Source organism: Tabrizicola sp. (genome assembly GCF_041919135.1).
Taxonomy (GTDB): domain Bacteria; phylum Pseudomonadota; class Alphaproteobacteria; order Rhodobacterales; family Rhodobacteraceae; genus Tabrizicola.
The window spans coordinates 53,768-108,313 of record NZ_JAYRUJ010000005.1 but is presented as its reverse complement, the minus strand read 5'-3'; the positions used below and the strand labels follow the sequence as shown (position 1 = coordinate 108,313).

Here is a 54,546-nt window from a genome sequence, read left to right as displayed (position 1 = left end):
GTTCGAGGCGGTGTATTCATGGCCCGAGCAGACCAGCGTCTCGGGCGGAAGCGCGGCCAGTTTCTGCAGACTGGCGTGCATCTGGGCGGCGGTGCCCTCGAAAAGCCGGCCGCAGCCCCCGGCCATCAGGCTGTCGGCGGTGAAGAGAAGGCGGCTTTCCGGGAAATGAAAGGCGATATGGCCGATGGTATGGCCCGGAACCTCGATCACGCGGGCGAACTCGCTGCCGACAGAAAAGGAGGAATGGGCGTCGAGCGCCAGGTCGAGGCGCGGCAGGCGGTGCGCATCGGCCGAGGCGCCGAGAACCATGGCCCCGGTCCGGGCGCGCAGGGTGTCGACGCCCTGGATGTGGTCGTCGTGGTGGTGGGTGAGCAGGATGTCGGTCAGCCGCCACTGCTGGGCCGACAGCGCGGCAAGGACGGGGCCGGCCTCGGGCACGTCGATCACGGCGGTCTGGCCGGACTCGGGGTCGTGGACCAGATATGCATAGTTGTCGGCCAGGCAGGGGATGGTGACAAGCATGAGCGGCATGGTCTTTGACCTTCCTGCGGGTATGATGCGCAAGGATTGACCCAAAGGGCGGCGACCGCAATGCACCTTGATGTGCTGGACCTGAGGAACTTCTACTACCGCACGCGGTTGGGCCGGGTGGCGCAGCGGGCGATCCGCAACCAGGTGGTGAAGCACTGGCCGCCGGCCTCGGGGCAGACGGTGGCGGGCTTCGGCTTCGCGGTGCCGCTCCTGCGCCCCTATCTGCCCGAGGCGCGGCGGGTGATCGGGCTGATGCCGGGGCCGCAGGGGGTGATGCCCTGGCCGGCGGGGATGGAGAACGTCAGCGTCCTTTGCGAGGAGACCGCCTGGCCCCTGCCGACGGGTTTCGTCGACCGGCTGGTGCTGATGCACGGGCTGGAGACCTCGGAGCAGCCCTCGGCCGTGCTGGACGAGGCGCACCGGGTGCTGGCGCCGGGGGGAAGGGCGCTCTTCGTGGTGCCGAACCGGATCGGGCTGTGGTCGCGGCGGGATGTGACGCCCTTCGGCTTTGGCCGGCCCTATACGGTGGCGCAGCTGGAGGCGCAGCTGAAGCGGCATGGTTTCACCCCGGAGCGCAGCCAGTCCGTCCTGTTCGCGCCGCCCTCGCCGGCGCGGTTCTGGCTGCGGACCGCGGATTTCTGGGAGGGGTTCGGGCGGCGGATGCCCTGGCTGGCCGGCGGGGTGCTGATGGTCGAGGCTTCGAAGCAGCTTTACGCGCCGACGCGCGGCGGGCTGAAGGCGGCGGTGAAGAAGCCGCTCAGGGTGCTGGAGGGCGTGGGCAAGCCCGCTCTGAACCGCGAGTAGGCGCGCTCTGCCCGCCGCCAGGCGGGGCGACGGCATCCGGGGCGGGATGCGGCGGGAGTGTTTCGGGCAAGGGGAAGGCGCGGGCGCAAGGGGGCGATGCGCCCGCCCCTTGTCAGATGATGCGGACCTGGGTGCCGACGGGGCAAAGCGCGAACAGCTCGGCGATGTTCTCGTTGAACAGGCCGATGCAGCCGTCCGAGGACTTCCGGCCGATCTTCCGCGTGTCATGGGTGCCGTGGATGATGTAGGCGGGCCAGGACAGATACATCGCATGGGTGCCGAGCGGGTTCTCGGGGCCGGGGGGCACCGGCTTCCAGTCGGGGTAACGCTGCATCTGCGAGGCGGTGGGGGTCCAGCTGGGGCCGACCTTCTTGCGCACGATCGAGGTGTAGCCGCGCTTGGTCAGTTCGTCGGTCAGAGGGACCGAGGTCGGGTAGATCCGGTAGTCGGACCCGTCGCCGCTCCAGAAATGCAGCGCGCGCGAGGCGGTGTCGGCGACGATGGTCGCGGGGCCGAGGCTGTCGAAATGGTCGCGCCAGTCCTGCATGACGAAGCCCGAGACGTTGTTGCGCACCGTCGCGGCCTCGCCGGCCCGCGCGGCCGTGCCGAGAAGGGTCATTCCGCCGGCCATGCCGGCCGCCATGCCGAAGATCCTGCGCCGCGTGTAGACGGGGTCCATTCGACCTCTCCTTGTCCTGCTTCCGATGGCCGGGAAGGTTCCCCGCCCGGCCGGAAAGGTCAACCGCCGGCGGCCGCGCCTGACGCCGTTGTGAGCGGCGCGTGAGCCCGGCGGCGGCCCCGCCCGCGCGGCCGCTCCGTGGTGTTTGCGCAACCGGGGCCCCGCCACCGCGAGAGAGGCCCGAGAATCGCTGTTCAACCCGGTTGCGGGGTGGGAAAGCCTCTGCTAAGGACGCCCGCGACGGATGGTGCGCGCCCCAGACGACTGTTGAAGTGTGCGCCAAAGGACCGCCCGGTTCGCATGAGCCCAGGGCATCAAAAAAGCGGAAGGGTTGACGTGTCAGAACCGGCTTCGATCTCTCTGGGCATTGCCTCGCGCTACGCTTCGGCCTTGTTCGACCTGGCGAAGGACGACAAGGCGCTGAAGGCGCTGGAAACCGACACCGCCGCCTTGTCCGAGACGCTGGCCGCCAGCGCCGAACTGCGCGACGTGATCGCCTCTCCGGTCATCAGCCGCGAGGACCAGGGCCGCGCGATCGCCGCCATCGGCGCGAAGCTGGGGCTGAACCCGCTGACCGCCAACACGCTGGCCCTGATGGCCGACAAGCGCCGCCTCTTCGTGCTGCCGCAGTTCCTGACCGCGCTGGGCGACCTGATCGCCACCGAAAAGGGCGAAGTGACCGCCGAGGTCACCGCCGCCCGCGCCCTGTCGGCCGCGCAATCGAAACAGCTTGCCGAGACGCTGAAGGCCCGCGTCGGCAAGACCGTGAAACTGAAAACGACCGTCGATGAATCCCTCATCGGCGGTCTCGTCGTCAAGCTGGGCTCGACCATGATCGACACTTCGGTCAAGGCAAAGCTCGCGGCCCTGCAAAATGCAATGAAAGAGGTTGGGTGATGGGAATCCAGGCTGCTGAGATCTCTGCGATCCTGAAGGAGCAGATCAAGAACTTCGGCAAGGACGCGGAAGTGGCCGAAGTCGGTCGCGTGCTGTCGGTCGGCGACGGGATTGCCCGCGTCCACGGCCTCGACAACGTGCAGGCCGGCGAGATGGTCGAATTCCCCGGCGGCATCCGCGGGATGGCGCTGAACCTGGAAGTCGACAACGTCGGTATCGTTATCTTCGGCTCCGACCAGGACATCAAGGAAGGCGACACCGTCAAGCGCACCAAGTCCATCGTGGACGTGCCCGCGGGCAACGAGCTGCTGGGCCGGGTCGTGGACGGCCTTGGCAACCCGATCGACGGCAAGGGCCCGATCAACGCCTCCGAGCGTCGCATCGCCGACGTGAAGGCCCCCGGCATCATTCCCCGCAAGTCCGTGCATGAACCCATGGCGACCGGCCTGAAGGCCGTCGACGCGATGATCCCGGTTGGCCGCGGCCAGCGCGAGCTGATCATCGGCGACCGCCAGACCGGCAAGACCGCCGTGGCGCTGGACACGATCCTGAACCAGAAGTCCTACAACGAGGCGGCTGGCGACGACGAATCGAAGAAGCTGTACTGCATCTATGTCGCCATCGGGCAGAAACGCTCGACCGTGGCGCAGCTGGTGAAGAAGCTGGAAGAGACCGGCGCGATCGCCTATACCATCGTCGTGGCCGCGACCGCCTCGGATCCGGCGCCGATGCAGTTCCTGGCGCCCTATGCCGCGACCGCGATGGCGGAATTCTTCCGCGACAACGGCCGCCATGCCCTGATCATCTATGATGACCTCTCGAAGCAGGCCGTCGCCTACCGCCAGATGTCGCTGCTGCTGCGCCGTCCGCCGGGGCGCGAAGCCTATCCGGGCGACGTGTTCTACCTGCACTCGCGCCTGCTGGAGCGGTCCTCGAAGCTGAACGAGGATTTCGGCGCCGGCTCGCTGACCGCGCTGCCGATCATCGAGACCCAGGGCGGCGACGTGTCGGCCTTCATCCCGACCAACGTGATCTCGATCACCGACGGCCAGATCTTCCTGGAAACCGAACTGTTCTACCAGGGCATCCGCCCGGCGGTGAACACCGGCCTGTCGGTCAGCCGCGTGGGCTCCTCGGCCCAGACCAACGCGATGAAGTCGGTCGCGGGCAAGGTGAAGCTGGAACTGGCGCAATACCGCGAGATGGCGGCCTTCGCGCAGTTCGGCTCGGACCTCGACGCCTCGACCCAGCAGCTGCTGAACCGCGGCGCGCGTCTGACCGAGCTGATGAAGCAGCCGCAGTATTCGCCGCTGACCAACGCGGAAATCGTCTGCGTGATCTTCGCGGGCACCGCCGGTTACCTCGACAAGATCGCGGTCAAGGACGTGGGCCGGTTCGAGGCGGGCCTGCTGAAGCACCTGCGCACCAACGGCAAGGCTCTCCTGGAAGACATCACCAGGAACGACCGCAAGGTGGCGGGCGATCTGGAAAAAGCGATCCGTGCGGAACTTGACGCCTTCGCCAAAGACTTCGCCTGAACGCCCTGAAGGAGTAGGCAGATGCCCAGCCTAAAGGACCTGAAAAACCGGATCGGAAGCGTCAAGAACACGCGGAAGATCACCAAGGCGATGCAGATGGTCGCCGCGGCCAAGCTGCGCCGCGCGCAGGAGGCCGCCGAGGCCGCCCGGCCCTTCGCCGAGCGGATGACGGCGGTGATGTCGGCCCTCGCGGCCGGCGTCGGCACCGGCGAGGGTGCGCCGAAGCTTCTGGCCGGGAACGGCCGGGACCAGGTGCATCTTCTGGTCGTGATGACGTCCGAGCGCGGGCTTTGCGGCGGCTTCAACTCGTCGATCGTCAAGCTGGCCCGTGCGCGGGCCAACGAGCTGGCGGCGGCGGGCAAGACGGTGAAGATCCTCACCGTCGGCAAGAAGGGCCGCGAGCAGCTGAAGCGCGACTGGGGCCATGCCTTCACCGGCCATGTCGACCTGGGCGAGGTGAAGCGCGTCGGTTACGCCAACGCGCAGTCGATCGCGCGCGAGGTCATGGCGGCCTTCGAGGCCGGTGAGGCCGATGTCGTCACGATCTTCTACAACCGCTTCCAGTCGGTGATCAGCCAGATCCCGACCGAGCAGCAGGTGATCCCGGCCAAGTTCGAAGACAACGGCGCCACGGCGCTTTACGACTACGAACCCTCGGAAGAGGCGATCCTGGCCGACCTTCTGCCGCGCGGTGTCGCGACGCAGATCTTCACCGCCCTCCTGGAAAACGGCGCCAGCGAGCAGGGCGCGCGGATGTCCGCGATGGACAACGCGACCCGCAACGCCGGTGACATGATCAACCGCCTGACGATCCAGTACAACCGGAGCCGCCAGGCCGCGATCACCAAGGAACTCATCGAAATCATTTCGGGGGCAGAAGCACTTTGATGGTCTGGGCTGGCATATTTGCTATTGCCCTTTTCTTCATCGCTGCCCTCGCAATGCCAACCAAACGAGCCAAGGAGATAGAGTCAGCAAAAGGAGCGCTGCCCAGAGGGGTTACAAATCGCGACATGGCCTATGTGGTCCAGTTGGCGAAACTCTTTGGAAAGCGAGAATTTTCTCTCCGTTCTATCGAAGGGAAACATATCTCGCGTCAGATCATGGACCGATTCGACGTGAAGTCGGGTAGGTTGGATGATCGGACAGTGCTTGGAGTGCGGCTTCCAGAAATGGGCTTACTAAGTATCGTTAAACCGGGTCGTTACCGCTTAACCCAAGCAGCGATTGACCTAACAGAAGAGACGCAAGGCGAGAGCCTTAACTGAATCGGAGAGACACCATGGCAAAAGCCCCGAAAGCATCCGCTGGCGCCGGCAAGGTGACGCAGGTCATCGGCGCCGTCGTCGACGTCCAGTTCGATGGCGCGCTGCCCGCCATCCTGAACGCGCTGGAGACCACCAACAACGGCAAGCGGCTGGTTCTGGAAGTGGCGCAGCACCTGGGCGAGAACACGGTGCGCACCATCGCCATGGACGCGACCGAAGGCCTGGTGCGCGGGACCTCCGTGACCGACCTCGGCGCGCCGATCTCGGTTCCGGTGGGCGACGCGACGCTGGGCCGCATCCTGAACGTCATCGGCGAGCCGGTGGACGAAAAGGGCCCGGTCGTGGCCAAGGAAACCCGCGCCATCCACCAGCCCGCCCCCGCCTTCAGCGAGCAGGCGACGGAAAGCCAGGTTCTGGTGACCGGCATCAAGGTCATCGACCTGCTGGCCCCCTATGCCAAGGGCGGCAAGATCGGCCTCTTCGGCGGCGCCGGCGTGGGCAAGACGGTTCTGATCATGGAACTGATCAACAACATCGCCAAGGTGCACTCGGGCTATTCCGTGTTCGCCGGCGTGGGCGAGCGGACCCGTGAAGGCAACGACCTCTACCACGAGATGATCGAATCGGGCGTCATCAAGATCGACGACCTGACCGCCTCGAAAGTGGCGCTGGTCTATGGCCAGATGAACGAGCCTCCGGGGGCGCGCGCCCGCGTGGCGCTGACCGGCCTGACCCTGGCCGAGCAGTTCCGCGACCAGTCCGGGACCGATGTTCTGTTCTTCGTCGACAACATCTTCCGCTTCACCCAGGCCGGTTCGGAAGTGTCCGCACTCCTCGGCCGTATCCCTTCGGCCGTGGGCTACCAGCCGACGCTGGCCACCGACATGGGTGCCTTGCAGGAACGCATCACCTCGACCAAGGCGGGCTCGATCACCTCGGTGCAGGCGATCTACGTTCCGGCTGACGACCTGACCGACCCCGCGCCGGCCACCTCGTTTGCCCACCTCGACGCGACCACCGTTCTGTCGCGTGCGATCTCGGAACTGGGGATCTACCCGGCGGTGGACCCGCTCGACTCGACCTCGCGCCTCCTCGACCCGGCGGTCATCGGCGACGAGCACTACCAGGTCGCGCGTTCGGTGCAGGGGATCCTCCAGCGCTACAAGTCGCTGCAGGACATCATCGCCATCCTCGGCATGGACGAACTGAGCGAGGAGGACAAGCTGACCGTGGCCCGCGCCCGGAAGATCCAGCGTTTCCTCTCGCAGCCCTTCGACGTGGCGAAGGTCTTCACCGGCTCGGACGGCGTGCAGGTGCCGCTGGACAAGACCATCGCGTCCTTCAAGGCGGTGGTGAACGGCGAATACGACCACCTGCCGGAAGCCGCCTTCTACATGGTCGGCGACATCGAGGAAGTGAAAGCCAAGGCCGCCAAGCTCGCTGCGGCAGCGGCGTAAGGGGGCGAGATGGCCAGCACGGTGCAATTCGACCTGGTCAGTCCGGAGCGGCGCCTCGCGTCCTATCCGGCGACCGAGGTCCAGATCCCGGGCGCCATGGGCGACCTGACGGCGATGGAGGGGCACGCCCCCACCATCACCTCGCTGCGGCCGGGCCTGCTGAAGGTGGTCTCCTCCGAAGGGACGAAGGCCTATGTCGTGACCGGCGGCTTCGCCGAGATCAGCGCGACCGGCGTCTCGGTCCTGGCCGAGCAGGCGGTGGCGCTGGACGAGATGACCCCGGCGCAACTGGACGCCCTGGTGGCCGATGCCTGCGAGGCGGCGGCGGTCAACACCGACAAGGACGCGGCCGACAAGGCGGTGGCCGACCTCTACGCGATGCGGGCCCAGGCCGGGATCTGAGGCCAGGCGACGGACTTTGTTGAAAGGCCCCGAATTGTTCGGGGCCTTTTCCATGTGCATGTGCATGTGCTTAGGCGGAGGGATCTGCGGCGCCCGGCCCGTTCAACCGCGAGCGCGCCAGCCAGCCAGAGACCGTCCAGCATCCCATCGCAATCGCTGCGCCCACATAGCCGTCGACCGCGTAGTGCCAGGCAAGCAGGACCGATCCCAGCATAATCGAGGCGAGGAAGCCGATAGCGACATAGCCCGCGTGACGCGAAAGCCGGAAGGCGAACAGGGTCATGAGCATGGTCGAAGCCACATGCATGCTTGGGAAGGCGGAGATCCCGTTCATCCCCATCGGATGGCCGTGGATGTTCCAGAGCAACGACTGGGTATCGACGACGGAGAGCGCGCCGGTCGCAGCGTGCTGGCCAAGGCGGGCCATCAAGCCGGCGTAGGCGTCCCCAAGACCGAGCAGGGCATAATAGACCGGACCGGCGGAAGAAAACAGGATCGCGACGAGATTGCCCCCGATCGCCCAGGTCAGGACGAAGGCGATGAGGAACTGCATCCGCAGGGCGCTGTCCGGGCGTAGGAAGCAGGCGGCGACCAGCGAGAAATACATCATGAAAAGCCAGATGTTATACAGGCCGGTGAACAGCGAGATCCCGTAATCGCTGCCGAACAGCGCGTGAAGATACTCATGCGGAAGCACACCGAAATGCAGCAGGCGATCCAGCTTCATGAAGGTGACGTCCCAGCTGAAGGGATTCAGCTGCGGGAGCAGGTTCTTGATCTGGGCGAAGGCGACCAGCGTTCCGGCCATGAGCAGGACTCCGATCACGCCGCAGACCATGCGCTCGCGATCGGTCAGAAAGGCGCGCACATCGTTTTTCAGGTGGCCGATGCGGTCGTCGACGCGCAGGACGTAGGTCAGGTAGAGCAGCCGCCCGAACAGCACGAGAAAGATCATCTGCGGAATCTTGGTGGCAAAGCTCTTGACCAGGATGCCGGCCTTGTCGTCCCCGATATTCACCGGGTGGTAGCTGGACAGCCACCAGGCCACGGCGCCGTGGATGAATACCAAAATGGCCAACACGGCATGCCGACGCAAAAGCTGCCCGACGCCGGAAGTCTCGCTCATCACAAGGGTTCGCATGATCCGCCACATTTACTGAACAATTGCGTCTTTGGAACGCAATTGCGGCCTAAACTTGGCTGAACCTGACAAAATCCGCGATGATCAGCTCCGCTGATAGAGGCCCTCGTAGATCGGGACCAGGGTATCGGTCTCGAACAAGCTCGACACCGACATGCCGCCCCAGATGTTCAGGATGGCCTGGGCGAACATCGGGGCGGTCGGGACGATGCGGATGTTCTTCGCGCCGCGGACCTTCTCGCCCTGCTCGATCGAATCGGTGATGACCAGCGATTTCATCACCGAGTTCGACACCCTCTCCACCGCCGGGCCGGAGAGGACGCCATGGGTGATGTAGCTGTGGACCTCGACAGCGCCTGCCTCCATCAGCGTCTCGGCCGCCTTGCAGAGCGTGCCGGCGGTGTCGCAGATGTCGTCGACGATGATGCATTTCTTGCCGGTGACGTTGCCGATCACCGTCATCTCGGCCACTTCGCCCGCCTTCTCGCGCCGCTTGTCGACGATGGCGAGGGGGGCGTTGATCCGCTTGGCCAGTTCGCGCGCGCGGGCCACGCCGCCGACGTCGGGCGAGATGATCATCAGGTCGTCCATCTGGCCCTTGAAGTGATGCTCGATGTCCAGCGCGAAGACCGGCGAGGCATAGAGGTTGTCCACCGGAATGTCGAAGAAGCCCTGGATCTGCGCGGCGTGAAGGTCGAGGGTCAGGACACGGTCGACCCCGGCGGTCTCGATCAGGTTGGCGACCAGCTTGGCGCTGATCGGCGTGCGGGCCTTGGCGCGGCGGTCCTGGCGGGCATAGCCGAAATAGGGGATCACGGCGGTGATGCGGCTGGCCGAGGACCGGCGCAGCGCGTCGACCATGATCAGCAGTTCCATCAGGTTGTCGTTCGCCGGGTTCGAGGTCGGCTGGATGACATACATGTCCTCGCCGCGGACGTTCTCGAACACCTCGACGAAGATTTCCTGGTCGTTGAAGCGTTCGACCCGGGCGTCGACCAGATTCACGCTCATCCCCCGGTGCATCGACATGCGGCGGGCGATGGACTTCGCCAGCCCCTGGTTGGCGTTTCCGGCGATGAGTTTCGGTTCGGTGACGGCGGGCATGGCGGCTCCGGGCAGCGGATTCGGGACTGCCTGTCGCTTATCACCGGGCCGGGGGCTGCGCAAACCGGGGTTACGAAAAATCAGAAGGCAGCGAGGAAGGAATCCACATCGGCCTCGGTCGTGGACCAGCTGGCGACGAGGCGGGCGCGCTCACGCCCTTCCGGCGCGGGGAAGCGGTAGTAGGCGGCCCCGGCGGCCTGAAGCCTGTCGTGGGTGCCTGCGCCCCATTCCGGGAAAAGCATGTTGGCGGGGGAGTCGGGGACATGGGCCTGGCGGTCGCGCAGGCCGTTGGCAAGGCGCTGGCCCATCGCGTTGGCCCGGGAGGCCAGCCGCAGCCAGAGGCCGTCGGTCAGGTAGGCCTCCATCTGCGCGGAAAGGAAACGGTGCTTGGAAAAGAGGTGGCCACCGCGCTTGCGGCGCAGCTCCAGCTCCCAGGCTTTCGCGGGGTCGAACAGGACCACGCCCTCGACCCCCAGGCAGCCGTTCTTGGTGCCGCCCAGGGAAAGGACGTCGATACCCGCCTTCCAGGTCATCTCGGCGGGGCTTGCGCCGGTGGCGACCAGCGCATTGGCGAAGCGCGCGCCGTCCAGGTGGCAGGGGATGCCCCTGGCCTTCGCCAGCGCGGTGAGGGCGGCGAGTTCGGCGGGGGTGTAGACGGTTCCGGCCTCGGTGACGTTGGTCAGCGACAGCATCCCGCGCTGGACGCCGTGGACGCCGCCTTCGCCGGTGGTGGACAGGGCCTTGCCCAGGGTTTCGGCTGTCATCCTGCCCTGCGCTCCGGGGACGAGGACCAGCTTGGCGCCGGAGTAGAACTCGGGCGCGTTGCATTCGTCCTCGGCGATATGGGCATGGGTATGGCAGAAGACCGCGCCCCAGGGCGGGCAGTGGCTGGCGATGGCCAGGGCATTGGCGGCGGTGCCGGTGGCGACGAGATGGACCACGGCCTCGGGCGCCTCGAAGATCTCGCGCACCAGGGCGGTGACGCGCTCCATCGCGGCGTCGGCGCCATAGCTGCGCTCATAGCCTTCGTTCGCCTTCAGGATCGCGGCCATGACTTCGGGGGCCGCGCCGGAGGTGTTGTCGGAGGCAAAGCGCATCAGGGGGTTTCCTCGATCAGGTAGTCCTCCCAGTCATCCTCGGGGACCGCGCCCTCGGGGATGGTCATGCCGCGAATCGACTGGCCGGCCCGGTGGGTGCTTTCCGGGTCGCCGGTCAGAAGCGGATGCCAGTCGGGCAGTTTCTTCTTCTGGAACAAAAGCTTGTAGGCGCAGGTCGCGGGCATCCAGTAGGCGATCTTCGGCAGGGTCTTCGGCGTCAGGACCACGCATTCCGGGACATGCTGCTTGCGGTTCGGATAGTCGCGGCACTGGCAGGTGTCGCCGTCCAGAAGGCGGCAGGCGATGCGGGTATAGGCAACCTCGCCGGTATCCTCATACTCCAGCTTGTTCAGGCAGCATTTGCCGCAGCCGTCGCACAAAGCCTCCCATTCCTGCTGGGTAAGCTTGTTCAGGGGGACGGTTTCCCAGAAGCGGGGGCGCAGATCGGTCATGGCCGCAAAGTGGGGCGGCGGCGCGGAAAAGGGAAGGGTCAAAGCGCGGAAAGGATCGTTCGCGCCCTGGCGCAGTCGGCGTCCATCTGGGCGATGAGCGCGGGCAGGCCGTCGAACTTCAACTCGGGGCGCAGGTAGTCGACCAGCGCGATGGAAAGATGCTGGCCGTAGAGGTCGCCCTTGAAGTCGAGAAGGTGGGTTTCCAGGTTCGGGCGGTTCTCGCCGAACATGGGCCGGACGCCAAGGCTGGCCGCGCCCCGGTAGCTGCCCCGATGCGGGCCGGTGAGGATGTCGGCAAGGACGGCATAGACGCCGAGCCGCGGCAGGTGCAGCCCCTCGACCGACATGTTTGCGGTGGGAAAGCCCAGGTCGCGGCCGCGCTTCTCGCCATGCAGGACCTCGCCGTCGATGCGGTGCCAGTGGCCAAGCATGGTGGCCGCATCGCGGGGGCGGCCCTCGGTCAGGGCGCGGCGGATGTTGGTCGAGGAGATCTCGGTGCCGTTGTCGGCGACCAGCGGCGCGATGGTGCAGCGGATGCCGCGCGCGGCGCAGAGGCGGGCAAGGTCCGGCGCGGTGCCGGCGCGGTCCTTGCCAAAGCGGAAATCCGCGCCGACGACGACATGCGCGATCCCGAGTCCCTCATGCAGGACCTGATCCACGAAACCCTCGGGCGTGAGGCTGGCGAGGGTGGCGTCGAAGGGCAGCTGGAACAGATGCTCGACCCCGAGGCGGGCCAGGCGGTTGGCGCGGGCCTCGGCGTTCATCAGGCGGAAGGCCGGGGCGCCGGGGGCGAAGAACTGGCGGGGATGGGGCTCGAAGGTGACGATGCCAAGCGGGGTTGCGCCGCGCGCAAGGTCGATCACCGCCTGATGGCCGCGGTGCACGCCGTCGAAATTTCCCATCGCGACCGAGGCGCCGCGGGCGGAGGGGTCGAGGCCCTGCCAGTGAAAGTGCTCTCGCATCCTGCCCTTTGCGGGCCGGGGCCCGTCAGTCGAACTTGCGGCTGGGCGCCAGAACCAGCGCCTCGCCCTTCAGGACAACGGTTTTACCCACCGAGGCGAGGGTTTCAAGGGTGACTCGGCGTTTGGCATGGTCGATCGCGGTCACGGTGACCTCGGCCCGGACCATGTCGCCGGGGCGGACGGGGGCCATGAACTTGAGGCTTTGGCCAAGGTAGACGGTGCCGTGGCCGGGAAGCTGCTCGCCGATGACGGCCGAGATCAGGCCGGCGGTAAGCATCCCATGGGCGATGCGGCCCGCGAAGATCGTGTCCTGGGCATAGGCTTCATCCAGGTGGACGGGGTTCCGGTCGGTGGAAATCTCGGCGAAAAGCTCGATATCCCGGTCGGTTACGACCTTCATCACATGGCGGGACATGCCGATTTCGATGTCCTCGATACAGATCGTCCCGCGGGGCATGTTGTCCAGCATGGTGGGCGTGTCCCTTTCATCCATGCGGAAAGGCTAGCACATGCTGCGACGCGGCACAATCGGCCGCGCAACAATTGTTCAAGGCTGATGGCGGGCGTGAATGAAAGTTACCCTGCCGTCAGCGAAGCCGCCCGATGGCATAGCTGGGCGAAAGCTCGCGGCCGGCGAGCCAGTCCAGCAGAAGCCCGGCCTCGGGGGCCTCGACATCCGGGCCGAACCTTTCGGCCTCGAGCCCGCCGGTGATGAACAGCGTGTCCAGCCCCTCGGCGATGCCGCCCTGCACGTCGGTGGCGATTCCGTCGCCGATGCAGAGGATCTGCGGATCCGGCCTGCCTCCGGCCTCGGTCAGGCGGCGGCGGGCGAGGTCGTAGATCGGCGGATGCGGCTTGCCGAAATACAGCGTGCTGCCGCCCATCTTCTCATACATTTCGGCCAGCGCACCGGCGCAGTAAAGGCGCTTGTCGCCCATGTCCACGACGATGTCCGGGTTGGCGCAAAGCATTGGCAGGCCTAGAGTTTTCGCCAAAAGCAGCGCGGCGCGGTAATCCTCGGGCGTTTCGGTCAGGTCGTCGCGCAGGCCGGTGCAGACGATACCCTCGGCCTCTTTCAGGGGGACGCGGGTGATCGGCGGCTGGGTCGCGGCGAAGGCGGCGAGGTCGGGGGCGAAGTCGGTGAAGAAGGTCTCGTCCTTCGGCGCGCCGATGTGGTGGACGCGGCGGCCGACGGCGCCCGAGAGCAGCCCCATCTGCGCGGCATCGCCCGAGGTCGCCACCTCGTCCCAGCAGTCGCGCGGGACGCCCATGGCGTCGATCTGGGCGATCACGCTGGCTTTCGGCCGCGGCGAGTTGGTCAGCAGCACGACCTTGCCGCCCGCCGCGCGGAAGCCCCGCAGCGCGGCGACGGCGGCGGGAAAGGCGGCATGGCCGTTGTGCAGGCAGCCCCAGAGATCGCAGAACGCGGCGTCGTAGCGCCCCGCAAGGTCGGCGAGCGAGCGGATGATTTCGGTCATTCGAGGGGCCTTTCCGGGTGGGCGGGATTGCCGAAGCGCAAGCGTCTGGCATCCGTCTGGCAGGCGTCTGGCAAGCGTCGGGCATAAACGCCCGACGCTTCGCTTCGGTTGCTTCAGAGCTTGAGCGCCGGGATGATCTGCTTCTTGCGGCTCATGATGCCGGGCAGGACCACGGTGTCGCCGGTGACGGTCGCGCCGAAGGAGGCCTCGGCCAGCTGCTTGACCAGGTCGTTGGGGACCAGAAGCGTCGCCTCCTCGCGGAGGATGTCCACCACGAACAGCAGGACCTGATCCGCGCCGTCCTCCTTGGCCACGTCCGCCATCGCGCGCATCAGGCTGTCCTTGCGGTCGAGGACGACCTTGGGCGCGGTGGTCTCCAGCACCGAGACGCGCAGTTCCTTGCCGGCGACATTGTATTCCTTGGAATCCATCCGCAGCAGTTCGGCGTCGGAGAAGGCCGAGACGTCGGACTTGGCCTCGAACATCTTCGCGGCCAGTTCCGGGATCGAGACGCCAAGGTCGGCGGCCAGCTTCTCGGCCACGGCGCGGTCGTGCGGGGTGGTGGTGGGCGAGCGGAATTCCAGCGTGTCGGAGAGGATGCAGGAGAGCATCGCGCCCTTGATGCTGTCCGGGGCCTGGCCCAGCGCGTCGCCGATCAGGTCATGCATGATGGTCGCGGTGCAGGCGAGCGGACGGATGGTGATCTCGATCGGGTTCTTCGTCCTGATGCCGCCGGCGAGGAGGTGGTGGTCGATGATGGCCTGGATCTTCGCCTCGTTGATCGAGGCGGGCAGTTCGGCCGGGTTGTTGGTGTCGACGATGACGACCTTGTCCTCGGCGGTCACGTCCTGGATGATCGCGGGCTTTTCCAGGCCCCAATGCTTCAGCACGAAGGCGGCCTCGGTGTTGGGCTCGCCCAGAAGGACGGGTTTGGCGGGGGTGCCGGTCTCGGTCAGATACCAGGCCCAGATGATCGGGGAGCCGGTGGAATCGGTGTCGGGGGATTTGTGGCCGAAGACGAGGGTGGTCATGGGGTTGCCCTTGGGAGGTTGGCGGTTCGCGCGCGGTATAGGGGAGGGCGGCCGGATTGTCACGTCCGGGCGTGGCGGTGGGTCGGGACGCGCCAAAACCTTTCGAAAGGTTTTGCAAATTCCTTCGAAGGAATTTGGCCCCCCGTGCAGGTGTCGGCTCAGAGTGGCAGGGCCTCCAGCGTGAAGCCTGCCTGTTGCAGCAGGTTCAGCACGCCCTGTTCGCCCGAGAGGTGCAGCGCCCCGAAGGCGGCGAAGACCGGGCCGTCGGCGGCGGCGGCGGTCAGGACCGGGATCCAGGACTGGTTGCGCCGGTTCATCAGCAGTTCCTCCAGCCGGGCGAACTCGGCATCCACCATTTCCGGCGTATAGCCGGGCAGGCCATAGGAGACATCGCGCATGTATTCCCAGATCACCCGGCTTTCCCCGGCGAAATAGCTGTCGGCTAGGGTGGCGGAGTAATCCTCGGAGCGATCCTCGAGGGCGAGGGTGGACTGGATCATCGCGACCATTTCCTCATGCGTCATGGCGTCGAAGATGCCGAAGACGGTGTCGAAGGGCTCCAGCCCGCGGACGGGGACCGAGGCGGCCCGGGCGGCGTCGATCACCATGCTGTCCAGGCCCTCGGGCTCTTGCATCCCGGCCATGGCGCAGGGCGGGATCGAGAGCATGACCGTTACATACCAGGGCTGCATCTTCGCGGCCATGAAGGCCGGGATGCCGCGCAGTTCCATGGCGGCGCGCAGGTCGGCCCAGACCTCGGGCGGGAGTTGCTGGTTCAGGGTGGGGCCGGTGGTGATCACCATCCTGGAGGGATCGCGGGCGACCAGTTCCTTCAGCGCCTTCTCCTCCTCGGGGCCGGCCTCGACCAGGACGGTCGTCGCGGCCCGGATCACCGGGGTGATGGCCTGCAACGTGGGGGCATGGCGCGGGTCGTCGAAGTGATAGGTGCCGATCAGGGTGATGATTTCGTCGCCCCGCGTCGCGCGCCAGTAGTTGCCGCGCGGGAAGGGCACGGCATCGGCGGCGGCGGTGATCGCGGCGCGGCGTTCGGCCGGCATCTCGTCAAGGAGGTTGGTCCCGGCGCAATCGGCCTGAAGCGGCGCGGCGAGGCCGGCGAGGAGGAGGAAGGCGAGGGTCGGCAGGAGGCGCATGGGGTCCCATCGGGCAATTCGGGTCGGCCGCATCGTGGCAGCGGATCGGCAAAAGGCAAATCAAAAGACCCGGCCGAGGCTGTTGACACAGGGCGAGGCTTGGCCTACCCCAAGGCCCGTTAGCACTCGTCGCGTATGAGTGCTAATCAAGATCAAACCTGGAAACTCAAGGGAGTACCCCAGATGGCTTTCAAACCGCTGCACGACCGCGTCCTGGTCAAGCGTATCCAGTCCGACGAAAAGACCAAGGGCGGGCTGATCATCCCGGATACCGCCAAGGAAAAGCCCGCCGAGGGCGAGATCATCGCCGTGGGCGAAGGCGCGCGCAAGGATTCGGGCGAGCTGATCGCTCCGTCGGTCAAGGCCGGCGACCGCATCCTGTTCGGCAAGTGGTCGGGGACCGAAGTGACCCTGAACGGCGAAGAACTGCTGATCATGAAGGAAAGCGACATCCTCGGGATCATTTCCTGAGGGGAGTCGGTCTGAAGCCCGACCTACGCTTTCCACCAATCCATTCTAGGAGCTACGAAAAATGGCTGCAAAAGACGTCAAGTTCGACACCGAGGCCCGCGATCGCATGCTGCGCGGCGTCAACATCCTGGCCGACGCGGTCAAGGTGACGCTGGGCCCGAAAGGCCGCAACGTGGTGATCGACAAATCCTTCGGCGCGCCGCGCATCACCAAGGACGGCGTGACCGTCGCGAAGGAAATCGAGCTGGCCGACAAGTTCGAGAACATGGGCGCGCAGATGGTGAAGGAAGTCGCTTCCCGCACCAACGACGAGGCCGGTGACGGCACCACCACCGCGACCGTGCTGGCCCAGGCCATCATCCGCGAGGGCATGAAATCGGTGGCCGCCGGCCTGAACCCGATGGACCTGAAGCGCGGCATCGACCTGGCGACCGCCAATGTCGTCGCGGCGATCAAGGCGATGGCCCGTCCGGTCAAGGACTCGGCCGAAGTCGCGCAGGTCGGCACCATCTCGGCCAACGGCGAGACCGAAATCGGCCGTCAGATCGCGGAAGCGATGCAGAAGGTCGGCAACGAGGGCGTGATCACCGTCGAAGAGAACAAGGGCCTGGAGACGGAAACCACCGTCGTCGAAGGCATGCAGTTCGACCGCGGCTACCTGTCGCCCTATTTCGTCACCAACGCCGACAAGATGATTGCCGAGCTGGAAGACGCCTACATCCTGCTGCACGAGAAGAAGCTCTCGTCGCTGCAGCCGATGGTTCCGCTGCTGGAAGCCGTGATCCAGTCGCAGCGCCCGCTGATCATCGTGGCCGAAGACGTCGAAGGCGAGGCCCTGGCCACGCTGGTCGTCAACAAGCTGCGTGGCGGCCTGAAGATCGCTGCCGTCAAGGCCCCGGGCTTTGGCGACCGTCGCAAGGCCATGCTGCAGGACATCGCGATCCTGACCGGCGGCCAGGTGATCTCGGACGACCTCGGCATGAAGCTGGAGAACGTCGGGCTCGACATGCTGGGCCGCGCCAAGAAGGTCATCATCAAGAAGGATGACACCACCGTCATCGACGGCGCTGGCGACAAGGCGGAAATCGAAGCCCGCGTCGGCCAGATCCGGGCGCAGATCGAGGAAACCACCTCGGACTACGACCGCGAGAAGCTGCAGGAGCGTGTGGCCAAGCTGGCGGGCGGCGTCGCCGTCATCCGCGTCGGCGGCATGACCGAAGTCGAAGTGAAAGAGCGCAAGGACCGCGTCGACGACGCCCTGAACGCGACCCGCGCGGCCGTGCAGGAAGGCGTGATCGTCGGTGGCGGCGTGGCGCTGGTTCAGGCGGCCAAGGGCCTGGAAAGCCTGAAGGGCGCCAACAGCGACCAGGACGCCGGCATCGCCATCGTCCGCCGCGCGCTGGAAGCTCCGCTGCGCCAGATCGCCGAGAACGCCGGTGTCGACGGGGCCGTCGTCGCGGGCAAGATCCGCGAATCGAAGGACAATGCCTTCGGCTTCAACGCCCAGACCGAAGAATATGGCGACATGTTCAAGTTCGGCGTGATCGACCCGGCCAAGGTGACCCGCACCGCGCTGGAAGATGCGGCCTCGGTCGCCTCGCTTCTGATCACCACCGAGGCGATGATCGCCGACCGTCCCGAGCCCAAGGCTGCGCCGGCGATGCCGGGCGGCGGCGGCATGGGCGGGATGGACTTCTGATCCATCTGGTCTGACGGAATGGAAAGGGCGGCCTCCGGGTCGCCCTTTCTCTTTGCGCGTCGCGGCGTCATGCTGCGGGGATGCGCCTGTTCCTGCTGACAGCCCTTACCATGCTGGCCTTCGCGGCCAATTCCGTGCTGAACCGCTGGGCGGTGGGGCCGGGACATATCGGCGCGGTGGAGTTCGCGGTGGTCCGCCTGCTGGCGGGGGCGGCGATGCTGGCGGGGCTGGTGCTGTGGCAGCGGGGCGGCTGGGCCTGGTCCGGAGCGCGCGGCCGGGTGGCGGGGGTGGCGGGGCTTTCGGCCTATCTCCTGGGATTTTCGCTGGCCTATCGCGGCCTTGACGCCGGGACCGGGGCGCTGGTGCTGTTCGGGGCGGTGCAGGTGACGATGTTCGCCGGGGCGCTGATCGCGTGCGAGGCGGTGCCGCCCCGGCGCTGGGCGGGGGCGGGACTGGCGCTGGTCGGGCTGGTGCTGATCGCGGCGCCGGGGGCGGCGGGTCCCGGGCCGCTGGCGCTGATGGCGGTGGCCGGGCTGGGCTGGGGGGTCTATTCGCTGGCCGGGCGCGGCAGCGCGGATCCGCTGGCGGCGACGGCCTGGAACTTCCTGCTGTCGGTGCCGCTGGTGCTACCGCTGGCGCTGCTGGCGGGGCTGTCGGTGCCGGACGGCAGGGGCGTGGCGCTGGCGGTGGTGTCGGGGGCGGCGACCTCGGGTCTGGGCTATGCGCTGTGGTACCGGCTGCTGCCGCAGCTGGGCGCGGCGCGGGCAGCGGTGGCACAGTTGTCGGTGCCGGTGATCGCGGCGCTGGGCGGGGCGGCGCTGCTGGCGGAACTGCCCGGCCCGCGCTTCTGGGCGGCGGCGGCCCTGGTGCTGGGCGGTGTCGCGCTGGCGAGTCTGCCCTACAGGTCCTTGACCAGCCGTTCCAACCCGTGACCCGTCACGGCGTCCTGGCGGCGGATGCCGGTGGGGCGGAAGCCCTCGCGCAGCCAGAAGGCGCGGCCGCGCGGGTTGGCGTCGAGGACGGCGAGGAAGAGGCGCGGCGCGCCGTGGGCGCGGGCCAGGCCTTCGGCATGGGCGAGAAGGCGGCGGCCGTGGCCCGCGCCCTGTGCCCAGGGGCCGAGGATCATCAGGCCAAGGAATGCCTCGCCGGGTTCGGGAAAGCCGAAGGACAGTTCGGCCACGCCGGAGAGGCGGTTTGCTGACCGGATGCCGCCTCTCGCCCTGCCGCCAGGGGGAGGGGAAGCGCCCCTGTCACCGCTGAGGGAATCGGCAGGCAGGAACAGGCCGAGGCGGTGGCCGTGCGCGGGGTCGCAGCCGGGCGGGGCGTCGGTGAAGAACTCGCGCGCCTGGCGGTCCGGGTCCAACGCGCCCTCGGCGAGCAGCCAGTAGTCCGGGGCCTCGCGGTAGAATTGCGCGACGAGGCCGGTGTCTTGCGGTGAAAGCCTATGGATCGGCACGCGAAATCCCCAGCACCTCAAGCTGCATCGCCCCGGCCGGGCGGCGCCAGGTCACCACATCGCCGACCTCGGCCCCCAGCAGCGCCCGGGCGAGGGGGGAGCCGGGGGCGATGCGGCCGAGGCTGGCGTCGGCCTCGTCCTCGCCGGTGATCTCGTAGCGCGCCTCGCGGCCGTCCTCGTCCGCGACCGTCACGACCAGGCCGAAGGCGACCTCGGTCAGGTCATGGGTGGCGGGGTCGATCAGCACGGCGGCCTTGAGCCGGGCCTCGAGCCAGCGGATGTCGCGTTCGGCGGCGGCCTCGGGCAGCTTGTCCAGCCGGTCGGGACGGGCCTTGAGCGCCGCAAGCTCGGCCTGCCGCCGGGCGAGCTGCGCCTGCAGCTCGGCCAGCCCGCGCGGGGTGACCGGGTTCGGGCCGGGGGGCACGGGACGTTCGGGCAGGTCGGGACGGTCGCTGCCCGCGTCCTCGTTCACGAAGGCGCGGCTCATCGCGTCAGAAGCTCCAGCGGGTCGTAGGTCGGGCCCTCGCCCCAGGCGGCGGTCGCCAGGCTGTCGGGCTTGAAGCGGATCGCGCGCATCTCCTCGCGCGAGAAGAAGCGGCGGCGGGTCACCACACGCTCGGGGTCGGCCCAGCTGTCGGAGAGCGTGCCCGAGACGAGGCGGCAGTGGAAGAAGACCTCGACCTGGTGAAAGCGCGAGGGCGGGTGGTGGAATTCGTTGATCAGGGCGGGCGCCCCGACCTCGATGGTCAGGCCGGTCTCCTCATGCACCTCGCGGACCAGGTTCGCGGGCAGCGAACTGCCGGGCTCGACCCCGCCGCCGGGGGCGCACCAGAGATCGGCGCGCGGCCCGGCCCAGGCGTTGACCAGGAGCAGGCGGTCCTCTTGCAGGATCAGGGCGCGGACGGCGATGCGGGGGCCGGGTCTGGACATGGGCGGAGCCTGTGACGCTGCGGCGGATTTGTCCAGTGCCGCGATTTCCACCTTGCCGGCCCGGCCCGCCGGGCAGAGAGTTGCGGCATGGGATTGCGCGCAAGTCTTGTCCGTTTCCTGCCCGCCCCGGCGACCGAGACCGGCGCGGGCGGCAGCGGGACGGTCGTGCTGCTGCATGGGCTGGCGCGCAGCGATGCCTCGCTGGCCCCGATGGCGCTGGCGCTGAAGACGGCGGGCTACCGGGTTGTGAACTGGCCCTATCCGTCGACGAGGGCCGAACCTGCGGCGCTGGTGGCCGAAGTGGGCCGGGCGGTCGCGGAGGCGGGGCCGGGATCGGGGCCGGTGCATTTCGTCACCCATTCGATGGGCGGCATCCTGTTGCGCGCCTGGCTGGCCGAAGCGCGGCCCGAGCGGTTGGGCCGGGTGGTGATGCTGGCACCGCCGAACCACGGCTCGGAGCTGGTCGACCGGCTGGGCGACCTGGCGGCCTTCGCCTGGGTGACGGGGGCGGCGGGCAAGGTCCTGGGGACGGGGCCGGAGAGCTGGCCGAACCGGCTGCCGGCGGCGGATTATCCCCTGGGCATCATCGCCGGGACGCTGTCGCTGAACCCGGTCTGGAACGCGATCCTGCCGGGGCCGAACGATGGCAAGGTGACGGTGGAGAGCACCCGGCTGGCGGGGATGGCCGACCATCTGGTGCTGCCGGTCACCCATACGTTCATGATGGTCAACCCGCTGGTGATTGCCCAGGTGCTGGCTTTCCTGAAGGCGGGGCGCTTCGATCCTGCGCTGACGCTGGCTTCGGTCGTGAAAGGGACTTTTCAGGCGGTGCGGTCTGGCTGACGACCTCGGGCGTGCCGGTGTCGGGGCGGCCCTTCTCAAGCTGGCGGCGCCCCATCGCGGCCAGGGCCTCGTATTGCTTCACGAAGGCGGCAAGCTCGCGTTCCTCCAGTTCTTCCAGGTCGAGCAGCGACAGATGCGCGCCCTTGGTGGCGCGGATCAGCTCGTCCAGCTTGAGCTGCATCGCCACGGTGTCGCGGTTCTGGGTGTTCTGGATCAGGAAGACCATCAGGAAGGTGATGATCGTGGTGCCGGTGTTGATCACCAGTTGCCAGGTGTCGGAAAAGCCGAAGACCGGACCGGAGATCAGCCAGACCACGATCAGCGCCACGGCAAGGAGGAAGGTCATCGGCCGCCCGGAAAGCTGGGCGATCCAGCGGGCGGCGCGGGTGTAGATGGAGGCATGTTCGGACATGGGCGACCTGTGCAGCGGGGGCCCCGAATAACGCCGGTTCCGCCATTTGGTGCCATGCGACATGGGATCAGCGCGTGATGCGGTTCACATGCCCCATCTTGCGGCCGGGGCGGGGCGTGCCCTTGCCGTAGAGATGGACCGCCGTGTCGCGGGATTTCAGCAGATCCGGCACGCGATCGACGTCGTCGCCGATCAGGTTCTCCATCACCACGTCGGCATGGCGGTTGCCGTCGCCCAGGGGCAGGCCCGCCACGGCGCGGATGTGCTGCTCGAACTGGTCCACCGCGCAGCCCTGTTGCGTCCAGTGGCCGGAGTTGTGGACGCGGGGAGCGATCTCGTTGACCAGGAGGCCGCGGGCGGTGACGAACAGCTCCACCCCCATGACGCCGACATAGTCCAGCGCGTTCAGGATGCGGGCGGCGACCAGCACGGCATCGGCGCGCTGGGCGGGGGACAGGCGGGCGGGCACGGTGGTGGTGCGCAGGATGCCGTCGCGGTGGATGTTCTCGCCGGGGTCGAAACAGGCGACCGAGCCGTCGAGGCCGCGGGCGGCGATGACGGAGACCTCGCGCTCGAAGGCGATGAACCCTTCCAGGACGGAAGGGGCGTCGTTCATGCTGGCCCAGGCGGCGGGGATGTCGGCGTCGCTGTCCAGTTTCGCCTGGCCCTTGCCGTCATAGCCCAGCCGCGTGGTCTTGAGGATCGCGGGCAGGCCGAGGCTGTCGGCGGCGGCGCGGAGGTCGGCCTCGGAGTTCACCGCCGCCCAGGGGGCGGTCTGCAAGCCAAGCTCGTTCAGGAAGGACTTTTCCTTGATCCGGTCCTGGCTGACGGCGAGGGCCCGGCGGTTCGGGCGGATCGGCCGGAGCGATTCCAGCAGGTCGAGGGCCGAGGTGGGGACGTTCTCGAATTCGTAGGTGATGACATCCACCTCCTCGGCAAAGCGGCGCAGGGCGGCCTCGTCCTCATAGGGGGCGGTGGTCACGCTGTGGGCGACGTCGCCGGCCGGGGCGGGCCCCGGTTCGTAGACATGGCAGCGATAGCCCAGGCGGCTGGCCGCGACCGAGAGCATCCGGCCAAGCTGGCCGCCGCCGAGGATGCCGATGACCGAGCCTTGCGGAAGTTCACTCATCCTTCGGCTCCTCGGGGATGGAGGCGGAGAGCGCCTCGCGCCAGGCGTCCAGCCGCCCGGCAAGGGCGGGGTCCGAAACGGCAAGGATCGCGGCGGCCATCAGCCCCGCATTCGCCGCGCCGCCGATCGCCATGGTGGCGACGGGATAGCCCTTCGGCATCTGGACGATGGAATAGAGCGAATCGACCCCGGAGAGCGCGCGGGTCTGGACCGGCACGCCGATCACCGGCAGCCGGGTCTTCGACGCCATCATGCCCGGCAGATGCGCCGCCCCGCCCGCGCCGGCGATGATGACCCTGAGCCCGCGCGCCACGGCGGTCCTGCCATAGTCCCACAGGCGATCCGGCGTGCGGTGGGCCGAGACGATCTTCGCCTCATACGGAATGCCCAGCTCGTCCAGGATCAGGGCGGCCTCTTTCATCGTCGGCCAGTCGCTTTGCGACCCCATGATGATTCCGACTGTAACGGCCATGCGCGCCCCCGGTTGCTGATCGGCGATTACCTTGGCGCGGGGCAAGGGGCAAGCGTCAGGCGATGATGTCGGGGATCAGCTGGTCCTCGATCTTGACGATCTGGTCCTTGAGCGACAGCTTCTGCTTCTTCAGCCGCCGCAGCGTCAGCTGGTCGGGGCGGCCCGTCTCCTCGAGCGCGTGGATCGCCGCGTCCAGATCGCGATGCTCGCGCCGCAGGACCTCCAGCTTGATGCGGAGCATTTCCTCGAAACTGAGTTCGGATGGGGCATTCATCGGCGGCCGACTCGCTTCCTGTCGTTTCCTGCAGAGTATAGGAAAGCCGGGGCCCCGGGTGAAGGTTTCTTCCGGCAAGCGCCGGGAATCCACCCGAGGCGGGACTTGCGAGGGGGTCGGGATCGCCCCATATTCAAAGCCGAGCGGTTGCCGCATACGGGGCCGCTGGCCGAACTGTCGCTTCATCAAGGACCGTCCGATGACGAAACTGAGCTTTGGGGCCCACCCGTATCTTCTGGGGTTCGAACAGCTGGAGAGGCTGGTGGAACGCACCGCGAAATCGGGGGCAGAGGGCTATCCTCCGTTCAACATCGAGGCGGTGGCCGAGAATGCCTACCGGATCACGCTGGCGGTCGCGGGCTTCCGCGAGGAGGACCTGTCGATCACGGTCGAGGACCGGCAGCTTGTCGTCAGGGGCCGCCAGGCCGATGACGCGGGCGAGCGGGTGTTCCTGCATCGCGGCATCGCCTCGCGCGCCTTCCAGCGCAGCTTCGTGCTGGCCGATGGTGTCGAGGTGGCGGGAGCCACGATGGAAAACGGCCTGCTCCACGTCGATCTGCGCCGGCATGTGCCGGAGACCGTGGTGCAGACGATCAGGATCGGTCGGAACAATGCCAGCCAGAGAGAAGGGGGCAAGACATGAATACTCCATTCCCGGGGTTGCCGCAGACGGGCGACCGCATCGTCTATGTGCGCGAGGTCCATGTCGAGGATCTGCCGGCCGAAGTGCGCGAGCAGATGGACGGGCTTGAGGTGATCTGGTCGGTCCACGGGGCCGACGGGCGCCAGCTGGCGCTGGTCGCCGACCGCAAGCTGGCCTTCATGCTGGCGCGCGAGCATGATTTCACGCCCGTAAGCGTGCACTGACGGTTTCCCGCGACGGAATCCGCGTCGCGGCGCGTAGAAGGTGCAGTTGTGTGAAGGAGATCGTCGTGAAAACCGCAACCGGATATTCGGGCGCCCAGATCGCCCTGCATTGGCTGACGGCGGTGCTGATCCTTGCCGCCTGGCTGACCGGCGATGGCGCGGAAGAGGCACTGGACACCATCCGCGAGGGCGGCACGGCAGGTTTCGTGCCGCATGTGGCGATGGGGCTGGCCGTCCTGGCGCTGGTCCTGGCGCGGATCCTGATGCGCCTTGGCCGTGGCGCGCCCGCCGCACCCGGCGCGCCGGGCAGCCTGGCCGTCCTCATGGCCGACTGGGGCCACCGGCTGATCTATCTTCTGATGCTCGCCGTGCCGCTGGCCGGGGGAGCGATGTATTTCCTGGGGATCAGGCTTGGCGACCCGCATGAACTGGGGGCCAACCTTCTGATGCTTGTGGTCCTTGGCCATGCGCTAATGGCGCTTTATCACCAGTATGTGTTGAAGGACGGATTGCTGCGCCGGATGATGAAGGCGGGCTGAACGACAAGGGCCGCGCCCGAAGGCGCGGCCCTTTCCTTCGGGTCCGCCGGGATCAGGCGCGGATCAGGCCCATCTGTTCCAGCTTCAGCAGCACCTGGTGCGCGCAGTGGTCGACATCGACATTCTCGGTGTCCACCACCAGTTCGGCCTTGGTCGGGGCCTCGTAGGGGTCGGAGATGCCGGTGAATTCCTTGATCTTGCCCTCACGCGCGAGTTTATACAGGCCCTTGCGGTCGCGGCGTTCGCATTCCTCGATGCTGGTCGCGACATGGACCTCCACGAAGGCGCCGAAGGCCTCGACCATCTCGCGCACCGCGCGCCGGGTGGCGGTATAGGGCGCGATGGGCGCGCAGATCGCGATGCCGCCGTTCTTGGTGATCTCGGAGGCGACATAGCCGATGCGCTTGATGTTCAGGTCGCGGTGTTCCTTGGAGAAGCCCAGCTCGGACGACAGGTGCTTGCGCACCACGTCGCCGTCCAGCAGCGTGACCGGACGGCCGCCCATCTCCATCAGCTTGACCATCAGCGCGTTGGCGATGGTGGACTTGCCGCTGCCGCTGAGGCCGGTGAAGAACACCGTGAAGCCCTGTTTCGACCGCGCCGGGCTGGTCTTGCGCAGTTCGTTGACCACCTCGGGGAAGGAGAACCACTCCGGGATCTCCAGCCCTTCGCGCAGCCGGCGGCGCAGTTCGGTGCCGGAGATGTCGAGGACGGTGCAGCCCTCCGGCACTTCGTTGGCCGGGAAATACTGCGCCTTTTCCTGCACATAGACCATGTGCTTGAAATCGACCATCTCGACGCCGATCTCGGCCTGGTGCTTGCGGAACAGTTCCTGCGCGGCGTAGGGGTCGTAGAAATCCTTGCCCTGGCTGTTCTTGCCCGGACCGGCATGGTCGCGGCCGACGATCATGTGGGTGCAGCCGTGGTTGCGGCGGATGATGCCGTGCCACATCGCCTCGCGCGGGCCGGCCATGCGCATGGCGAGGTTCAGCAGCGACAGCGTGGTGGTCTGGGCCGGATATTTGTCCAGCACCGCCTCATAGCAGCGGACGCGGGTGAAATGGTCCACGTCGCCGGGCTTGGTCATGCCGACGACCGGATGGATCAGAAGGTTGGCCTCGGCCTCGCGCGCGGCGCGGAAGGTGAGTTCCTGGTGCGCGCGGTGCAACGGATTGCGGGTCTGGAAGGCGACGATCTTGCGCCAGCCCAGCTTGCGGAACAGCGCGCGCAGTTCGTTCGGCGTGTCGCGGCGGGCCTTGAAATCGTAATGCACCGGCTGCTGGATGCCGATCACCGGGCCGCCGAGATAGACCTTGCCGGCCGTGTTGTGCAGGTAGTTCACCGCCGGATGGGCGATGTCGTCGGCGCCAAAGACCTTTTCGGCCTCGTTCGCCTTGTTCGGGGTCCATTTGTCCGAGATCGACAGGATCGCCAGGATCACGCCTTCCTGGTCGCGCAGCGCGATGTCCTGGCCGGGTTCGACCTTCTCGGCGAAGGCCTCGGTCACGTCCAGCGTGATCGGCATCGGCCAGAGCGTGCCGTCGGCCAGGCGCATGTTCTCGACCACGCCGTCGTAATCCGCCTGGCCGAGGAAGCCCTTCAGCGGGTGGAAGCCGCCGTTCATCAGCAGTTCCAGGTCGCAGATCTGGCGCGGGGTCAGGTCCCAGGAGGGAAGCTGCCCGGCCGTGAGCTTCAGCTTCTGGGCGGAGTCGGAAGAGACGTAAAGCTCGGGGATGGGCGCGTGGTTCGGCAGGGACATCGGAAAACCTTTCAGCGGGGTCCGCGTTTGCGCGGGTCCGTAGCCCGGGAAAGGGGCCGAATTCAAGCGAATGCGCGGCGAAGGGCGGGAGAAAAGGCGGAAATCGCGGGCGATCCGGGGCAGGCGGGCAACGGTTCTGCGCTGCGGCAAGGGGCGGGACGGATTTCCCGCCGGACGGGCGGATCGGCGGGTTTGCGGAACGCTGTTCCTGCGGGAAGGCTCGTCGACGACTTCGCCGCGCCTCGTGGGGTCTGCCGACGAGGAGACGAAGTCGAACGAGGAGGGATCAGGCCAGATAGGCGCGGAAGCTGCGGATCACCTGCTCGTAGACCGCGCGCTTGAAGGGGACGATGCCCTCGACCATCTCGTCGGCGAGGATCCAGCGCCAGGTCGAGAATTCGGGCGCGGGCGTGTCGATGCGGATGTCGCTGTCCTTGCCGATGAAGCGGAACAGGAACCATTTCTGTTTCTGCCCGCGATACTTGCCGCCCCAGACCTTGCCCAGAAGCTCGGGCGGGAGGTCGTAGGTCACCCAGCCATGGGTCTTGCCGACGAATTCCACCATGTCGCGGGTGAGGCCGGTTTCTTCCCACAGCTCGCGGTAGGCGGCTTCGCGGGGCTTCTCGCCCTCGTCGATGCCGCCCTGGGGCATCTGCCAGGCGGGGGCGGGATTGTCGATGCGTTGTCCGGCGAAGATCAGGCCGCGTCCGTCGATCAGGACGATGCCGACGCAGGGGCGATAGGGCAGGCTTTCGGGCTGGGTCATGGTCGGTTGCAAGGGGGCGGGCGCCCGCCCCCCTTTCCTGGTCAGGGCTGTTGCGGGGCGATGGCGGTCAGCCCCTTGATGATGTCCACGGCATAGGCGAGCTGGTAATCCTCGTCCCGCAGCTTGGCCGATTCCTCGGCGCGGACCAGTTCCTCCTCGTAAAGCCGCTTTTCCTCGTCCGTCATCGAATCATTGCTGATCGCGCCGCGCAGGTCGGCCTCGGACCGCTCGCGGACGGCGGAGGATTTCTCCTCCTCGGCCGCCGCGACCTCGGCGGGCGGCGGGGCGGGCTGCTGCACCACGATGTCGGGCGAGATCCCCAGCGCCTGGATCGAGCGGCCCGAGGGCGTGTAGTAGCGCGCCGTGGTCAGCCGCATCGCGCCGTCGCCGCGCAGCGGGATCAGCGTCTGGACCGAGCCCTTGCCGAAGCTCTTGGTCCCCACCACGATCGCCCGGCGGTGGTCCTGCAGCGCCCCGGCGACGATCTCGGAGGCCGAGGCCGAGCCGCCGTTGATCAGGATCACGATCGGCTTGCCCGAGACGAGGTCGCCGGCCTCGGCGTTGTAGCGTTCGCCGCTTCCCGCCTCGCGGCCGCGGGTCGAGACGATCTCGCCCTTTTCCAGGAAGCTATCCGAGACCGAGATCGCCTCGTTCAGGAGGCCGCCGGGGTTGTTGCGCAGGTCGATGACCACGCCGTCCAGCTTGTCCATGCCGCCCAGTTCCTCGATCCCCTTGTCCAGGGCCTCGACCATGCCGCTGGTGGTCTGGTCGTTGAAGGTGGTGATGCGCAGGACGACGGTGCTGCCGACGGTGCGGCCCTTGACGGCGGTCAGCTTGATCGTGTCGCGGATGATAGAGACGTCGAAGGGTTCGGTCACGCCTTCGCGCACGACGGTGATGATGATCTCGCTGCCGACCGGGCCGCGCATCTTGTCCACCGCCTCGTCCAGCATCAGGCCCAGGATCGACTCGCCGTCGACATGGGTGATGAAGTCGCCGGCCTGGATCCCGGCCTTGGCGGCGGGGGTGCCGTCCATCGGCGAGATGACCTTGATGAAGCCTTCCTCCTGCGTCACCTCGATCCCGAGGCCGCCGAACTCGCCCTTGGTCTGGACCTGCATGTCCTCGAAGTCCTTGGCGGAGAGATAGGAGGAATGCGGGTCGAGCGAGGTGAGCATGCCGTTGATCGCGGCGGTCACCAGGTCCTCGGTCGAGACTTCCTCGACATACTGGGCGCGGATGCGTTCGAAGATGTCGCCGAAGAGGTCGAGCTGTTCATAGACCGAACCTTCCTGCGCGCTTTCCTGCGCCAGGAGCGGGCCTGCGACCTGGGTGGTGACAAGGCCGCCGGCGACTGTGCCGACCAGGGCGGCCATCAGGTGTTTCTTCATGCTGCGTCAGTCCTTTGTGCGGGCCTTTGTGCGGGCGGTGGCGGCGAACCAGTCCATCGGGTCCACCGGGGCCGCGCCCTGTCTCAGTTCAATATAAAGCGTTTCCGTGCCGCGCCCGCCAGACCCATCTGCGGACGGGGCCATGAATTCCCCGGAGGCGGGCGCCGGGCCGCCCATCAGCCCGACCGCCGCCCCCGCGGCCACGACTTCCCCGACCTCTCCGTAAAGCGTTCCGAGCCCGGCCAGAACCAGAAGATAGCCGTCCCCCGGCTCGAGGATCATCACATTTCCGTAGTCGAGCAGCGGGCCCCGGTAGCGGATCGTCGCGGGCCAGGGCGCGGCGACCAGCGCGCGGGCCTGGGTGGCGAGGGTCAGGCCGGGGCGGCGGACGCCGGCGGCGTCGGCCTCGTCCGGGCGGCGCAGGAGCGTGCCGAGCGCGGGGAGTGGCAGTTGCCCCTTCTGCGCGGCAAAGCTGGTGCCGGCCTGCGGGTCGGGGGAAAGCCCCGCCGCGAAGGCGTCCAGCGTGTCGGCGCCTTCCAGAAGGCCGCGCAGCGCCTCGGGATCCTCGGTGAAGCGGAGGGGCAGGTCGGTGCGGTCCGAGATCGCCTGCGACAGCCTGGTCCGGGCGATCTGGGCGGCGGCGAGCCCGGCCTCGAGCGTCTGGCCGGCCGAAAGCTGGAGGGCGCGCAGGTCCGCGAGTTCCTGAAGCTCGGCCTTCAGCGCCAGCGCCTCGGCCTGCAGGGCGGGGGTGACATCGGCCATCAGCATCCCGGAACGCGCGGTGCCGAGCGCCCCCTCGGGGTGCAGCAGGAGGAGCGGTCCGGGGTTCGCCTCCATCGTCGCGAGGACGCCGAGGAGCCGGCCGATCCCGTCGCGCTTGGCGTCGAAGGCGCGGATCAGGGTCGCCTCGCGCAGCGTAGCCTCGCGCAGGGCGGCGCGCAGGGCGGCGAGGCCCTGTTCATAGGCGCGGATCGTGCGGGAGAGCGCGGCCACCCGGTCGCGCGCCTCGGTCGCCTCTTGCAGGGCCGTGACCGCGGCCTGGAGGTCGGTCGCCGCCCGCGCCGCCTGCTCGGCCACGGTCTGCGCCCCGGCCGGGGTGGCGAGGAGCAGGAGCAGGGCGGCAGCGCGGATCATGCGATGAGGGTCTGGCCGGTCATCTCGGCCGGCTGCGGCAGGCCCATCAGTTGCAGGAGCGTCGGCGCAAGGTCGCAAAGCCGCCCCTCGCGCAGGGTCGCGCCCGCGGGGCCGCCGACCAGGATGACGGGGACCGGGTTGACCGTATGCGCGGTATGCGGCCCGCCGGTGACGGGATCGACCATCACCTCGCAGTTGCCATGGTCGGCGGTCACGATCATCGCGCCGCCCTTCGCCTCCAGCGCGGCCAGCGCGCGGGTCAGGCCACGGTCCACCGCCTCGCAGGCCTTGATCGCGGCGGGGAGGCTGCCGGTATGGCCCACCATGTCGGGGTTGGCGTAGTTCACCACGATCAGGTCATAGCCCTTGTCGATGGCCGCGACCAGGTGGTCCGAGACCTGATCCGCGCTCATCTCGGGCATGAGGTCATAGGTCGCGACCTTGGGCGAGGGCGGCATGGCGCGGTCCTCGCCGGGGTAGGGCTCTTCGCGGCCACCGTTCAGGAAGAAGGTGACATGGGGGTATTTCTCGGTCTCGGCCAGGCGGAACTGGGTCTTGCCGTGGCTGGCCACCCATTCGCCCAGGGTGTTGACCAGCACGCGCTTGGGGAAGGCGGTGGCCATCCAGGCGTTGTGGGCGTCGGAATATTCCACCATTCCCAGCAGCGCCGACCAGTCGGGCCGGGGGCCGGTGGCGAAGGCGGCGAAGGCCGGGTCGCCGATTGCCGACAGGATCTCGCGCGCGCGGTCGGCGCGGAAGTTCAGGCAGAAGACGCCGTCGCCGTCGCGGGCCCCCTGGTAGCCGTCGATCACCGTGGGGGCGAGGAATTCGTCGGTCTCGCCCTTGCCGTAGCTGTTGGTGACGGCGGTCAGGGCGTCCGGCGCGGTCTCGCCCTGGGCGCGGATGATGGCGTCATAGGCGCGGGCCACGCGCTCCCAGCGGTTGTCGCGATCCATCGCCCAGTAGCGCCCCGTCACCGTGGCGATGCTGGCGCCATAGGGCAGGCGCTTGACCAGCGCCTCGACGAAGCCCTGCGCCGAGGAGGGCGCGACGTCGCGCCCGTCGGTGATCGCATGCAGCGCGACCGGCACCCCCAGCGCGGTCAGCGCGCGGGCCGCGGCGAGGACGTGGTTGACATGGCCATGGACGCCCCCATCCGAGACGACGCCGAGGAGATGCGCCACCCCGCCCCTGGCCCTGACCTTCGCGGCAAAGTCCAGAAGCGCCGGGTTCCGCGCGAAGCTGCCATCCTCGACCGCGAGGTCGATCGCGCCCAGGTCCATCGCCACCACGCGCCCCGCGCCGATGTTGGTATGCCCGACCTCGGAATTGCCCATCTGCCCGGTCGGCAGGCCCACGTCCGGGCCGAAGGTGGTCAGTGTGGCATGCGGGCAGGTCGCCCAGAGCCGGTTGAAGGTCGGCACCTCGGCCTGCGCGGGGGCCGAGGTCGCCGGGTTCGGGCCGATGCCCCAACCGTCGAGGATGCAGAGGACGACGGGTTTCGGCGCGGACATCGGCGGGTTCCTTCCTGGCGTGCCAAGGCTTTTACGCGCGCCGAAGGGGCGGGGCAACCGCGACCGCTCTTCGTGTCGCTGCGCTCGCTCATCGCCGGGTCACGCCTGCTGGTGTGCCGCCTTTTCGCGCATGCGCTGGCGCCAGAGGGTGAAGACCCCCGCCGCCACGACGATGCCCGCGCCGATGGCGACATTGGTGCGCAGCGTCTCGCCGAAGACGGTCAGGCCGATAGCGGCGGCGAAGACCAGTTGCAGATAGGCAAAGGGCTGGATCGCCGAGGCCTCGGCCACCGCGAAGGCCCGGATCAGGAGCCAGTGCCCCAGCACCGCCGTGCAGCAGAGCGTCGCCATCCAGCCCCAGTCGGCCGGGGCCATCCATTCCCAGGTCGCAAGGCCGAAGGGCGTCATCGCCAGGGCGCCGACGACCCCGGTCCAGAAGAAGCTGACCGCCGCGCTGTCCTTGCGCGCGACATAGCGGGTCAGGAGGCCGTAGAGCGCGAACATGAGGGCCGCCAGCAGCGGCACCAGCGCCCAGGGCGAAAAGACCGAGATGCCGGGTTGCAGGATGATCAGCACGCCGGCAAAGCCGACCAGGATCGCCGTCCAGCGCCGCCAGCCGACCTTCTCGCCCAGCACGGGGCCGGACAGCGCGGCGACGAGCAGCGGATAGCAGGTGAAGACCGCATGCGCCTCGATCAGGCCGAGCTGGACGAAGGCGACGACCATGATGCAGATCTCGGCCACCAGGATCAGCCCGCGCGCCATCTGCGCCAGCGGATAGGCGGAACGGCTGGCGGCGGCGATCCCGCCAGGCGCGCGGGCGGCCAACGCCACGACGAAAAGCGCGAAGAACCAGAAGCGGATCATCACCACCATCATCACGCTGTAGTTCTCGGCCAGATGGCGCGAGATCCCGTCCTGCGCGGCAAAGACCACCGTCGTGGCGATCATCAGCCAGATGCCAAGCCGGGTGTTCTGCGGGGCGGAATGGCTGGTGCTCATGCGGCGCGGCGCTCCAGCGACAGGGAGTAGAGGCCCGCGCCGACGACGATCATGCCGCCGAGGGCGACGGGAAGCTCCAGCGCCTCGCCGTAGACGGCCATGCCGATGCCGGTGGTGAACACCAGTTGCAGGTAGGAGAAGGGCTGGACGCGGGCGGCCTCGACCCGCTGGTAGGCCTGCAGGACCAGCCAGTGCGACAGGATCGACAGGCCGCAGTAGATCGCCAGCAGGCCGAGGTCGAGGGCGGCGATGGGTTCCAGTTGCGGCAGGCCGATCCCGGTCATCAGCACCGCGCCGATCACGCCGGGCCAGAAGAAGGCGGGGAAGGTCGGCTCCTCGCGCGTGGTGAGGCGGGTCAGCACCGAATAGAGCGCGAAGAGAAACGCCGAGGCGAGCGGCAGGAGCGCGGCCCAGGAAAAGACCCCCATCCCCGGCCGCAGGATCACCAGCACCCCCGCCAGACCCGCCCCCACCGCGGCCCAGCGTTGCCAGCTGATCCGCTCGCCCAGGATCGGGCCCGAGAAGGCGACGATCAGAAGCGGGCAGACCGAGAAGACGGCAAGGCTGTTGATCAGCCCGATCAGCGTATAGCCCCAGACGATCAGGCAGATCTCGGAGACGAGGAAGACCGAGCGCAGGACATGCGCCGGCAGCCGGGAGGAGCGGATCGCGGCGCGCGGACCCTCGGGGCGGCGCAGGGCAAGCAGGATCACGAAGGCGGCAAAGACCCAGTAGCGGATCATGATGATCGACAGGGTCGAATAGGCGCCGGCGAGATGCTTGGCGAAACCATCCTGCGCCGCGAAGGTGGCGACGGCGGCGATCATCAGCCAGATGCCGAGGACGGGGTTCTTGGATGCGGTCATGGCGGGCCTCGCTAGCACGGGGCGCGGGCAGGGGGAAGGGACGCCGTCAGGCGGACAGGCGGCCGGTCGTCATGTGCCGCTTGCGGCCGAAGCCCGGCTGGCGGGTAACCTGGAACCCGGCCCCGGCCAGGGCGCGGCGCACGTCGCCGGCGGCGGTATAGGTGGCGAAGCTGCCGCCCGGCGCGGTATGGCGGGCGACCTCGGACAGAAGGTCGGGCGACCAGAGTTCGGGGTTCTTGGCCGGCGAGAAGCCGTCGAGGAACCAGGCATCGGCCCGGCCCTGCCAGCGGGGCAGCGTCTCGCGCGCGTCGCCGATCAGGATCTCGGCGGTCAGGCCGGGGAAGTGCAGGCGGCGGAGCGGGGCCTCCGGGGTCTCGGCCCATTGCGACAGGAAGGCCGGGGCGAGGGGGGCGGTCTCGGGGAAGCCCCGCAGGGCGCGGGCGATGGCCTCGGGCGGCAGGGGAAAGGCCTCGAAGCTGGTGTAGCGCAGGCGGCCCGGCCCCCGGTGGGCGAGGAGCGTGGCCAGAAGGTTGAGCCCGGTGCCGAAGCCCAGTTCGGCGATATGGAAGCCGTCGCGGAACCGGCCCGGCAGGTCGTTGCCGGCCAGGAAGACGTGCCGCGTCTCCTCCAGCCCGCCGGCAAGCGAGAAATAGGGATCGTCGAACCGGCGCGAGACCGGGGTCATCTCGTCGCGCCAGTCGAGTTCGGGGTGGTCGGCGTGGGGCATCGGCGTTAGTCCTCTGGTCCTGTTTGATGCTTGGGGGACGGCGGGATGGCAAGGGTCGATGTCACGGTCAGGGGTGCGGGGATTTTCGGGCTGTCGGTGGCCTGGGCCTGTGCCCGGCGCGGCGCGCGGGTCCGGGTGATCGAGGCGGTGCGCCCCGGCGCGGGCTGCTCGGGCGGGCTGGTCGGCGCGCTCTCGCCGCATGTGCCCGAGGCCTGGAACCCGAAGAAGGCCTTCCAGCTGGAGAGCCTGCTGATGGCCGGGGACTGGTGGGGCGCGGTCGAGGCGGAGACGGGGCTGGTCTCGGGCTATGGCCGGGTGGGCCGGTTGCAGCCCCTGGCGGACGAGGCCGCGGTCGGGCTGGCGCGGGCGCGGGCCGAGGGGGCGGCGACGCTCTGGCAGGGGCGGGCGGAGTGGCGGGTGGTCCCGGCGCGGGGGCAGGACTGGGAGCCGGCCAGCCCCTCGGGGTGGCTGGTGGAGGACACGCTCTCGGCCCGGCTTTCGCCCCGGCTGGGCCTGGCGGCGCTGGAGGCGGCGCTGGCCGCGCGCGGCGGCGAGTTGGTGCTGGGCGAGGGCGAGGAAGCGGGGGCGGTGGTCCATGCCACGGGCCTTGCCGGGCTGGAGGCGCTGTCGGCGGCGCTGGGGCGCCGGGTCGGGGCGGGCGTGAAGGGCCAGGCCATGGCGCTGCGTTTCGAGGCGGGCGGGCTGCCGCAGATGTTCCTCGAGGGGCTGCATGTCGTGCCGCATGTGGACGGGACGGTGGCGATCGGGTCCACCGCCGAGACGGCCTGGGAGGTGGAGGGGACGGACGGGCAATTGGAGGACCTTCATGCCCGGGCGGTGGCGGCGGTGCCGGCGCTGGCGGGCGCGCCGGTGGTGGGGCGCTGGGCGGGGGTGCGGCCCCGGGCGGCAAGCCGTGCGCCGCTGCTGGGCGCCTGGCCGGGGCGGGCGGGGCATTGGGTGGCGAACGGGGGGTTCAAGATCGGCTTCGGGATGGCCCCGAAGGTGGCCGAGGTGATGGCCGACCTGGTGCTGGAGGGCCGCGACGGGGTGCCGGAGGGGTTCCGGGTCGAGGCGCTGCGCTAGGGCGGTCCGGGGCAATGGTGCGCCGTAGCGCAGCCTGCGGGGAAGGCGCGCTGTGGGATGGTGCGCTGTAGCGCACCCTACGAGGAAGGCGCGCTGTGGGATGGTGGCGCATCCTGTGGGCAACATCTTGGGGATAAGGGGCGGGGATCGGCCAGATGCTGAGGGGTCGGGTTGACTTTGGCCGGGGGGGGCGGGAACATCTGGCTTTCCGACTCGTGAGTGTGCCTTGCGCCTGACCCGCCTGCGCCTGAACGGCTTCAAGAGCTTTGTCGACCCCACGGATCTGGTGATCCACGAGGGGCTGACCGGCGTGGTCGGGCCCAATGGCTGCGGCAAGTCGAACCTGCTGGAAGCCCTGCGCTGGGTGATGGGGGAGAACCGCCCCAGCGCGATGCGGGGCGGGGGCATGGAGGACGTGATCTTCAACGGCGCGGCCACCCGGGGCGCCCGGCATTTCGCCGAAGTGGCGCTGGTGATCGACAACCAGGACCGGCTGGCACCCTCGGGCTTCAACGACTCGGACCAGATCGAGATCGTGCGGCGGATCACGCGCGATGCGGGATCGGCCTATCGCGCCAATGCCAAAGAGGTGCGGGCGCGCGATGTGCAGATGCTGTTCGCCGATGCCTCGACCGGCAGCCATTCCCCGGCGCTGGTGCGGCAGGGGCAGATTTCCGAGCTGATCAACGCCAAGCCCAAGGCGCGCAGGAGGGTGCTGGAGGAAGCGGCGGGGATCTCGGGCCTTTATGCGCGCCGGCATGAGGCGGAGCTGAAGCTGGCCGGGGCCGAGCAGAACCTGCTGCGGGTGGATGACGTGCTGGAGCAGCTGGCGCAGCAGCTTTCGGTGCTGACCCGGCAGGCCAAGCAGGCGGCACGCTACCGCGAGATTTCCGAGGAACTGCGGAAGGCCGAGGGGATGCTGCTCTGGCGGCGCTGGCGCGAGGCGGACGAGGCACGGTCGGCGGCCGAGGGCGCGTTGCGCGAGCGGCTGATCGCGCAGGGGCAGGTCGAGGCGGCGTCGCGCGGTGCGGGCAAGGCGCGCGAGGCGGCCGAGGATGCGCTGCCGCCCCGGCGCGAGGAGGAGGCGATCGCCAGCGCCATCCTGCAGCGGCTGGTGTTGCAGCGCGATGCGCTGGGCGATCAGGAGGCCCGGGCGCTGGCGCAGATCGACGCCCTGCGCGGCCGGATCGAGCAGCTTTCCCGCGACATGGAGCGCGAGTCGGGCCTGAACCGCGACGCGGGCGAGGTGATCGGGCGGCTGGACTGGGAGATCGAGCAGCTTGCCCGCGCCCATGACGGGCATGAGGAGAAGCTGGCCGAGGCGGTGGAGGCCGCGCGCGAGGCGGGGGCGGTGCTGTCCGAGCGCGAGACGATGCTGTCCGAGCTGACCGAGGACGCGGCGCGGCTGGCGGCGCGGCATCAGTCCTCGCAGCGGATGCTGGCGGATGCGCGCTCGGTTCTGGAGCGGGCCGAGGGGCAGGCGACGGCGGCGCGCGAGGCGGTGGCGGGGGCCGCGGGCGCGCTGGAGGCGGCGGGCGAGGCCTTCGAAGCGGCCGAGGAGGCGCAGGAGGCCGCCGTCGCCGAGGGCGAGGCGACCGAGGAGGCGCTGGAGGCGGCCGAGGCGGCGCGGGCGGAGACCCAGGGGCGCGAGGCCGAGGCGCGGGCGGCGCGCTCGTCCGCCGAGGGCGAGGCCAATGCGCTGCGCGCGGAAGTGGCGGCGCTGGCGCGGCTGGTGGAGCGCGAGGCGCAGGCGGGGCATCAGCTTCTGGACCGGCTGGAGGTGGAGCCGGGCTATGAGAAGGCGCTGGGCGCCGCGCTGGCGGATGACCTGCGCGCGCCCGAGGTCGGGGCCGAGGCGCGCTCGGGCTGGGCGGTGCTGCCGGGCTATGCGGAGGTGCAGGGGTTGCCCCCCGGCGCCGAGCCGCTGGCGGCGCGGGTGAAGGCCCCGGCGGTGCTGGCGCGGCGGCTGTCGCAGATCGGGCTGGTCGGCCGCGCGCAGGGGTTTGCCTTGCAGGCCGGGCTGCGGCCGGGGCAGCGGCTGGTCAGCACCGAGGGCGACCTGTGGCGCTGGGACGGGTTCCGGGCGGGGGCGGAGGATGCCCCCTCTGCGGCGGCGCTGCGGTTGCAGCAGCTGAACCGGCTGGTGCAGTTGAAGCGCGATCTGGAGGAGGTCGCGGCCCGGGCCGATGGCGCGCGTCAGGCGCATGAGGCCCTGCAGGCGCGGCTGGCCGAGCTGGCGACGGCGGATGCGCGGGCGCGCGAGGCGCGGCGGGCGGCGGATGCGCGGCTGGCCGAGGCGAACCGGGCGCTGGCGCGGGCCGAGGCGGATCGCTCGATCGCCGGGGGCAAGCTGGAGGCGGCGCGGCTGGCGGTCGGCCGGTTCGAGGACGAGGCGATGGCGGCGCGCGCCCGGCTGAAGGAGGCCGTGGCGGCGGTGGCGGAGCTTGGCGACCTGGACGCTGCGCGGGGGGCGGTGGAGGCTGCGAAGATCACGGTCGAGGCGGCGCGGATCACGATGATGACCCGCCGCTCGGCCCAGGACGAGGTGCGGCGCGAGGGCGAGGCGCGGGTCCGGCGGCGGCAGGAGGCGATGAAGGAACTGTCGGGCTGGAAGCACCGGCTGGAGACCGCCTCGCGCCGGACCGAGGAACTGACGGAACGCCGCGCCGAGACCGAGGAGGAACTCGCCGAGGCGATGCTCGCGCCCGAGGAGATCGCGGCGAAGCGGGACGAGCTGGTCGAGGCGATCGCCGAGGCCGAGGAGCGGCGGCGGAAGGCGGCGGATGCGCTGGCCGCGGCCGAGGGCGCGCTGCGCGATGCGGCGATGGCCGAACGCGAGGCGGAACGGCTGGCCGGTGAGGCGCGCGAGGCGCGGGCCCGGGCCGAGGCGCGGCTGGATGCGGCGCGCGAAGGCGTGGCGCTGGCGGCCGAGCGGATCGCCGAGGATGGGGAGATGACGCCGGACGAGCTTCTGACCTCCTTGCGCACCGATCCCGACCGGATGCCGGATGCCGAGACCCTGGACCATGACGTGAGCCGGTTGAAGCGCCAGCGCGAGGCGCTGGGCGCGGTGAACCTGCGCGCCGAGGAGGATGCGCGCGCGGTCGAGGCGGAATATGACACGCTGGCCGGGGAAAAGACCGACCTGGAAGAGGCGATCAAGAAGCTGCGCGCCGGGATCGCCGGGCTGAACAAGGAGGGGCGCGAGCGGCTGCTGACCGCCTTCGAACAGGTGAACGCCAATTTCTCGACCCTGTTCACCCATCTCTTCGGCGGTGGCGAGGCGCGGCTGGTGCTGGTGGAATCCGACGACCCGCTGGAGGCGGGGCTGGAGATCCTCTGCCAGCCGCCGGGCAAGAAGCTGGCGACGCTTTCCCTTTTGTCGGGCGGCGAGCAGACCCTGACCGCGCTGGCGCTGATCTTCGGCGTATTCCTGGCCAACCCCGCCCCGATCTGCGTGCTGGACGAGGTCGACGCGCCCCTGGACGACGCCAACGTCACCCGCTTCTGCGACCTTCTGGACGAGATGACCCGGCGCACCGAGACCCGTTTCCTGATCATCACCCACCACGCCGTGACCATGGCCCGGATGGACCGGCTGTTCGGCGTGACGATGCAGGAGCAGGGGGTGAGCCAGCTGGTGTCGGTGGACCTGAAGAAGGCCGAGGCCCTGGTCGCGTAATGCCCGGTTAACCCTTCCCCCCTTACCCCTGGTCCCGCCGCAATCCCTTGCGGTGAACGGAGGTGAGGAAACTGGAGGAAAGAAGCTACCGGAAGTGGATGGTGGCGATTGCGGCGGCAACGCTGCTGGTTGCGATCATCCGCCTTCTGATCGGGGGCTGACCCCGGAATGAAGGAGGCCCGGCGGAGCTGCAACTCCGCCGGGCCGTTTTCAAGGTGAGGACCCTGAAAGATCGTTGCTACCGATGCCAGAATGATGCGGAGTCCTTGCCAGACTGTAAAGGGCAATCCGTGCGGGTGGTTAATCGGTTGGCAAGCAGAATCGGGCAGAACGGGGCGTGAACAAAACCCGAGGCCCGCCATGCACTCCCTGCTCACCTCGCTTACCATTCTTGTCCTTGCCGGCATCGCCCAAGCCGAAGTCGACGACCGGCTGTCCGGTTGGGACCCGTTCGCCGCGTTGACAGCCAGCGCGCCCGGGGAGTGAGTCAGAAACGGATGATCCGATGGCGAAAACGGATGCATTTTCACACCGGCCTGAGCCTAGAAGAGGGCAAACAGGAGGTCGGGCGTGCGCTATTCGGGATTTCGGGTCATTGCCGAGGCACTGACAGGCCACAAGGGGTGGAAGCCGGTCTGGCGCGACCCCGAGCCGCAGTCGGAATATGACTATATCATCGTGGGCGGCGGCGGGCATGGCCTGGCCACCGCCTATTACCTCGCCAAGGAATTCGGCCAGGCCCGCATCGCGGTGCTGGAGAAGGGCTATCTTGGCGGCGGCAACGTGGGCCGCAACACCACGATCATCCGGTCGAACTACCTGCTGGACGGGAACGAACCGTTCTACGAATTCAGCCTGAAGCTTTGGGAAGGGCTGGAGCAGGACTTCAACTACAACGCGATGGTCAGCCAGCGCGGGATCATGAACCTGATCCATACCGATGCGCAGCGCGACGCCTTCACCCGGCGCGGCAATGCGATGATCATGCACGGGGCGGGCGCGCGGCTGCTGAACCGCGACGAGGTCCGGGCGATGTATCCCTGGCTGAACTTCGACAATGCCCGCTTCCCGATCAAGGGCGCGCTGGTGCAGCCGCGCGGCGGCACGGTGCGGCACGACGCGGTGGCCTGGGGCTATGCCCGTGGCGCCGACCTGCGCGGGGTGGACCTGATCCAGAACTGCGAAGTCACCGGGATGCGGATCGAGAACGGCCGCATCAAGGGGGTCGAGACCAACCGCGGCTTCATCGGCGCGAAGAAGGTCGGCGTGGCGGTGGCGGGGTCGTCCTCCAAGGTGATGGCCCATGCCGGGATGCGGCTTCCGATCGAGAGCCATGTGTTGCAGGCCTTTGTCTCCGAAGGGCTGAAGCCGCTGATCGACGGCGTCATCACCTTTGGCGCCGGGCATTTCTACGTCAGCCAGTCGGACAAGGGCGGCCTGGTCTTCGGCGGCGACATCGACGGCTACAACTCCTACGCCCAGCGCGGCAACCTGCCGGTGATCGAGGACGTGGCCGAGGGCGGCATGGCCCTGATGCCCGCCATCGGTCGGGTGCGGCTGTTGCGGACCTGGGGCGGGATCATGGACATGTCGATGGACGGATCGCCGATCATCGACAGGACCGGGGTCGAAGGGCTCTATTTCAACGGCGGCTGGTGCTACGGCGGGTTCAAGGCGACCCCGGCGAGCGGCTGGTGCTTCGCGCATCTGATGGCGAAGGACGCGCCGCATCCGACCGCGACGGCCTATCGCTTCGACCGTTTCCTGAAGGGCCGGATGATCGACGAAAAGGGCCAGGGCGCCCAACCGAACCTGCACTGAGGACGTAAGCGAATGATCATTCACCATCCGATCCTCGGGCCGCGCGACGCGCAGGAATTCGTCTATCTGGGCGATGCAAGCCTGATGGACCGGCCCGACGGCATGACGGCGGGCATCGAGGAATTCCACGAATACCTCTACCAGCGCCGGAACCCGGCGGGGGAGCATCGCGAGCTTTGGTACCATGAGCAGGGCGACAGGTCCTGGCTGGTGGTGACGCGGAACACCGTGACGCACGAGATCACGAAAGTCGAACTCGCGCGGGATGTGGCAAGGGCCAAGGGGCGGTCGAAATGACGCAATCGCATCGGATCACCGGCGGGCAGATCGACCGCAGCAACACGGTCCGCTTCACCTTCGACGGCGTGCCCTATCAGGGGCATCCGGGGGACACGCTGGCCTCGGCGCTTCTGGCGAACGGGGTGCGGCTGATGGGCCGCAGCTTCAAGTACCACCGGCCGCGCGGGCCGATCTCCTCGGGCTCGGAGGAGCCGAACGCGCTGGTCGAACTGCGCAGCGGCGGGCGGCAGGAGCCGAACACCCGCGCGACGGTGGTGGAACTGTTCGAGGGGCTGGACGCCCGCAGCCAGAACCGCTGGCCCAGCCTGCGCTTTGACGCGATGGGGATCAACGACCGCTTCAGCACCTTCTTCGCGGCCGGGTTCTACTACAAGACCTTCATGTGGCCGAAGTCCTTCTGGGAAAAGGTCTACGAGCCGATCATCCGCCGCGCGGCGGGCCTTGGTTCGGTCACGCGGCAAGAGGACCCGGACGAATACGACAAGGGCTTCCTGCATTGTGACCTCTTGGTCATCGGGGCCGGTCCCTCGGGCCTGATGGCGGCGCTGACCGCGGGCCGCGCGGGCAAGCGGGTGATCCTGGCGGACGAGGACTTCCGCCTGGGCGGCCGGCTGAACGCCGAGACCCATGCGGTCGGCCAGGGGTCGGGCGCGGATTGGGCCTCGGCGGCGGTGGCGGAACTGGCCGCGCTGCCGAACGTGCGGCTGATGACGCGGACCACGGTCATGGGCGCCTTCGACCACGGCATCTATGGCGCGGTCGAGCGGGTGAGCGATCACCTGCCGGTGCCCGCGAAAGGCAAGCCGCGGCAGATCCTGTGGCGCATCTACGCGGGCAAGGCGATCCTTTGCGCGGGGGCGATCGAGCGCCCGATCGCCTTCGAGAACAACGACCGGCCCGGCGTGATGCTGGCGGGGGCGCTGCGGGCCTATGCCAACCGCTGGGGCGTCAAGGCCGGTGAGCGGGTCGCCGTCTTCACCAACAACGACGACGGCTTGCGCACGGCGACCGACCTTGTGGCCAAGGGCGTGGACGTGGTCGCGGTGATCGACAGCCGCGAGGGCGGCGAGCTGATCCCCGGCATCCGGCATCTGCGCGGGGCCGAGGTGATCGACAGCTCGGGCAAGCTGGGGCTTAAGACGATCACGGTGCGCCAGTCGAACGGCCGGACCGAGGATATCCGCGTCGATGCGCTGGGCGTCTCGGGCGGCTGGAACCCGAACGTGAACGTCCATTCGCATCACCGCTCGCGTCCGGTCTATGACACCGGGATCGCGGCCTTCGTGCCGGGCGAGGACGGGCCTCCGGGCCTGTCGGTGGCGGGTGCGGCGGCGGGTCTCCTGTCGACCCATGGCGCGCTGCGCACGGGCCGCGATGCGGCGATGGCGGCGCTGGGCCTGACCGGCGCGGCGCCGGACCTGCCCGAGGCCGAGGATGCGCCGGTGCGCGTCTCGCCCCTGTGGTTCGTGCATCACGGCAAGGGCCGGGCCTGGATCGACCAGCAGAACGACGTCACGGTCAAGGACGTCAAGCTGGCGCACAAGGAGAACTTCACCAGCGTCGAGCATCTGAAACGCTATACCACGCTGGGCATGGCGACCGACCAGGGCAAGACCGGCAACGTGCTGGGCCTGGCGGTGATGGCGGAACTGACCGGACGCACGATCCCCGAAACCGGGACGACGATCTACCGCCCGCCCTATACTCCGGTGGCGATGGGCACGCTGGCGGGCCGGTCGCGCGGCAATGAGTTCAAGCCCTTCCGCCTGACCCCCAGCCACCACTGGGCCAAGGAGCAGGGTGCGGTCTTCGTCGAGGTCGGCAACTGGCTGCGCACCCAGTGGGTGCCGAAGGCCGGCGAGACCGAATGGCGGCAGTCGGTGGACCGCGAGGTCCTGGCAACGCGCAAGTCGGTCGGCATCTGCGACGTGACCACGCTTGGCAAGATCGACATCCAGGGCACCGACGCCGGGGAGTTCCTGAACCGGGTCTATGCCAACACGTTCAGCACGCTCGCGGTCGGCAAATGCCGCTATGGGCTGATGCTGCGCGAGGACGGGATCGTCTTCGACGACGGCACCACGGCGCGGATGGGCGAGCATGAATATGTGATGACCACCACCACGGCCAATGCGGTCACGGTGTTCCGGCATCTGGAATTCTGCCGCCAGGTCCTCTGGCCCGAGATGGACGTGCAGCTGATCTCGACCACGGAAGCCTGGGCGCAGTTCTCGGTCGCCGGGCCGAATGCGCGGAAGCTGCTGGAGAAGGTCGTCGATCAGGACATCGGCGATGCGGCGTTCCCCTACATGGGGGCGGCGAACATCACGGTCTGCGGCGGGCTGCGGGCGCGGCTGTTCCGGATCAGCTTCTCGGGCGAACTGGCCTATGAGATCGCGGTCCCGACCCGTTACGGCGACGCGCTGCTGCGCGAGATGCTGGCGCGCGGGGCCGAGTTCGATCCCATCGTCTATGGCACCGAGGCCCTGGGCGTGATGCGGATCGAGAAGGGCCATGTCGCGGGCGGCGAGCTGAACGGCCAGTCCACGGCGCTGAACATGGGCCTGGGGAAGATGGTGTCGAAGAAGAAGGACTCCATCGGCATGGTGCTGAGCCAGCGCGAGGGGATGGTGGAGGAGAGCGGCTATCGCCTGGTGGGCGTGAAGCCGGTCGATCCGAACGGCAAGCTTACCGCCGGCAGCCATTTCCTGGAAAAGGGCGCGGCGGCGGTGGCGGCGAACGATGGCGGCTGGCTGACCTCGAAGGTCTATTCGCCGCACCTCGGCTGCGACATCGCGCTGGGCTACCTGAAGGGCGGCGACAGGAAGATCGGCCAGCGGATGCGGATCGTGAACCTGCTCGCGGGCCTCGATACCGAGGTCGAGATCATCTCGCCCCATATGTTCGACCCGGAAGGAGAACGTCTCCGTGGCTGACGCATTGAAAGCAATGACCGCCTTCGGCCTGCGCGAGCCGAAGCAGGTGAAGATCGGCGTCCTGTCGATCAGGGAACTGACCGAGGTGGCGCTGGCCTCGGTCGCGGCGCGCAAGGGCCGGATGGCGGATCTGGCGCGCGCGGCGGGGGCGGCGGGCCTGCCGCTGCCGGGGCCTTCGACGCATGCGCCGGGCGATCCCTACAGCACCTTCTGGGTGGCGCCCGAGATGTGGCTGGTCGAGGCCCCCTTCGCCAGCCACGAGCTGATCGCCGACATGCTGCGCGGGGCGCTGGGCGACGGGGCCTCGGTCACCGAGCAGACCGATGCCTGGGTCGGCTTCGACCTGACGGCCGATGACCTGACCGCGCTGATGCAGCGGCTGTGCAACGTGGACTTCGCCACGGTCCCCGATGGCCATGCCACCCGCACGGTGATGGAGCATCTGGGGGTCTACCTGATCAAGCGGAGCAAGGGCGCGGCGCGGGTCTACGGGCCGCGATCCTCGGCCGAAAGCCTGCTGCATGCGGTGGAGGCCGCCGCAGTCGCCTTGGCCTAGGTGATTTTCCCGTTGCGAAATGTGTTTCCTTGTAGTGAAATTACGGCTATCGATTTCACCGGGAGGCGCAATTGTCCGACATCGACGCCAGCAACGTCCTGCCACGCGGCAAGCCTGCCTTCGAGCAGGACCCGCACCGCATCCGCGAGATCAGCGAGCGCAACCTCGAGGCCGCCATCGGCCGCGAGGTGCGCAACTTCCGCCGCCAGCAGGGGATGACGGTGGCCGACCTGGCGACGGTCACCGGCCTGTCGATCGGGATGCTGTCGAAGATCGAGAACGGCAATACCTCGCCCAGCCTGACGACGCTGCAGGTGCTGAGCCATGCCTTTTCGGTCCCGGTGACGGCCTTCTTCCGCAGCTATGAGGAGCGCCGCGAGGCGCAGCATGTGAAGGCGGGCGAGCATCTGGAGATCGAGCGGCGCGGCACCCGGGCCGGGCACCAGTATCACCTGCTGGGGCATATCGGCTCGAACAACTCGGGCGTGGTGGTCGAGCCCTACATGATCACGCTCTCGACGGAGAGCGATACCTTCCCGACCTTCCAGCACGGCGGGCTTGAGCTGCTGTTCATGCTGGAGGGCGAGGTGGATTATCGCCACGGCGAACAGGTCTATCCGCTGCGGCCGGGCGACAGCCTGTTCTTCGACGCGGATGCGCCGCATGGGCCGGAGGTGCTGGTCAAGCTGCCGGCGCGGTATCTGTCGGTGATCTCGTATCCGCAGGGATAGGGGCTGCTCCTCGTGCGACTTCGTCTTCTCGTCGCGCGACGGGTGACGAGGTCATCGGGGATCGGGGCGAATCAGGTTCCGGTCAGGACGATATGGAACGGCACCGGCGCGCGGCGCCGCACCCGGTAGGGGGCCTGGCTCCACATGAAATCCGCAATGAACCACGGGCGCCGGGGGTCGGCGCCCATGACGATGTCGCCGCATCCCAGGCGCCTGGCCTCGCGCAGGATGCTCTTGCGGGGATCGCGGGTCACGACGATGTTGCCATCGGCCGCGATCCCCAGTTTCTCCAGCCGGAGGATCGCCAGGTGGACGTTCTCCTCCTGCTCGGCCAGCTCGCGCTTGCTGGGGCGCAGCCCCGGGTTGGGCAGGCCGAGGCCCGTCCCCCAGAGCCGCGCCACCGTGAGGACCCGCACCCGCCCGCCATCACGGCCGGCAAGCCGCGCCGCGCAGTCGATCGCCTCGGCGGTGAACTTGCGCCCCTCGGAGGCCAGAAGCACCGTCCGGGGGCCCGCCGCGGGCGCGGCGGGTTTCGATCGCGAGGGAATCAGGCGGAGCGCCATGGCCGGTCCCCTGCTCAACCGTTCGGAAGGGCCGAGGCGGGCACGCCGTCGCGGCGGTCTTCGAGCTTGCGATACCAGTAGAGCGGCAGGTACAGGAAGATCGTCGCCACCCCCAGGAAGTAGTAGATCGCCTGCCCGCCGATGACGGAATAGATCAGGCCGCCGGCGAACCAGACGAAGAAGTAGAGCGCGGCCAGCGCGAGCGAGATCCACTTGAAATACTCGGGCAGGCGGAACGGGCGCGGCACGTTCGGACGGTCCTTGCGCAGCAGGTAGTAGCCGATCAGCACCGGAACGAACGAGCCGAGGTAGCCGACGTTCGAGAAGGAGTAGATCTCGATCGCGCCGCCCATGAAGGCGATGGCCAGGCTGGCGACCACGTTGGTCATCATCGCCGGAGCCGGGACGCGGTGCTTGTTCAGCTTCTGGTAGAAGCGCGGGAACTGGCCGTCGAGCGACATCTGGTAGAGCGACCGCGAGCAGCCCATCAGCGAGTTCATCGCCGAAAGGACAAGCGCCACGATCAGCATGATCGCCATGGCCCATTCCATCACCGCACCGGCCACACCGGGGAAGATCTTGCTGGCGAAGGTCACGAACATCGTCTTGGGATCGACGAGATCGGGATTCGACAGCGCCTCGGCCCCGAGGACCACCACGAAGGAGATCGGCAGCAGCGAATAGACGAACACGCCATAGCCGCCTTCCAGCGTCATGGCGATCTTGGCGTCACGGCCGGGGTTCTTGCATTCGCCGATGTAGCAGGCCGCCGCCTCGAAGGCGATCACGGTCCACAAGAGCGGGAAGGCATAGGCGACATACATCAGCCAGGCCGGATAGGTGCCGGTGGTCGTTACCATGTCGGCAAAGAAACTGGTGCCGTCGAGATGCGGGAAGCCGATCAGCTCGTTCCAGTTGGCGGCGTCGAGGTTGAAGATGAAGCCGATCGACAGGAAGGTCAGCGGGATCATCGACAGGATGGCAAGGATCGTGGCCATCCCGGTGCCGAAGCTGATGCCCAGATAGGCCGGGATCGACAGGATCAGCAGGCCGACCACGGTGATCGCCAGCGTCCAGTAGGGAATGAAGGTGCTGATCGGGGTGATGCCGGCGCTGGTATCGAGGCCCAGGATATGGGCGATATAGGCCGAGGCCAGGATCATGTTCAGCGGCGCCACCGGCATCCAGCCCACCCAGTACATCCAGGCCGTCATGCCGTTCACATGCGGCGCCAGCCGCGGAAAGCGCCGGATATAGGCCGGATAGGCATAGGACGGCGATCCGCCGGTCCGCCCCGGCATCATCGCCGAAAGCTCGGCCAGGATCAGGCAGAGCAGGACTCCGGTGATGGTGAAGAAGATGATGAAGGGGATGTAGGAGGCACCGAACACCGTCAGGAAGGCCGGAGCCGCCCCGGTCACCAGGATCGTTCCGGCCAGGCCGATGACGAAAGCACCCCACCAGTTCGTGCCGCCGTAGAGATTGCCGTGCTCGTACTCGAGAAAATCCGAGTCGTCGTTGGTAATGCCACTCATGCTTGGATCTTTCTGCAACAGATGAACGTGATCGTGGTCATGCCGGAGACAGGCGCCTGCATCCCGCAACGCGATGCGCAGGCTGCCTTTCGGCGTTCACACGGGTTTTGTTGAGTTAAGTCAGCCGGTCACGAGGGGCCGGCATGTCCCGCAGATTCGTGGTGGTGCATCCATCCCTCCTGTCAGATGCGATACCGACGGCGCGCTTTTGTGCGTCGTCCCTGTCAGTTCATTTTTTTTTCTAGCAAGAAACGCTTTTCACGTTATCGTGTCAAGGATTCTTGGGGAGACGGACAGCCCCGAGGCGCGCCGACAGGGTTTTCCGGGGGAAAAGGACGGGCCTGATTTTTTGCCTAGCAAGAAAGAAAAATTCCTGTTAGGAGATTCGCAATGCCCCGAACAAGGGCGACGCAACAGCAAAGGAGGATGCCATGTGCGGCATTGTCGGACTGTTTCTCAAGGACCCGAAGCTGGAGCCCAAGCTTGGCGAACTGCTGACGGACATGCTGATCACCATGACCGACCGCGGCCCGGACAGCGCCGGGATCGCGATCTACGGCGGGGCGAAGGACGGGCTGGGGAAGATCACCATCCAGTCGGCCACCCCGGACCAGGATTTCAAGAACCTGGACGGAGAGTTGCATGACGCCATCGGCCAGCCGGTGACCATGCTGGTCAAGTCCACCCATGCGGTGCTGGAGCTGCCGCTGGGCCAGATCGACGCGGCGCGCTCGGCGCTGGCGCAGCTGCGCCCCGGCATCAAGGTGATGAGCGCGGGCGACTCGATCGAGATCTTCAAGGAAGTCGGCCTGCCCAAGGACGTGGCGGCCCGCTTCGAAGTCGCCAAGATGCGGGGCACCCATGGCATCGGCCATACCCGCATGGCCACCGAATCGGCCGTGACCACCATGGGCGCGCACCCGTTCTCGACCGGGCCGGACCAGTGCCTGGTGCACAACGGCAGCCTCTCGAACCACAACGGCCTGCGCCGCGAGCTGGTCCGCAAGGGCATGACGTTCGAGACCCAGAACGACACCGAGGTCGCCGCCGCCTATGTCAGCCAGAAGCTGAAGGAAGGCGAGGACCTGGGCAAGGCGCTGGAATCGGGGCTTGAGGACCTGGACGGCTTCTACACCTTCGTCGTCGGCACCAAGAACGGCTTCGGCGTCGTGCGCGACCCGATCGCCTGCAAGCCTGCCGTCATGGCCGAGACCGACGAATATGTCGCCTTCGGTTCGGAATACCGGGCGCTGGTCAACCTGCCGGGCATCGAGAACGCCCGCGTCTGGGAACCGGAACCCGCCACCGTCTACTTCTGGGAGCGTTGAGAGAATGCAAAGCTTCGATCTGGGGAAAGAAGGTCTTCGCGCCCTCAACTCCTCGCTGCACGCCCTGAAGGGCCAGACCAACATGACCGACTGGGAGGTCATCAACCCGAAGGGCGCGCATGCGATCGCCGTCGGGGTGGATGCCCCGGTGGACATCACGGTGCGCGGCTCGACCGGCTATTACTGCGCCGGGATGAACAAGCAGGCCACGATCCGCATCAAGGGATCGGCCGGTCCGGGCGTGGCCGAGAACATGATGTCGGGCACCGTCATCGTGGACGGCGACGCCAGCCAGTATGCCGGCGCGACCGGGCGGGGCGGCCTTCTGGTCATCAAGGGCAACGCGGCCAGCCGCTGCGGCATCTCGATGAAGGGCATCAACATCGTGGTGCATGGCAACATCGGCCACATGTCCTGCTTCATGGCGCAGACCGGCAACATCGTCGTCCTGGGCGACGCCGGCGACGCGCTGGGTGACAGCCTTTACGAGGCGCGGCTTTTCGTGCGCGGGTCGGTCAAGTCGCTGGGTGCCGACTGCATCGAGAAAGAGATGCGGGACGAGCATTACACGATCCTTGAGGACCTGCTCCGCCGCGGCGAGGCCGACCACAAGGCCAAGCCCGAGGAGTTCCGCCGCTACGGCTCGGCCCGGAAGCTGTACAACTTCAACATCGACAACGCTGCGGCATATTGAGGCAAACGATGAGCGATTTTCCCCATACCCCGCCGCGCTACTCGGCCACCTTCACCCCGGCCATCAACGCGGAAATCCGCCGCGCGGCCGCCTCGGGCATCTACGACATCCGCGGCGGCGGCACGAAACGGCACCTGCCGCATTTCGATGACCTGCTGTTCCTCGGCGCCTCGATCAGCCGCTATCCGCTGGAAGGCTACCGCGAGAAATGCGCGACCGATGTCTGGCTGGGCACCCGCTTCGCCAAGAAGCCGATCCACCTGGAGATCCCCGTCACCATCGCGGGCATGAGCTTCGGCGCCCTGTCGGGCCCGGCGAAGGAGGCCCTGGGCCGCGGCGCCAGCGAGGCCGGCACCTCGACCACCACCGGCGACGGCGGGATGACCGAGGAAGAGCGCGGCCATTCCAAGACGCTGGTCTATCAGGTTCTTCCCAGCCGCTACGGCATGAACCCCGATGACCTGCGCCGTGCCGACGCGATCGAAGTGGTCGTGGGCCAGGGTGCGAAGCCCGGCGGCGGCGGGATGCTTCTGGGCCAGAAGATCAGCGACCGCGTGGCGATGATGCGCAACCTGCCCAAGGGCATCGACCAGCGTTCGGCCTGCCGTCACCCCGACTGGACCGGCCCGGACGATCTTGAGATCAAGATCATGGAGATCCGCGAGATCACCGACTGGGAAAAGCCGATCTACGTCAAGATCGGCGGCGCGCGCCCCTATTACGACACCGCGCTGGCGGTGAAGGCCGGGGCCGACGTCGTGGTGCTGGACGGCATGCAGGGCGGCACCGCGGCGACGCAGGACGTGTTCATCGAGCATGTCGGCATGCCGATCCTGGCCTGCATCCCGCTGGCGGTTAAGGCGCTGCAGGATCTGGGCATGCATCGCAAGGTGCAGCTGATCGTCTCGGGCGGGATCCGCACGGGGGCCGACGTGGCCAAGGCGATGGCGCTGGGCGCGGATGCGGTGGCGATCGGCACGGCCGCGCTGGTCGCGCTGGGCGACAACGATCCGAAACTGGAAGCCGAGTACCAGAAGCTGCAGACCACGGCCGATGCCTATGACGACTGGCACGAGGGCAAGGACCCGGCCGGGATCACCACCCAGGATCCGGAGCTGTTCAAGCGCTTCGACCCGGTCCTCGGCGGGCGGCGGCTGAAGAACTACCTCAAGGTGATGACGCTGGAGGCGCAGACGATCGCACGGGCCTGCGGCAAGAACCACCTGCACAACCTGGAACCCGAGGACCTGTGCTCGCTGACCATCGAGGCGGCGGCGATGGCGGGGGTTCCCCTGGCTGGCACCAGCTGGATACCGGGACGGAACGGCGGCTTTTAAGCCGCCGTTTCCTTTTCCCAAAACGACAAAAAACGACAGGGAGTTGATCAGAAATGTCGAGAGACCTTGCCAAATGGGCCAAGGAAAAGGGCGTCAAGAATTTCATGGTATCCTTCACTGACCTTGCGGGGGCCCAGCGCGCGAAGCTGGTCCCCGCGGCAGTGATCAACAACGTGGTGGAAGGCGGCGCGGGTTTTGCCGGCTTCGCCGGGGGCTTCGTGGTGACGCCCGCCCACCCCGACACGCTGGGGATGCCGGACCCCGAGGGTGCGATCCAGTTGCCGTGGAAGCCCGAGGTGGCCTGGGTTCCCGCCAACTGCACCATGGAAGGCGAGGAACTGGCCCAGGCGCCGCGCAACGTGCTGCGCCGCCTGGTTGCCGAGGCCGCCGGGGAGGGCATCCGCGTCAAGACCGGCGTCGAGCCCGAGTTCTTCCTGCTGACCCCGGAAGGCGACAAGGTCGCCGACCCCTGGGACAGCGCGAAGAAGCCCTGCTACGACCAGCAGGCGATCATGCGCCGCTATGACATGATCGCGGAGGTCAGCGACTACATGCTCGACCTCGGCTGGGAGCCCTACCAGAGCGACCACGAGGACGCGAACGGCCAGTTCGAGATGAACTGGAAATACGACGACGCGCTTCAGACCGCCGACAAGCTGCAGTTCTTCAAGTTCATGCTGCGCTCGGTCGCCGAAAAGCACGGGCTGCGGGTGACCTTCATGCCGAAGCCCTTCCTGCAGCTGACCGGCTCGGGGATGCATGCGCATATCTCGGCCTGGAGCATGGACGGCAAGGAGAACGTCTTCTTCGATCCGAACGGCGAGCTGGGCCTGTCGCAGAAGGGCAAGCACTTCCTGGGCGGGATCATGAAGCACGCCAGCGCGCTGGCGGCGATCACCAATCCGACGGTCAACAGCTACAAGCGGATCAACGCGCCGCGCACCTCCTCGGGCTCGACCTGGGCGCCTAACACCGTCACCTGGTCGGGCGACAACCGCACCCATCTGGTGCGCGTGCCGGGCAAGGGAAGGATCGAGCTGCGGCTGCCCGACGGATCGGCCAACGCCTATCTGATGCAGGCCGTCATCATCGCGGCCGGCCTGGACGGGATCCGCAGCAAGGCGGATCCGGGCAAGCGCCTGGACATCGACATGTACCAGGAAGGCCACAAGGTGAAGAACGCGCCGAAGCTGCCGCTGAACCTGCTGGACGCGCTGCGCGCCTATGACAAGGACAGCACGCTGAAGTCGATGATGGGCGAGGATTTCTCGCGCGCCTATCTCGAGGTCAAGCAACGCGAATGGGATGCCTACAGCTCGCACCTGTCGACCTGGGAAGTCGAGAACACGCTCGATTGCTGAGCCGGCTTCCGCGGATTGGACCAGGGATCGGCGCGACCGACGCCGACCCGACGATGTTACCCCTGTCCGGCAACGGACCTTGACCCCCGACTGGCCCCGGAGAAATCCGGGGTCCCTGTTTTTAAAAGGCTTTTGCCGGAAACGAGAGGAGTGTTGATGCAGGTCAAGGCAAGCCTGCCCGTTCGATGACATCATTCATACATGGAAAAGCGGAAGGAAGGGTGCAGGCGATGACGAAGAAGATCCTTTGCCCGGTCGATGGTTCCGACCATTCGGACGTCGGTCTGGCGCGGGCTGCGGAACTGGCCAAACTGACCGGGGCGCATCTGACGATCTGTGCGGTGAACCTGGCCGTGGGCGGCGCACGCGGCCCGACCATCAACCAATGGACCGACGAAGAGGCCGAGGCGCTTCTGGTCAAGGCCGAGGAGAAGGCCAGGGCGGCCGGGGCGACCGACATCGGCTCGGCGGTGGTGATCTCGCGCGCGGCCGGGCAGGCGATCATCGCCTATGCCGAGGAACTGGGCGCGGACCAGATCGTGATGGGGACCGGCGACAAGCGCGGCGTCAAGCGGCTGGTGCTGGGCTCGGTCGCGGCGGAAGTGGCCGGCCAGGCGGGTTGCACCGTTACCGTTGCGAGATAACGAGTGCCCTGCCAGGATTTCCGGCGGAAGGTATGAGTCGGACCCCGGAAGGCGAGAGCTTTCCGGGGTCCTCTCTTTTCACCTGCGGGAAGAAGATTTGACACACACGCAACTTTGCTTTTACGCTGCCGGCAAGACGGCGACCAATTGCCGCAGTCAGTCCAACTTCCCGGAGGTATCACATGAAGAAGAGAGTCGCCGTCATCGGAGCGGGCCCGTCGGGGCTGGCGCAGCTGCGCGCGTTCCAGTCGGCAAAGGCGAAAGGCGAAGACATTCCCGAAATCGTCTGCTTCGAGAAGCAGTCGAACTGGGGCGGCTTGTGGAACTACACCTGGCGGACCGGCCTGGATGAGCATGGCGAGCCGGTGCATTGTTCCATGTACCGCTATCTCTGGTCCAACGGCCCGAAAGAGGGCCTTGAATTCGCCGACTACTCCTTCGAGGAACATTTCGGCAAGCAGATCGCCAGCTATCCGCCGCGGGCGGTGCTGTTCGACTATATCGAGGGCCGGGTGAACAAGGCCAAGGTGCGCGACTGGATCCGCTTCTGCACCACCGTCCGCATGGTCAACTACAACGAGGACAAGGGCAACTTCACCGTCACGGTGCATGACCTGAAGGCCGACCGGATGTATTCCGAGGAGTTCGACAACGTGATCGTGGCCTCGGGCCATTTCTCGGTGCCGAACGTCCCCGAATACCCCGGCTTCGACAAGTTCAACGGCCGCGTGCTGCATGCGCACGACTTCCGCGACGCGCGCGAGTTCGCGGGCAAGGACCTGCTGTTGCTCGGCTCCTCCTATTCGGCCGAGGATATCGGGTCGCAGTGCTGGAAATACGGCGCGAACTCGATCACCGTGGCCTATCGCAATGCGCCGATGGGCTTCAAATGGCCGGACAACTGGAAGGAAGTGCCGAAGCTGGAGCGGGTGGACGAGACCACCGCCTATTTCGCCGACGGCACGTCCAAGAAGGTGGATGCGATCATCCTCTGCACCGGCTACAAGCATCACTTCCCGTTCCTGCCAGATGACCTGCGGCTGAAGACGGCGAACCGGCTGGCGACGGCGGATCTCTACAAGGGCGTGGCCTGGGTCCACAATCCGAAGCTGTTCTATGTCGGCATGCAGGACCAGTGGTTCACCTTCAACATGTTCGACGCGCAGGCCTGGTGGGTGCGCGACGCGGTCATGGGCAAGATCGCGATCCCGACCGACAAGGCGGTGCTGCTGAAGGACGTGGCCGACCGGGTGGCGGGCGAGGATGCGGGCCAGGATGCCCATGACGCGATCCACTACCAGGGCGACTATGTGAAGGAGCTGATCGCCGAGACGGACTATCCGTCCTTCGACGTCGACGGCGCCTGCGAGGCCTTCTTCGAATGGAAGGACCACAAGAAGCAGGACATCATGGCCTTCCGCAACCATGCCTACCGCTCGGTCATCACCGGGACGATGGCCCCGATCCACCACACGCCCTGGAAGGACGCGCTGGAGGATTCGATGGAAAGCTATCTGCGCAACTGACGCAGAACCGGCGCGCCGCGACCCCCGCGGCGCGCCCTTGCCCCCCATGCAGGCAGGCCCCGAAGCAGCGGCCAAACGCAGGGAAACAATTTTTCGTAGAATTAAAATAACTCTCGCCTTGAAGGCTGGACCGTGCTTTCCTTGCGACATCGGGTCACAGGGAAATGGCCTGACCGCCCCCGGGACGAAGGAAAAACTGCGGATCT

55 protein-coding genes (1 of these 55 running past the window's edge) are annotated in these 54,546 nt (G+C 67.8%); 27 read left to right on the top strand and 28 right to left on the bottom strand.

Going from position 1 to position 54,546, the window contains the following annotated elements; translation table 11 throughout:
- Window positions 1-531, bottom strand: the 5' portion of a protein-coding gene (gene gloB, locus ACE3UA_RS05790) for a hydroxyacylglutathione hydrolase (RefSeq protein WP_374643451.1). The gene continues 237 nt to the left of window position 1, outside the view; the window shows 531 of its 768 coding nt (coding positions 1-531); the start codon lies at window positions 529-531; its stop codon lies beyond the left edge, outside the window.
- A 60-nt stretch (window positions 532-591) separates the two neighbouring features.
- Between gloB and ACE3UA_RS05785 the strand changes: the two genes are divergently transcribed.
- Window positions 592-1,335 (top strand): class I SAM-dependent methyltransferase, encoded by a 744-nt coding sequence (locus ACE3UA_RS05785; protein ID WP_374643449.1) that lies wholly within the window; start codon window positions 592-594, stop codon window positions 1,333-1,335.
- 112 nt (window positions 1,336-1,447) lie between these two features.
- Here ACE3UA_RS05785 and ACE3UA_RS05780 read toward each other — a convergent pair whose 3' ends face one another.
- The gene (locus tag ACE3UA_RS05780; protein WP_374643447.1) at window positions 1,448-2,014 is read right to left on the bottom strand and encodes a L,D-transpeptidase; all 567 of its coding nucleotides are present in this window, start codon (window positions 2,012-2,014) and stop codon (window positions 1,448-1,450) included.
- A 336-nt stretch (window positions 2,015-2,350) separates the two neighbouring features.
- On the opposite strand from ACE3UA_RS05780, the gene ACE3UA_RS05775 reads away from it, so the two are divergent.
- Genes ACE3UA_RS05775 through ACE3UA_RS05750 form a run of 6 tightly spaced genes read left to right on the top strand, consistent with a single transcriptional unit; the run spans window position 2,351 to window position 7,576 of the window.
- Window positions 2,351-2,911: a F0F1 ATP synthase subunit delta gene (locus tag ACE3UA_RS05775; RefSeq protein ID WP_374643445.1), complete on the top strand. Its 561-nt coding sequence runs from the start codon at window positions 2,351-2,353 to the stop codon at window positions 2,909-2,911.
- Complete coding sequence (gene atpA, locus ACE3UA_RS05770; protein WP_197646166.1) at window positions 2,911-4,449, top strand: F0F1 ATP synthase subunit alpha; 1,539 nt, start codon at window positions 2,911-2,913, stop codon at window positions 4,447-4,449. Before ACE3UA_RS05775 ends, atpA begins: the two co-directional genes overlap by 1 nt.
- 21 nt (window positions 4,450-4,470) lie before the next feature.
- Window positions 4,471-5,337 carry a F0F1 ATP synthase subunit gamma gene (locus ACE3UA_RS05765; RefSeq protein ID WP_374643443.1) on the top strand — a complete coding sequence of 289 codons (867 nt, stop codon included), beginning with the start codon at window positions 4,471-4,473 and terminating at the stop codon, window positions 5,335-5,337.
- Window positions 5,337-5,717, top strand: a complete 381-nt coding sequence (locus tag ACE3UA_RS05760; protein ID WP_374643441.1) for a hypothetical protein — start codon at window positions 5,337-5,339, stop codon at window positions 5,715-5,717. The genes ACE3UA_RS05765 and ACE3UA_RS05760 overlap by 1 nt, the downstream gene beginning before the upstream one ends.
- A gap of 14 nt (window positions 5,718-5,731) precedes the next feature.
- Entirely contained in the window at window positions 5,732-7,174 is a 1,443-nt protein-coding gene (gene atpD, locus ACE3UA_RS05755) for a F0F1 ATP synthase subunit beta (protein ID WP_374643439.1), read from the top strand.
- A gap of 9 nt (window positions 7,175-7,183) precedes the next feature.
- Window positions 7,184-7,576, top strand: a complete 393-nt coding sequence (locus tag ACE3UA_RS05750) for a F0F1 ATP synthase subunit epsilon (protein WP_197646160.1) — start codon at window positions 7,184-7,186, stop codon at window positions 7,574-7,576.
- 70 nt (window positions 7,577-7,646) lie between these two features.
- Here the strand turns inward: ACE3UA_RS05750 and ACE3UA_RS05745 are convergent, their stop codons facing one another.
- The 9 genes from ACE3UA_RS05745 to ACE3UA_RS05705 all read right to left on the bottom strand — a co-directional run bounded on the left by ACE3UA_RS05745 (window position 7,647) and on the right by ACE3UA_RS05705 (window position 15,992).
- On the bottom strand, window positions 7,647-8,702 hold the full coding sequence (locus ACE3UA_RS05745; protein WP_374643437.1) for a phosphatase PAP2 family protein: 1,056 nt from the start codon (window positions 8,700-8,702) through the stop codon (window positions 7,647-7,649).
- A gap of 99 nt (window positions 8,703-8,801) precedes the next feature.
- Entirely contained in the window at window positions 8,802-9,821 is a 1,020-nt protein-coding gene (locus ACE3UA_RS05740; protein WP_374643435.1) for a ribose-phosphate pyrophosphokinase, read from the bottom strand.
- Between the two features lie 80 nt (window positions 9,822-9,901).
- Entirely contained in the window at window positions 9,902-10,918 is a 1,017-nt protein-coding gene (locus ACE3UA_RS05735; protein ID WP_374643434.1) for a low specificity L-threonine aldolase, read from the bottom strand.
- A complete protein-coding gene (locus tag ACE3UA_RS05730) occupies window positions 10,918-11,370 on the bottom strand; it encodes a YcgN family cysteine cluster protein (protein WP_374643432.1) in 453 nt (150 codons plus the stop codon). The genes ACE3UA_RS05735 and ACE3UA_RS05730 overlap by 1 nt, the downstream gene beginning before the upstream one ends.
- A gap of 38 nt (window positions 11,371-11,408) precedes the next feature.
- Window positions 11,409-12,332 (bottom strand): bifunctional riboflavin kinase/FAD synthetase, encoded by a 924-nt coding sequence (locus ACE3UA_RS05725; protein ID WP_374643430.1) that lies wholly within the window; start codon window positions 12,330-12,332, stop codon window positions 11,409-11,411.
- Window positions 12,333-12,357: 25 nt separating this feature from the next.
- A complete protein-coding gene (locus ACE3UA_RS05720) occupies window positions 12,358-12,801 on the bottom strand; it encodes a MaoC family dehydratase (RefSeq protein WP_374643428.1) in 444 nt (147 codons plus the stop codon).
- A 118-nt stretch (window positions 12,802-12,919) separates the two neighbouring features.
- Entirely contained in the window at window positions 12,920-13,810 is an 891-nt protein-coding gene (locus tag ACE3UA_RS05715) for a TIGR01459 family HAD-type hydrolase (protein ID WP_374643426.1), read from the bottom strand.
- A 113-nt stretch (window positions 13,811-13,923) separates the two neighbouring features.
- Window positions 13,924-14,841 carry a manganese-dependent inorganic pyrophosphatase gene (locus ACE3UA_RS05710; RefSeq protein ID WP_374643424.1) on the bottom strand — a complete coding sequence of 306 codons (918 nt, stop codon included), beginning with the start codon at window positions 14,839-14,841 and terminating at the stop codon, window positions 13,924-13,926.
- Window positions 14,842-14,999: 158 nt separating this feature from the next.
- Window positions 15,000-15,992 carry a TraB/GumN family protein gene (locus ACE3UA_RS05705; protein ID WP_374643422.1) on the bottom strand — a complete coding sequence of 331 codons (993 nt, stop codon included), beginning with the start codon at window positions 15,990-15,992 and terminating at the stop codon, window positions 15,000-15,002.
- A 183-nt stretch (window positions 15,993-16,175) separates the two neighbouring features.
- On the opposite strand from ACE3UA_RS05705, the gene groES reads away from it, so the two are divergent.
- From groES to ACE3UA_RS05690, 3 genes are all read left to right on the top strand, one after another.
- Window positions 16,176-16,463 carry a co-chaperone GroES gene (groES, locus tag ACE3UA_RS05700; protein WP_374643420.1) on the top strand — a complete coding sequence of 96 codons (288 nt, stop codon included), beginning with the start codon at window positions 16,176-16,178 and terminating at the stop codon, window positions 16,461-16,463.
- A 61-nt stretch (window positions 16,464-16,524) separates the two neighbouring features.
- Complete coding sequence (gene groL, locus ACE3UA_RS05695; RefSeq protein ID WP_197646139.1) at window positions 16,525-18,162, top strand: chaperonin GroEL; 1,638 nt, start codon at window positions 16,525-16,527, stop codon at window positions 18,160-18,162.
- Between the two features lie 80 nt (window positions 18,163-18,242).
- The gene (locus ACE3UA_RS05690; protein WP_374643418.1) at window positions 18,243-19,094 is read left to right on the top strand and encodes a DMT family transporter; all 852 of its coding nucleotides are present in this window, start codon (window positions 18,243-18,245) and stop codon (window positions 19,092-19,094) included.
- Here the strand turns inward: ACE3UA_RS05690 and ACE3UA_RS05685 are convergent.
- From ACE3UA_RS05685 to ACE3UA_RS05675, 3 genes are read right to left on the bottom strand one after another with little or no spacing between them, the layout of a single operon-like run.
- Window positions 19,061-19,618, bottom strand: coding sequence for a GNAT family N-acetyltransferase (locus ACE3UA_RS05685; protein ID WP_374643416.1), 558 nt, complete (start codon window positions 19,616-19,618; stop codon window positions 19,061-19,063). The genes ACE3UA_RS05690 and ACE3UA_RS05685 overlap by 34 nt on opposite strands.
- Entirely contained in the window at window positions 19,605-20,105 is a 501-nt protein-coding gene (locus tag ACE3UA_RS05680) for a GreA/GreB family elongation factor (protein WP_374643414.1), read from the bottom strand. The genes ACE3UA_RS05685 and ACE3UA_RS05680 overlap by 14 nt, the downstream gene beginning before the upstream one ends.
- Entirely contained in the window at window positions 20,102-20,548 is a 447-nt protein-coding gene (locus tag ACE3UA_RS05675; RefSeq protein WP_374643412.1) for an NUDIX domain-containing protein, read from the bottom strand. Before ACE3UA_RS05675 ends, ACE3UA_RS05680 begins: the two co-directional genes overlap by 4 nt.
- Window positions 20,549-20,635: 87 nt before the next feature.
- Between ACE3UA_RS05675 and ACE3UA_RS05670 the strand changes: the two genes are divergently transcribed.
- Complete coding sequence (locus ACE3UA_RS05670) at window positions 20,636-21,391, top strand: esterase/lipase family protein (protein WP_374643410.1); 756 nt, start codon at window positions 20,636-20,638, stop codon at window positions 21,389-21,391.
- Here ACE3UA_RS05670 and ACE3UA_RS05665 read toward each other — a convergent pair.
- The 4 genes from ACE3UA_RS05665 to ACE3UA_RS05650 all read right to left on the bottom strand — a co-directional run bounded on the left by ACE3UA_RS05665 (window position 21,276) and on the right by ACE3UA_RS05650 (window position 23,678).
- A complete protein-coding gene (locus ACE3UA_RS05665) occupies window positions 21,276-21,803 on the bottom strand; it encodes a low affinity iron permease family protein (protein ID WP_374643408.1) in 528 nt (175 codons plus the stop codon). The two genes, ACE3UA_RS05670 and ACE3UA_RS05665, sit on opposite strands and share 116 nt — an antisense overlap.
- A gap of 67 nt (window positions 21,804-21,870) precedes the next feature.
- Window positions 21,871-22,932 carry a 5-(carboxyamino)imidazole ribonucleotide synthase gene (locus ACE3UA_RS05660; RefSeq protein WP_374643406.1) on the bottom strand — a complete coding sequence of 354 codons (1,062 nt, stop codon included), beginning with the start codon at window positions 22,930-22,932 and terminating at the stop codon, window positions 21,871-21,873.
- Window positions 22,925-23,404 carry a 5-(carboxyamino)imidazole ribonucleotide mutase gene (gene purE, locus ACE3UA_RS05655; RefSeq protein WP_374643404.1) on the bottom strand — a complete coding sequence of 160 codons (480 nt, stop codon included), beginning with the start codon at window positions 23,402-23,404 and terminating at the stop codon, window positions 22,925-22,927. Before purE ends, ACE3UA_RS05660 begins: the two co-directional genes overlap by 8 nt.
- A 55-nt stretch (window positions 23,405-23,459) precedes the next feature.
- Window positions 23,460-23,678: a YdcH family protein gene (locus ACE3UA_RS05650; protein ID WP_197646115.1), complete on the bottom strand. Its 219-nt coding sequence runs from the start codon at window positions 23,676-23,678 to the stop codon at window positions 23,460-23,462.
- Between the two features lie 199 nt (window positions 23,679-23,877).
- Between ACE3UA_RS05650 and ACE3UA_RS05645 the strand changes: the two genes are divergently transcribed.
- The 3 genes from ACE3UA_RS05645 to ACE3UA_RS05635 all read left to right on the top strand — a co-directional run bounded on the left by ACE3UA_RS05645 (window position 23,878) and on the right by ACE3UA_RS05635 (window position 25,084).
- On the top strand, window positions 23,878-24,321 hold the full coding sequence (locus ACE3UA_RS05645) for an Hsp20 family protein (protein WP_197646113.1): 444 nt from the start codon (window positions 23,878-23,880) through the stop codon (window positions 24,319-24,321).
- Window positions 24,318-24,545, top strand: a complete 228-nt coding sequence (locus ACE3UA_RS05640) for a DUF1150 family protein (RefSeq protein ID WP_374643402.1) — start codon at window positions 24,318-24,320, stop codon at window positions 24,543-24,545. Before ACE3UA_RS05645 ends, ACE3UA_RS05640 begins: the two co-directional genes overlap by 4 nt.
- A 65-nt stretch (window positions 24,546-24,610) precedes the next feature.
- A complete protein-coding gene (locus ACE3UA_RS05635) occupies window positions 24,611-25,084 on the top strand; it encodes a cytochrome b (RefSeq protein WP_374643400.1) in 474 nt (157 codons plus the stop codon).
- Between the two features lie 52 nt (window positions 25,085-25,136).
- Here the strand turns inward: ACE3UA_RS05635 and ACE3UA_RS05630 are convergent, their stop codons facing one another.
- The 8 genes from ACE3UA_RS05630 to mnmD all read right to left on the bottom strand — a co-directional run bounded on the left by ACE3UA_RS05630 (window position 25,137) and on the right by mnmD (window position 34,243).
- Complete coding sequence (locus ACE3UA_RS05630; RefSeq protein WP_374643398.1) at window positions 25,137-26,843, bottom strand: bifunctional sulfate adenylyltransferase/adenylylsulfate kinase; 1,707 nt, start codon at window positions 26,841-26,843, stop codon at window positions 25,137-25,139.
- 286 nt (window positions 26,844-27,129) lie between these two features.
- Window positions 27,130-27,609: an RNA pyrophosphohydrolase gene (locus tag ACE3UA_RS05625; protein ID WP_374643396.1), complete on the bottom strand. Its 480-nt coding sequence runs from the start codon at window positions 27,607-27,609 to the stop codon at window positions 27,130-27,132.
- Window positions 27,610-27,650: 41 nt separating this feature from the next.
- Window positions 27,651-29,000: a S41 family peptidase gene (locus tag ACE3UA_RS05620; protein WP_374643394.1), complete on the bottom strand. Its 1,350-nt coding sequence runs from the start codon at window positions 28,998-29,000 to the stop codon at window positions 27,651-27,653.
- A gap of 6 nt (window positions 29,001-29,006) precedes the next feature.
- A complete protein-coding gene (locus tag ACE3UA_RS05615) occupies window positions 29,007-30,134 on the bottom strand; it encodes a murein hydrolase activator EnvC (RefSeq protein WP_374643392.1) in 1,128 nt (375 codons plus the stop codon).
- Entirely contained in the window at window positions 30,131-31,648 is a 1,518-nt protein-coding gene (gpmI, locus tag ACE3UA_RS05610) for a 2,3-bisphosphoglycerate-independent phosphoglycerate mutase (protein ID WP_374643390.1), read from the bottom strand. The genes ACE3UA_RS05615 and gpmI overlap by 4 nt, the downstream gene beginning before the upstream one ends.
- 99 nt (window positions 31,649-31,747) lie before the next feature.
- A complete protein-coding gene (locus ACE3UA_RS05605) occupies window positions 31,748-32,650 on the bottom strand; it encodes a DMT family transporter (RefSeq protein ID WP_374643388.1) in 903 nt (300 codons plus the stop codon).
- Window positions 32,647-33,516, bottom strand: coding sequence for a DMT family transporter (locus ACE3UA_RS05600; RefSeq protein ID WP_374643386.1), 870 nt, complete (start codon window positions 33,514-33,516; stop codon window positions 32,647-32,649). The genes ACE3UA_RS05605 and ACE3UA_RS05600 overlap by 4 nt, the downstream gene beginning before the upstream one ends.
- A 46-nt stretch (window positions 33,517-33,562) precedes the next feature.
- Window positions 33,563-34,243: a tRNA (5-methylaminomethyl-2-thiouridine)(34)-methyltransferase MnmD gene (gene mnmD / locus ACE3UA_RS05595; protein WP_374643384.1), complete on the bottom strand. Its 681-nt coding sequence runs from the start codon at window positions 34,241-34,243 to the stop codon at window positions 33,563-33,565.
- A 45-nt stretch (window positions 34,244-34,288) separates the two neighbouring features.
- Between mnmD and ACE3UA_RS05590 the strand changes: the two genes are divergently transcribed.
- From ACE3UA_RS05590 to ACE3UA_RS05560, 7 genes are all read left to right on the top strand, one after another.
- On the top strand, window positions 34,289-35,326 hold the full coding sequence (locus ACE3UA_RS05590) for an NAD(P)/FAD-dependent oxidoreductase (protein ID WP_374643382.1): 1,038 nt from the start codon (window positions 34,289-34,291) through the stop codon (window positions 35,324-35,326).
- Between the two features lie 226 nt (window positions 35,327-35,552).
- Window positions 35,553-39,008, top strand: a complete 3,456-nt coding sequence (smc, locus tag ACE3UA_RS05585; protein WP_374643380.1) for a chromosome segregation protein SMC — start codon at window positions 35,553-35,555, stop codon at window positions 39,006-39,008.
- Between the two features lie 570 nt (window positions 39,009-39,578).
- Window positions 39,579-40,829 (top strand): sarcosine oxidase subunit beta family protein, encoded by a 1,251-nt coding sequence (locus ACE3UA_RS05580; RefSeq protein ID WP_374643378.1) that lies wholly within the window; start codon window positions 39,579-39,581, stop codon window positions 40,827-40,829.
- A gap of 12 nt (window positions 40,830-40,841) precedes the next feature.
- Window positions 40,842-41,126 carry a sarcosine oxidase subunit delta gene (locus tag ACE3UA_RS05575; RefSeq protein ID WP_374643376.1) on the top strand — a complete coding sequence of 95 codons (285 nt, stop codon included), beginning with the start codon at window positions 40,842-40,844 and terminating at the stop codon, window positions 41,124-41,126.
- Window positions 41,123-44,065 carry a sarcosine oxidase subunit alpha family protein gene (locus tag ACE3UA_RS05570; RefSeq protein WP_374643374.1) on the top strand — a complete coding sequence of 981 codons (2,943 nt, stop codon included), beginning with the start codon at window positions 41,123-41,125 and terminating at the stop codon, window positions 44,063-44,065. The genes ACE3UA_RS05575 and ACE3UA_RS05570 overlap by 4 nt, the downstream gene beginning before the upstream one ends.
- Window positions 44,058-44,621, top strand: a complete 564-nt coding sequence (locus tag ACE3UA_RS05565) for a sarcosine oxidase subunit gamma (RefSeq protein WP_374643372.1) — start codon at window positions 44,058-44,060, stop codon at window positions 44,619-44,621. The genes ACE3UA_RS05570 and ACE3UA_RS05565 overlap by 8 nt, the downstream gene beginning before the upstream one ends.
- Before the next feature lie 71 nt (window positions 44,622-44,692).
- On the top strand, window positions 44,693-45,352 hold the full coding sequence (locus tag ACE3UA_RS05560) for a helix-turn-helix domain-containing protein (RefSeq protein ID WP_374643370.1): 660 nt from the start codon (window positions 44,693-44,695) through the stop codon (window positions 45,350-45,352).
- A 71-nt stretch (window positions 45,353-45,423) separates the two neighbouring features.
- Here ACE3UA_RS05560 and ACE3UA_RS05555 read toward each other — a convergent pair whose 3' ends face one another.
- Together ACE3UA_RS05555 and ACE3UA_RS05550 are read right to left on the bottom strand one after the other, a co-directional pair.
- Window positions 45,424-45,915: a universal stress protein gene (locus tag ACE3UA_RS05555; RefSeq protein ID WP_374643368.1), complete on the bottom strand. Its 492-nt coding sequence runs from the start codon at window positions 45,913-45,915 to the stop codon at window positions 45,424-45,426.
- 14 nt (window positions 45,916-45,929) lie between these two features.
- Window positions 45,930-47,450 (bottom strand): APC family permease, encoded by a 1,521-nt coding sequence (locus ACE3UA_RS05550; RefSeq protein ID WP_374643366.1) that lies wholly within the window; start codon window positions 47,448-47,450, stop codon window positions 45,930-45,932.
- 431 nt (window positions 47,451-47,881) lie between these two features.
- Between ACE3UA_RS05550 and ACE3UA_RS05545 the strand changes: the two genes are divergently transcribed.
- From ACE3UA_RS05545 to ACE3UA_RS05520, 6 genes are all read left to right on the top strand, one after another.
- A complete protein-coding gene (locus ACE3UA_RS05545) occupies window positions 47,882-48,778 on the top strand; it encodes a glutamine amidotransferase family protein (RefSeq protein WP_374643364.1) in 897 nt (298 codons plus the stop codon).
- 4 nt (window positions 48,779-48,782) lie between these two features.
- Complete coding sequence (locus tag ACE3UA_RS05540) at window positions 48,783-49,472, top strand: protein GlxC (protein ID WP_374643362.1); 690 nt, start codon at window positions 48,783-48,785, stop codon at window positions 49,470-49,472.
- A gap of 8 nt (window positions 49,473-49,480) precedes the next feature.
- Entirely contained in the window at window positions 49,481-50,809 is a 1,329-nt protein-coding gene (locus ACE3UA_RS05535) for an FMN-binding glutamate synthase family protein (RefSeq protein WP_374643360.1), read from the top strand.
- A 53-nt stretch (window positions 50,810-50,862) separates the two neighbouring features.
- Window positions 50,863-52,170, top strand: a complete 1,308-nt coding sequence (gene glnT, locus ACE3UA_RS05530) for a type III glutamate--ammonia ligase (protein ID WP_374643358.1) — start codon at window positions 50,863-50,865, stop codon at window positions 52,168-52,170.
- Window positions 52,171-52,400: 230 nt separating this feature from the next.
- Complete coding sequence (locus ACE3UA_RS05525) at window positions 52,401-52,814, top strand: universal stress protein (protein WP_374643356.1); 414 nt, start codon at window positions 52,401-52,403, stop codon at window positions 52,812-52,814.
- Between the two features lie 182 nt (window positions 52,815-52,996).
- On the top strand, window positions 52,997-54,340 hold the full coding sequence (locus ACE3UA_RS05520; protein WP_374643354.1) for an NAD(P)-binding domain-containing protein: 1,344 nt from the start codon (window positions 52,997-52,999) through the stop codon (window positions 54,338-54,340).
- The last annotated feature ends 206 nt before the right edge of the window (window positions 54,341-54,546 follow it).

What these genes read in the sequence shown, in the direction of transcription:
- ACE3UA_RS05785 (WP_374643449.1), top strand. Translation starts at nt 592, where the DNA reads ATGCACCTTGATGTGCTGGACCTGAGGAACTTCTACTACCGCACGCGG.
- ACE3UA_RS05780 (WP_374643447.1), bottom strand. Translation starts at nt 2,014, where the DNA reads ATGGACCCCGTCTACACGCGGCGCAGGATCTTCGGCATGGCGGCCGGC.
- atpA (WP_197646166.1), top strand. Translation starts at nt 2,911, where the DNA reads ATGGGAATCCAGGCTGCTGAGATCTCTGCGATCCTGAAGGAGCAGATC.
- ACE3UA_RS05765 (WP_374643443.1), top strand. Translation starts at nt 4,471, where the DNA reads ATGCCCAGCCTAAAGGACCTGAAAAACCGGATCGGAAGCGTCAAGAAC.
- ACE3UA_RS05760 (WP_374643441.1), top strand. Translation starts at nt 5,337, where the DNA reads ATGGTCTGGGCTGGCATATTTGCTATTGCCCTTTTCTTCATCGCTGCC.
- atpD (WP_374643439.1), top strand. Translation starts at nt 5,732, where the DNA reads ATGGCAAAAGCCCCGAAAGCATCCGCTGGCGCCGGCAAGGTGACGCAG.
- ACE3UA_RS05750 (WP_197646160.1), top strand. Translation starts at nt 7,184, where the DNA reads ATGGCCAGCACGGTGCAATTCGACCTGGTCAGTCCGGAGCGGCGCCTC.
- ACE3UA_RS05745 (WP_374643437.1), bottom strand. Translation starts at nt 8,702, where the DNA reads ATGAGCGAGACTTCCGGCGTCGGGCAGCTTTTGCGTCGGCATGCCGTG.
- ACE3UA_RS05740 (WP_374643435.1), bottom strand. Translation starts at nt 9,821, where the DNA reads ATGCCCGCCGTCACCGAACCGAAACTCATCGCCGGAAACGCCAACCAG.
- ACE3UA_RS05735 (WP_374643434.1), bottom strand. Translation starts at nt 10,918, where the DNA reads ATGCGCTTTGCCTCCGACAACACCTCCGGCGCGGCCCCCGAAGTCATG.
- ACE3UA_RS05730 (WP_374643432.1), bottom strand. Translation starts at nt 11,370, where the DNA reads ATGACCGATCTGCGCCCCCGCTTCTGGGAAACCGTCCCCCTGAACAAG.
- ACE3UA_RS05725 (WP_374643430.1), bottom strand. Translation starts at nt 12,332, where the DNA reads ATGCGAGAGCACTTTCACTGGCAGGGCCTCGACCCCTCCGCCCGCGGC.
- ACE3UA_RS05720 (WP_374643428.1), bottom strand. Translation starts at nt 12,801, where the DNA reads ATGCTGGACAACATGCCCCGCGGGACGATCTGTATCGAGGACATCGAA.
- ACE3UA_RS05715 (WP_374643426.1), bottom strand. Translation starts at nt 13,810, where the DNA reads ATGACCGAAATCATCCGCTCGCTCGCCGACCTTGCGGGGCGCTACGAC.
- ACE3UA_RS05710 (WP_374643424.1), bottom strand. Translation starts at nt 14,841, where the DNA reads ATGACCACCCTCGTCTTCGGCCACAAATCCCCCGACACCGATTCCACC.
- ACE3UA_RS05705 (WP_374643422.1), bottom strand. Translation starts at nt 15,992, where the DNA reads ATGCGCCTCCTGCCGACCCTCGCCTTCCTCCTCCTCGCCGGCCTCGCC.
- groES (WP_374643420.1), top strand. Translation starts at nt 16,176, where the DNA reads ATGGCTTTCAAACCGCTGCACGACCGCGTCCTGGTCAAGCGTATCCAG.
- groL (WP_197646139.1), top strand. Translation starts at nt 16,525, where the DNA reads ATGGCTGCAAAAGACGTCAAGTTCGACACCGAGGCCCGCGATCGCATG.
- ACE3UA_RS05690 (WP_374643418.1), top strand. Translation starts at nt 18,243, where the DNA reads ATGCGCCTGTTCCTGCTGACAGCCCTTACCATGCTGGCCTTCGCGGCC.
- ACE3UA_RS05680 (WP_374643414.1), bottom strand. Translation starts at nt 20,105, where the DNA reads ATGAGCCGCGCCTTCGTGAACGAGGACGCGGGCAGCGACCGTCCCGAC.
- ACE3UA_RS05675 (WP_374643412.1), bottom strand. Translation starts at nt 20,548, where the DNA reads ATGTCCAGACCCGGCCCCCGCATCGCCGTCCGCGCCCTGATCCTGCAA.
- ACE3UA_RS05670 (WP_374643410.1), top strand. Translation starts at nt 20,636, where the DNA reads ATGGGATTGCGCGCAAGTCTTGTCCGTTTCCTGCCCGCCCCGGCGACC.
- ACE3UA_RS05665 (WP_374643408.1), bottom strand. Translation starts at nt 21,803, where the DNA reads ATGTCCGAACATGCCTCCATCTACACCCGCGCCGCCCGCTGGATCGCC.
- ACE3UA_RS05660 (WP_374643406.1), bottom strand. Translation starts at nt 22,932, where the DNA reads ATGAGTGAACTTCCGCAAGGCTCGGTCATCGGCATCCTCGGCGGCGGC.
- purE (WP_374643404.1), bottom strand. Translation starts at nt 23,404, where the DNA reads ATGGCCGTTACAGTCGGAATCATCATGGGGTCGCAAAGCGACTGGCCG.
- ACE3UA_RS05650 (WP_197646115.1), bottom strand. Translation starts at nt 23,678, where the DNA reads ATGAATGCCCCATCCGAACTCAGTTTCGAGGAAATGCTCCGCATCAAG.
- ACE3UA_RS05645 (WP_197646113.1), top strand. Translation starts at nt 23,878, where the DNA reads ATGACGAAACTGAGCTTTGGGGCCCACCCGTATCTTCTGGGGTTCGAA.
- ACE3UA_RS05640 (WP_374643402.1), top strand. Translation starts at nt 24,318, where the DNA reads ATGAATACTCCATTCCCGGGGTTGCCGCAGACGGGCGACCGCATCGTC.
- ACE3UA_RS05630 (WP_374643398.1), bottom strand. Translation starts at nt 26,843, where the DNA reads ATGTCCCTGCCGAACCACGCGCCCATCCCCGAGCTTTACGTCTCTTCC.
- ACE3UA_RS05625 (WP_374643396.1), bottom strand. Translation starts at nt 27,609, where the DNA reads ATGACCCAGCCCGAAAGCCTGCCCTATCGCCCCTGCGTCGGCATCGTC.
- ACE3UA_RS05620 (WP_374643394.1), bottom strand. Translation starts at nt 29,000, where the DNA reads ATGAAGAAACACCTGATGGCCGCCCTGGTCGGCACAGTCGCCGGCGGC.
- ACE3UA_RS05615 (WP_374643392.1), bottom strand. Translation starts at nt 30,134, where the DNA reads ATGATCCGCGCTGCCGCCCTGCTCCTGCTCCTCGCCACCCCGGCCGGG.
- gpmI (WP_374643390.1), bottom strand. Translation starts at nt 31,648, where the DNA reads ATGTCCGCGCCGAAACCCGTCGTCCTCTGCATCCTCGACGGTTGGGGC.
- ACE3UA_RS05605 (WP_374643388.1), bottom strand. Translation starts at nt 32,650, where the DNA reads ATGAGCACCAGCCATTCCGCCCCGCAGAACACCCGGCTTGGCATCTGG.
- ACE3UA_RS05600 (WP_374643386.1), bottom strand. Translation starts at nt 33,516, where the DNA reads ATGACCGCATCCAAGAACCCCGTCCTCGGCATCTGGCTGATGATCGCC.
- mnmD (WP_374643384.1), bottom strand. Translation starts at nt 34,243, where the DNA reads ATGCCCCACGCCGACCACCCCGAACTCGACTGGCGCGACGAGATGACC.
- ACE3UA_RS05590 (WP_374643382.1), top strand. Translation starts at nt 34,289, where the DNA reads ATGGCAAGGGTCGATGTCACGGTCAGGGGTGCGGGGATTTTCGGGCTG.
- ACE3UA_RS05575 (WP_374643376.1), top strand. Translation starts at nt 40,842, where the DNA reads ATGATCATTCACCATCCGATCCTCGGGCCGCGCGACGCGCAGGAATTC.
- ACE3UA_RS05570 (WP_374643374.1), top strand. Translation starts at nt 41,123, where the DNA reads ATGACGCAATCGCATCGGATCACCGGCGGGCAGATCGACCGCAGCAAC.
- ACE3UA_RS05555 (WP_374643368.1), bottom strand. Translation starts at nt 45,915, where the DNA reads ATGGCGCTCCGCCTGATTCCCTCGCGATCGAAACCCGCCGCGCCCGCG.
- ACE3UA_RS05550 (WP_374643366.1), bottom strand. Translation starts at nt 47,450, where the DNA reads ATGAGTGGCATTACCAACGACGACTCGGATTTTCTCGAGTACGAGCAC.
- ACE3UA_RS05545 (WP_374643364.1), top strand. Translation starts at nt 47,882, where the DNA reads ATGTGCGGCATTGTCGGACTGTTTCTCAAGGACCCGAAGCTGGAGCCC.
- ACE3UA_RS05540 (WP_374643362.1), top strand. Translation starts at nt 48,783, where the DNA reads ATGCAAAGCTTCGATCTGGGGAAAGAAGGTCTTCGCGCCCTCAACTCC.
- ACE3UA_RS05535 (WP_374643360.1), top strand. Translation starts at nt 49,481, where the DNA reads ATGAGCGATTTTCCCCATACCCCGCCGCGCTACTCGGCCACCTTCACC.
- glnT (WP_374643358.1), top strand. Translation starts at nt 50,863, where the DNA reads ATGTCGAGAGACCTTGCCAAATGGGCCAAGGAAAAGGGCGTCAAGAAT.
- ACE3UA_RS05525 (WP_374643356.1), top strand. Translation starts at nt 52,401, where the DNA reads ATGACGAAGAAGATCCTTTGCCCGGTCGATGGTTCCGACCATTCGGAC.
- ACE3UA_RS05520 (WP_374643354.1), top strand. Translation starts at nt 52,997, where the DNA reads ATGAAGAAGAGAGTCGCCGTCATCGGAGCGGGCCCGTCGGGGCTGGCG.